Source organism: Variovorax sp. OAS795 (assembly GCF_040546685.1).
In the GTDB taxonomy this organism is placed as follows: Bacteria; Pseudomonadota; Gammaproteobacteria; order Burkholderiales; family Burkholderiaceae_C; genus Variovorax.
Map to the genome: position 1 here is coordinate 665,911 of NZ_JBEPOH010000002.1, position 55,327 is coordinate 721,237.

Here is a 55,327-nt window from a genome sequence, read left to right on the forward strand (position 1 = left end):
CGAACGCGAGCCAGTCCGCATCGCTGCGAACCGGAGACCCCGGGCTCATCTCCTCGACCACGTGGCGCCGCAGCGCCGGGCGCTCGACGATGCGCCGAGCGATCTGCATGCTGCGCACCATGCATTCCTGGTCGACCGGGCTCGAAAGAAAGTTCGGCCGGATGGACGGTCCCGCGCACGGGTCTTTCGACTTGATGTGGATGGTCCCGACCGATTCGGGCCGCAGCTGCGTCACACCGATCGTCATGCCGGGCAGCTTGTCGAGCACCCGCTCGGCGGCGTTGGCATAGCTCGCGTGCATGAAGAAATATTGCGCGTCGGCCGTCGGCATCTCGGGCCTGGTTTTCACGAAAGCGTTCACCAGGCCGGTTCCCAGCGTGAGGATGCCGGTGCGGCGTGCGTAGTATTCCGACACGGCGAGGCCGAGGCGCCAGCTGCGCGACATCTCGTTGAGCGTGACGGCCGCCTTCACGCGCCAGTTCATGCGGGTGCAGAAATGGTCGATGTAGTTCTCGCCCACGCCGCGCAAGCCGTGGCGCACCGCGATGCCGTAGGACTGGAGCAGTTCGGCGCGGCCGATGCCCGACAGCTCGAGCAATTGCGGGGACTGGATCGCACCGGCGGCAAGAACGACTTCCGCGCGGGCGGTGACCGTGCTCTCCACGCCGTTGCGTCGGTAGGTCACGCCCGTGCAGCGCTTGCCGTCGATCTCCAGCCGCAGCACGTGCGCATGCGTCACCACGGTCAGGTTCCCGCGCTTCAGGGCGGGCCGCAGGTAGCCGTCGTAAACGCTCCAGCGCTTGCCGCCGCTTTGCGTCACCTGGTAGTAGCCCACGCCTTCCTGGCGCCCGGCGTTGTAGTCTTCGTTGAAGGGCAGGCCATCTTCCTGCGCCGCGCGGACGAAGGCGTCGGAGATCGGGAAGCGTTCGCGCACCTGCGCGAGCTTCATCGGCCCGTCGTGTCCACGCGTGGGGCCGCCCTTGTCGTAGTTCTCGAGCTTGCGAAAGTAGGGCTCCACGTCCTTCCACCCCCAGCCGCGCGCACCGGCATCGCGCCAGGCGTCGTAGTCGCCGGCCTGGCCGCGCACGTACACCATGCCGTTGATGAGCGTGGAGCCGCCCAGGCCCTTGCCGCGTGGCACCGCGATCACGCGGCCGTTGGTGTTCTCCTCGGCCTCGGTCTGGAAGCGCCAGTTGTATTGCGTGTTGGTCAGCAGCTTGCTGAAGCCCGCGGGAATGTCGATCCACATGCTCGCGGGTTCGCCGCCGGCCTCCAGCATGAGCACGCGGTGTCGGCCGGAGGCGGTGAGCCGGTTGGCCAGGATGCAGCCGGCGGTGCCGCCGCCGACGATGATGTAGTCGTAGGGTTCCATGTTCACCGTGCCTCCGATGTTGCGGCCATGACCTTGCCGGGGTTCATCGTCCCGGCCGGATCGAGCGCCGCCTTGACGCGGCGCGCCAGCCTCAGCTCCGGCGCGGAGCGGCACCGTTCGAGTTCGTTCACGCGGTACTGGCCGATGCCGTGTTCGGCCGAGATGCTGCCGTGGTGCTTCACGACCAGGTCGTGGACCAGCGCGTTGAGCGCCGGGCCATCGCAGGAGGGCGGCACGACCACGTTGTAGTGGATGTTGCCGTCGCCCGCATGTCCGAAGGCATTGATGCGCGAGCCGGGAAATGCGCTCGCCACCGCGGCATCGGCGTCGCGCAGGAACGCGGGGATGGCGGAGATCGGCACGGAGACGTCGTGCTTGAGCGAGCGCCCCTCGCGTGACTCGGCCTCGGTGATGGATTCGCGCAGCAGCCAGAGCTCGCCTTCCTGCCGCTCCGATTCGGCGATGACGCCGTCCGTCGCATCGCCCTCTTCGAGCACCGTGCCAAGCAGCGCTTCCACCGCATCGCGCAGGCCGGGAAGGCACGAGCTCGCTTCCAGCAGCACGAACCATTCGGCGGGCGCCAGCGGCGTCTTGAGGCCCTGGTGCCGCTCGACCAGCTCGAGCGCGGCGCCGGACATCAGCTCGAAGGCGTTGAGCGTCTCGCCGATCTGTTGCCGCGCCGCGCGAAGCACTTTCAACGCGGCGTCGGCGCCGGGCACGGCCAGGAGCGCCGTGACACGATGCAGCGACTGCGGTGCAAGCTGCAGCACCGCCGCCGTGACGATGCCGAGCGTGCCTTCGGTGCCGATGAACCACTGCTTCCAGTCGTAGCCGGCGTTGTCCTTGCGCAGGCGGCGCAGCCCGTTCACCACCTCGCCCCCGGCGGTCACGACTTCGAGGCCGAGCACGCGCGCCCTGGCCATGCCATGGCGCAGCACGTTCGTGCCGCCGGCGTTGGTCGAGAGCACGCCGCCGATCTGCGCCGACCCTTCCGCGGCCAGGCTGATCGGCAGCATCAGGCCCGCGGCCTCCGCGGCTTCCTGCGCGGTCTGGAGGATGCAGCCCGCTTCGACTTCCATCGTTTCGCCGAGCACGTCGATGTCGCGAATGGCGCGCATGCGCGCAAGCGACAGCACCACCTGCCGGCCGCTGCCGTCGGGCGTCGCACCGCCGGAGAGGCCGGTGTTGCCGCCGTGCGGCACGACCGCGATGCCCTGGCTCGCGCAAAGGCGCACCACGGCCGCGACTTCATCGGTGCTTCGCGGCAGCACGGCGCAGCGCGCCTGGCCCTTGAACACATGGCGCCAGTCGACGTTGTAGTTGTCGAGGTCGGCCGCGTCGGCGACCACGCCGCGTTCACCGGCAATGGCGCGCAGGGCGTCGAGGAATTGCGCGTCGGTCATGATCCGGCTGCCTCTTCTGCTGGCACGCCCATGAACGCGGCCATCAGCGCGACCTGGCTCGCCAGCATCGGCGCACCGAAATGCACGCGGCACCCTTTGGCGCGTGCCGCCCGCAGCAGCGGCGTCTCGGCAGGTTGCATGACGATCTCGGCGACGATCTGGTCGACCGACAGCCGCTCGCTGTCCAGCGGCAGCGCATCGCCGTCGCGCAGGCCGAGCGACGTGCCGTTGACCACCAGGTCGTGTTGCGAGGGGTCGTCGCTTCCGGGCTGCATCGGCACGCCCGGAAAATCCTCTTGCAGGCGGGCGATGAGTTCCCGGGCCTTGGCCGGTGTGCGGTTCGCGATCGTGAGGCGCGAGATGCCAGCCTGCGCCAGCGCATAGGCGATCGCGCTCGCTGCGCCGCCGGCTCCGGCAAGATAGGCGGACAGGCCCGCAGGCTCGATGCCTGCGCTGCGCAGTCCGCCGACAAAGCCTTCGCCGTCGAGCATGCCGCCCGACAGGCGGCCCTCGGCGCTGCGGCGCACCACGTTGACGGCGCCGATGCGCCGCGCGGCCGGCGTCAGCTCGTCGCACAGCGCGGGCATGGCCGTCTTGTGCGGCACCGTCACGACGAAGCCGCCGAGGTTGCGCATGCGGCGCAGCCCGTCGACCATGGCCGCAAGGCCCTCCGCGCCGACATGGATCGGCACCATGACGCCGTCGAAGCTGCGCGCGTCCAGCAGGCGGTTGATGCCTTGCGGCGTCTTCACGTGATGGATCGGGTCGGCCAGGATGCCGAAGATCCGCGTGTTTCCGGTGATGTCGGTCATGATTTCAGGCCTGCGTGTAGGTGGTCTTGACGGCCGTGTAGAACTCGCGCGCATAGGCGCCCTGCTCCCGCGATCCGTAGCTGGAGCCCTTGCGGCCGCCGAATGGCGCGTGGTAGTCCACGCCGGCGGTCGGCACGTTCACCATCACCATGCCGGCCGTGGAGTTGCGCTTGAAGTCGCTCGCATGCTTGAGCGAGGTCGTGCAGATGCCGGAAGACAGGCCGAACTCCGTGTCGTTGGCCACCGCCAGCGCCTCGTCGTAGCTTGCGACCCGGATGACGCTGGCCACCGGGCCGAACACCTCTTCGCGGTTCACGCGCATCGCGTTGTGGGTGTCGACGATCAGCGCGGGCGACAGGTAGAAGCCCGGGTGCTCGCGCTCGAGCAGCTCGCCGCCCGCAACCAGGCGGCCGCCCTCCTCCTTGGCGTTGGCAATGTAGAAGCAGTCCTGGTCGAGCTGGTCCTTCGAGGCCACCGGACCGATGTCGGTGCCGTCCTTCAATGCATGGTCGGTGCGAAGCTTCGCCATGCGTTCGACCATGGCCGCGACGAAGCGGTCATGGATGCCGTCCTGCACGATGAGCCGGCTGGAGCCGGTGCAGCGCTGGCCGGTCGAGAAGAACGAGCCGTTCACCGCCACCGAGACCGCCTGTTCCAGGTCCGCATCGTCGAGGATCACCAGCGGATTCTTGCCGCCCATCTCCAGCTGTACCTTGGCGCCGCGCTCCATGCAGCGCAGGCCGATCTGCCGGCCGGTCGAGGTCGAACCGGTGAAGGTCATCGCCCGCACCTTGGGCGAATTGACCATCGCGTTGCCGACCTTCGAGCCCGCGCCCATCACCAGGTTGAAGACGCCTGCGGGCAATGCGCCCGCACGCACGATGATCTCCGACAGCGCCCAGGCGCTGCCGGGCACCAGGTCCGCGGGCTTGAACACCACGGTGTTGCCGTAGGCCAGCGCGGGTGCGATCTTCCATGCGGGAATCGCGATCGGAAAGTTCCACGGCGTGATGATGCCGATGACGCCCTCGGCCTCGCGCACCACGTCCACCTCCACGCCCGCGCGGATCGATGCGAGCTTTTCGCCGCCCAGGCGCAACGCCTCGCCGGCAAAGAACTTGAACACGCGGCCCGCGCGCGTCGCTTCGCCGATGCCCTCGGCCAGCGTCTTGCCCTCTTCGCGCGAGAGCAGGCGGCCCAGCTCGTCGCGGCGCGCGAGGATCTCGCTGCCGATGCGGTCCAGGGCGTCGGAGCGTTCTTCCGCCGTCTTTCGCTGCCACGAGAGTCGCGCGTCGAAGGCCGCATCGATCGCCTGCAGTACCTGCGCCTCGCTGGCGCGCGCGTACTCGCCGACGACATCGCGCGTGTCGGACGGATTGATGTTGCGGTTCACGTCCGCACCGGCGAGCCATTCGCCGGCAATGTAGTTCGCCTTGGGTTGTGCAGTCATGGTGATTCCAGTGGTGTTCAGGGGTCAGGTCATCAGCCAGCCGCCGGCGACATCGATCACCTGGCCGGTGATGAAGCCCGATCTCGGCGAGCTGAGGAACAGGCAGGCATCGGCCACTTCGACCGGCTTGCCCAGCCGCCGCAAGGGGGTGACGCGGATCACGGCATCGTTGGCCTCGCGCGGCGCGCCGGCCACCATCGGCGTGTCGATGCGGCCGGGGGCCAGCGCATTGACCGTGATCCCGTGCGGGCCCAGTTCACCCGCGAGGTGGCGCGTCATGCCGATCAGCGCGGCCTTGGTGGTGCCGTAGTGCGCGGCCACGATGTCCAGGTAGGCCTTGCCCGCCACCGAGGACATCGACACGATGCGGCCGAACTTGCGGTCCACCATGCCGGGCGTGAGCCGCCGCGCAAAGTTGAAGACGCTGTGCAGGTTGACATCGACCACGCGGTGCCATTCGGCCGGGTCCATCTGCCAGATCGGCGCCGGCCTGCCCGCGTGCTTGGGCGAGATGCCGGCGTTGTTGACCAGGGTGTCGATGGGGCCGAGCGCGGCCTCGATGGCGCCGCAGGCGGCATCGCATGCATCGAAACTCGCCACGTCGGCTTGCGCGAAGTGGACGCGGTGGCCGGCGGAAGCCAGCCTGGCGGCCAGCGCCTGCCCGGAAGCCGCATCGAAGTCCACGAGCCCCACCGCCGCGCCGTCGGCGGCATAGCGTTCGGCAATGGCCGTGCCGATGCCGCCCGCGGCGCCGGTGACGAGAACCACCCGGCCGCGGTGTTCGAGGTGTTGCAGTGCATCCATGTCAATGCCCCAGGTAGGCGCGCCGCACATGCGGGTTGGCGAGCAGCTCGGCGCCGGTGCCCGTCAGGGTGATGGTGCCGTTCTCCAGCACGTAGCCGCGGTCGGCCAGCTTGAGGGTGTGGAAGACGTTCTGCTCGACCAGCAGCACGGTGGTGCCGCGCGATGCGACCAGGCGCACCACGTCGAACATCTGCTCCACCAGCAGCGGCGAGAGGCCAAGCGAGGGCTCGTCCATGATCAGGAGCTTGGGCCCGGCCATCATGCCGCGCGCTATCGCCACCATCTGCTGTTCGCCGCCCGAGAGCGACCCGGCAAGCTGGGGCAGCCGCTCCTTCACGCGCGGGAAGATCTTCAGGACTTCATCGAGGCGCTTGTCGCGGTCGCGCCGCGCCGCGTGCTTGTAGGCACCCATGAGCAGGTTCTCGCGCACGGTCAGGAACGCGAACAGCTGCCGGCCCTCGGGCACCATGGTGACGCCGAGCTCGACGATCTCGTGCGGCGCCCGGCCCGTGAGCCTTGCGCCTTCGAATTCGATGGTGCCGCCGGGGGTCGGGATGAGGCCGCACAGCGCCTTGAGCGTCGTCGTCTTGCCCGCGCCGTTGGCACCGACCAGCGTCACGACCTCGCCCTTCCGGACGTCGAGCGAGACGCCCCGCAGGACTTCGCTCTTGCCGTAGCCGGCACAGATATCACGCAGCTTGAGCATCGAGGTACCCCTTGCCTAGGTAGGCTTCAATCACCGCAGGATCGTTGACCACGTCGGCCGGCTTGCCCTCCTTGAGCAGCCGGCCGGCGTTGATGACGATGATGCGGTCGGACAGCGCCATGGTGGCCTGCATCAGGTGTTCGATCATGAGCACCGACACGCCCGAGTCGCGGATCTTGCGGATCATCGCGATCGCGCGTGTCACGTCGGTCGGGTTCAGGCCCGCCAGCACTTCGTCGAGCAGCAGCACCTTGGGACCGGTGGCCAGCGCGCGCGCCACCTCGAGCCGCTTCATGCCGCCGACCGTCAGGCCGCGCGCCTCGTGGTCGAGCAGCGCCGTGAGGTCCGTGAGCTCGGCCACCTCGCGGGCCATCGCTTCGGCCTCTTCGGCGTTCCGGGTGCGCATGAAGGCGCCGAGCATGATGTTCTCGCGCACGGAGAGCCCCGAGAACGGCTGCACGATCTGGAAGGTGCGCCCCACGCCGGTCTGCGCAAAGCCTTCGGGCGAGGTGGGACGGGTCCATTCGCCATTCGCCTGCCGCACCTTGACCGTGCCGGCGTCGGGTGCGATGAAGCCGGAGAGCTGGTTGAAGACGGTGGTCTTGCCCGCGCCGTTCGGGCCGATCACGCCGAGGATCTCGCCTTCATGCAGGGTCAGCGACACGTTGTCGGTCGCGAGCAGGCCACCGAAGCGCTTCTGCAGGCTTTCGGCGACGAGCAGCGGCTGCCCGCGGGTGGTGCTCGCCACGCGGCTTGCCACCTGCTGCGGCCGGAGCGCCGGCCCGCGCTTGCGCGCGCCCGGCAGCCTGTCGATCAGCGCCAGTGCGCGTCCGCCCAGGTGCCCCACCAGGCCGCGTGGGAAGAACAGCACCACGAGCACCAGCACCACGCCATACACGAAGCCGTGCGTGCCGTTGCCCAGCGCGCTGAGCCAGCCGCGCGACAGCTCGGCCGCGGGCAGCACCAGCACCGTTCCGAGCAGCGGGCCCGCCACGGTGCCGAGGCCGCCGATCAGCGCGAACATCGCGATCTGGATCGAGAGCTCCAGCGAGAAGGCGGCCGAGGGCTCGATGAAGGTCAGGTACATCGCATGGAACGAGCCGAGGATGCTGGTGAGCGCGGCGGAGATCACCGCGGCTGCGATCTTGACCTTGACCGCGTTGATGCCCACCGCCCGCGCGGCGTCTTCGCGCTCGCGCACGGCGATCAGGTAGAAGCCGAAGCGCGAGTAGCGGATCAGCCAGCTGATCCAGAGCGTGACGGCAAGGAAGCCGAAGGCGATGGCCAGGTAGGCCCACTTCTCGCGGAAGATCATCCACTGCAGGCCGATGTTGAGCGGCACGTTCAGGCCGGCCGATCCGCCCGTGACGCCTTCGAAGTGCACGACGAGCAGGCGGCACACTTCCAGGAACGCGATGGTGGCCAGCGCGAAGAAGGGCCCGCGCAGGCGCAGCGTCGGGTAGGCGATCACCAGCGATGCGACGACCGCGACGATGGCACCGCCGAACATGCCGATCCACGGCGACAGGCCGAAGTGGATGACCAGCATCGTCGCCGCATAGCTGCCGATGGCATAGAAAACCGCATGGCCCAGCGACAGCTGCCCGGCGTAGCCGCCGACGATGTTCCAGGCCGTTGCCAGCGCGCCGAAGATGCAGACCTGCACCGCCAGGTGGTAGACGAAGGGCGAGTTGATCGCGAGCGGCGCAACCAGCAGCGCGAGGAGCGCCGCCACGCCGATGTAGGCGCGCGGATGGGTGAGTCGGGGAAAGATCATGGCTTGCACCTATTCCGAGCCGCGGCCCAGGCCGAAGAGCCCGGTCGGCCGCACGGTGAGAATCACCAGGAAGATCACGAAGTACACGACCTCCTTGAGGTCCGAGCCGACGTAGAAGCCCGCGATGCTGTCGATGAGCCCGATGAAGAGCGAGCCGACGACCGCGCCCGGCAGGCTGCCGAGGCCGCCGAGCACCACGACGACGAACGCCGTGAGAACGAAGTACTGCCCCACCGTCGGGAACACCGGGTACTGCACCGCGAGCAGGCCCGACGCAAGCCCCAGCAGCGAAGCCCCGAGCGCGAAGACGAGGATGTAGGCCTTGTTGACGTTCACGCCCATCAGCGCCGCGGCCGCGCGGTTCTGCGCCAGCGCCCGGAAGCCGCGCCCGGTGAAGGTGTGCTGCAGGAACAGGTACACGCCCAGGGCCACGAGGATCGCGACCAGGAAAGTCACGAGCTGGCCGGTGACGATGCTGACCGGGCCGAGCTGGAAAGCGTCCGCGCCGAACCCGGCCTGCACGCTGCGCACGTCGGCACCGAAGACCATCAGCGCCAGGTTCAGCAGCGCGGTGGACACGCCCACCGTCGCAAAGATCTGGATGTGCGGCTCGGCCGACAGCAGCGGCTGGATCACGAAGCGCTGCATGGCGGCGCCGATGGCGAACAGCAGCAGCGCGACGGGAACCACGGTGGCATAGGGATGCATACCGCTGTGCGAGGTGATCATCCACGTGGCGTAAAGGCCCACCATCAGGAGCTCGCCATGCGCGAAATTGACCACGCGTACCACGCCGAAGATGAGCGTGAGGCTGATGCTGATGATGGCGTAGGCGCCACCGAGCAGAAGCCCGTTGGCCAGCAGCTGGAGAAAGATTGACATGCGTTGTCCCCCGCCGCGCGCCCAGGGGCGCGCGGCTGAAGAAGGAATGGAAGGTGCGCTCAGTCCACGCGCGCGGCGATCGGCTTGGCGGTGGCCACGCCTTCGGGGTAGACGGTTTCGAGCTTGCCCTTCTGCCACTGCATCAGGTTGGTGGTGGCGAGCCTGTTCTGGCCGTTCTCCGCAAAGTCGAAGCCCCATCCGGCGGCGCTGGAGCCGGCCGCCTTCTTGTAGGCCAGCACGGCCTCGCGGATCTTGTCCTTGTCGGTGGACCTGGCCGCGGCAAGCACGTCGAGGAAGGCCTTGGCACCGACGTAGTTCACGAGGCTGTGGCCCGAGCGAGGCGCCGTGCCGAACTGCTTCTGGTAGGCCGCGGTGAACGCACGCAGTCCGGGCGCGCCGTTCTCGGCCATGGTGTCCTGCGGAAAGTCGACGTCGTAGGCGCCGTCCATCGCAGCGCCCAGCTGCTTGGCCGTGTCGGTGAGCGAGTAGCCGCCGCCTGCGCCGATCAGCGCCTTGGGCTTGAAGCCGGCATTGGCCGCCTGCCTGATGAACAGCGTGGTGTCGTTCTGGTAGGAGGTCTGCAGCACGACGTCGGCACCGGCGCCCTTCAGGCGAAGAACGAGCGACGAGAGATCGACGCTCTTGGCCGAGTACGACTGGCTCTCCACCACGTTGAGGCCCAGCCGCTTGGCTTCTTCCTTCTGGAAGCTGCTCACCAGCGTGCCGTAGGAACCGTCTTCGAAGATGATGGCGATCTTCAGCGCCTTGGGGTCCGCCTTGAGCTGCGGCGCGACCACCTTGACGACCGCCTCGATGCTGCGCTCGGCAAAATTCCTGGCCGTGGAGTTGCTGCGGAACACGTACTTCATGCCGCGGCCGGGTGATGGTGTCGGCCACGGCGCCCAGTTCGAAGTATGGAACGCCGGCCAGCTCCGTCACCTGCGTCGCAGCCGCCGAGACACCCGAGGCGTAGCTTCCGAACACCGCGGTGACGTTCTCCACGGAGGTCAGTCGGCGAGCTTCGCCGACGGCCTGGTTCGCATCGACCGCATCGGCCTTCACCAGCACGATCTTGTTACCGTTGATTCCACCCGCCGCGTTCCTTTCGTCCACCGCCAGCTGCACGCCGCGAAAGCTCTCGTCGCCGAGCAGGGCCAGCCCGCCGCTGAACGGGTAGAGCGCGCCGAGCTTGAGGTCGGCGCCATGCGCCGCAGTGAGTGAAAGGGCTGCCGTGCAGGCCAGTGCGGCTGCGAGTTTCCTGAGGGGTTGCATCGGGTCTCTCCGTGGGTGCAATGTATTTGAAGCGCTTCATTTCCAACCGATGGGAGGTGCACCATCTTTGGAAGCTCTGTGCCCGAATGCTAACTTGAAGCGCTTCATATTTCAAGCGAAGGCGGCGTTCCCGGATAGGGATCTTCCCTAGGAACCGGCGGAACGCCCGCGTCGCCCGAAGGGCGTAACGCGGATCGAAAAGGCGGCGCTCAGCCGGCGAACCGGGGCTCGGGAGTGCCGCGCACGCCGAGGCCGTGGATCGCGAACAGGCTGCCGCCCTGCACGCCATCGACGGGAAAGCGCGGCAGCGGCGGCTTGGCCATGGAGGTGACGTAGAGGATGTCGAGGCCGGGCCCGCCGAAATTCACGCTGGTGACTTTCTTCACCGGCATCTCGATCACGCGGTCGACCGTGCCGTCGGGCGCGTAGCGAACCAGCTTGCCGTCGTAGACCTGCGCGTTCCACAGGAAGCCTTCGGCATCGACCGTCGATCCGTCCGCGGCGCCGCCGGTCGAGGTGTCGAGCTTCGCGAAGGTGCGCCGGTTCGACACCCGGCCCGTGTCCAGGTCGTAGTCATAGGCCCAGATCTCGCCCGACCAGGTGTCGGCAAAGTAGAAGATGCGGCCGTCGGGGCTCCAGCAGGGCCCGTTGGAGCAGATGATGTGGTCATCCAGCTGGTGCAGCGACAGGTCCGGGTCGAGCCGGTAGAGCGCGCCGTTCGGCCCTTCCTCGTTCATGTCCATCGAGCCCGCGATGAAGCGGCCGCGCCGGTCCACCTTGCCGTCGTTGAGCCGGTTGCCGGACTTGCCGGGCTCGGGATCGACGATGAGCTGCGTCTCGCCGCTCGCGAAGTCGAGAAAATGAAAGCCGCTCGCCAGCGAGAGCACCGCGCCGCCGCGGCGGCGCAGCGCCATGGAGCCGATGCGCGCGGGCACGTTCCAGGCGCGCACCTCGCGCCCGTCGGCCGTGCAGCGGAACACCTTGCAGCCGAAGCTGTCGATCCAGTAGAGCCGCTGTTCCTCCACGTCCCAGACCGGGCCCTCGCCCAGTTCTGTCTTCACGTCGACCAGGATTTCGATGCGCATGGGGCCTCCTTAGAACGCGACCTTCGCCGCGCCCTTGAGATGGAGGATCTCGCGGGCCTCGTCGGGCGTGGCGATGTCGATGTTGAGCGCCTCGAGCACGGCGCGGATGCGCAGCACCTGCTCGGCGCTCGAGGCCGCCAGGCGGCCCGGCGCGATCCACAGCGAATCCTCCAGGCCGACGCGCACGTTCGCGCCCATGGCCGCGCCGATGGTGGCGAGCGGCATCTGGTTGCGGCCGGCACCGAGGATCGACCAGCGGTAGCGGTCGCCGAACAGGCGGTCCGCCGTGCGGCGCATGTGCATCAGGTCTTCGGGGTGGCCGCCGATGCCGCCCAGGATGCCGAACACCGACTGCACGAACAGAGGCGCCCTCACGAGGCCGCGCTCCAGGAAATGCGCCAGGTTGTTCAGGTGGCTGATGTCGTAGCACTCGAACTCGAAGCGCGTGCCGTTCGCATCGCCGATGCGCAGGATGTTCTCGATGTCGGTGAAGGTGTTCTTGAACACCAGGTTGCGGCTGTTCTCCAGGTTCTCGCGCTCCCAGTCATGCTTGAGCTCCTTGTAGCGGTCGAGCATCGGGAACAGGCCGAAATTCATCGACCCCATGTTCAGCGATGCGAGCTCGGGCTTGAACACCGTGGCCGGGCGCATGCGCTCCTCGACGGTCATGTGCGGGCTGCCGCCGGTGGTGATGTTGATCACCGCGTTCGTCGCCGCCTTGATCTTCGAGAGGAAGGGCCGGAACAGTTCCGGGTCCTGCGAAGGGCGGCCATCGACCGGATCGCGCGCATGCAGGTGCAGGATGGCGGCGCCGGCCTTGGCCGCGTCGATGGCGGCGGTGGCAATCTCGTCGGCCGTCACGGGCAGGTGCGGCGACATGCTGGGTGTGTGGATCGCGCCGGTGGGAGCGCAGGTGATGATTGCCTTGGTGCGTGTGGCCATGAGATGGGTTTCCAGAGTCGGTGCTTGTGGCGTTGGGGTTGAAGAAACGGTATGGGAAGGAGCCCCGGGTACTCAGCTCAGCGCCTGGGTATGGCCGTCGACCACGAGCTCCTGGCCCGTGACGCTGGCGGCCAGGTCGCTGGCCGCGAACAGGACCATGTTGGCGATGTCGGTGGTGCTGACCATGCGGCCGAGCGCGGACTGCGCGGTGTAGGAGCGCGTCACTTCGTCGAGCGGCCGGCCCGAGGCCTCCGCCTTGGCCGCGATCACCGCGCGAATGCGCGGCCCGTCGACCGCGCCCGGAAGGATCGCGTTCACGCGGATGCCGTCGGCGCCGAGCTCGATGGCGAGCGTCTTGGTGAGGCCCACCACGCCCCACTTGGAGGCCGCATACGGCGCGCGGCCCGGCATGCCCAGGTGACCCGCCGCCGAGGAGAGATTGACGATCGAGGCGTTGCTGCTCTTGCGCAGGCGCGGCACGGCGGCGCGCACGCAGAGGAACTGCCCCGTCAGGTTGACGGCCAGCGTGCGCTCCCAGTCGGCGAGGGACAGCGTTTCAACGCCGCCGGTCGGACCCGCGATGCCGGCGTTGTTCACCAGGATGTCGAGGCCGCCGAGCGCCTGGTCGGCCACCTCGAACAGCGCAGCGACCTCGGCCTCGTTCGACACGTCGGCGCGGCAGCAATGCACCCCGGGCAGGTCGGCTGCCAGGCGCGCCAGCGCCGTCTCCTGCACGTCGCACACCAGCACCCGGGCGCCAGCGGATGCGAAGGCGCGCGCGATCGCAAGGCCGATGCCGTCGGCCCCCGCGGTCACCAGGACCCGGCGGCCGGAAAGCGAAGCTTGATTCCACATCGACCATCACCCCTGTGAAGCAGATGTATGGAATCATATATTTGTGATCACAGTTACAGGGGCAGTATTTACCCGCGGACGCGCGCTTCAGGCCCGGCGCTTCGTCGCGGTGCGTGTCTTGCGCAGCGGGCCGGGCATCCGCGGGTCCGACTCCCAGGGCGGTGTGTCTCCGCCGAAGTGTTCCGCGAGGAAATCGATCAGCAGCTTGAGCGGCCGCGGCTGGTGCTGGCGCGACAGGATCACGGCGTGGATGCCCAGCACTTCGGGCTCGTGGTCCGGCAGCAGGCGCACCAGCGCGCCGCGCGCAAGCTCGTCCGAGACGAAGTAGGTCGGCAGCATCGCGATGCCGGCCCCCGCGATCGCGGCTTCGCGCAGCACCGAGGTTTCGTTGCTCGACAGGCTGCCCCGCACCGCGATGGCGACCGTCCGGCCCGCCTTGCGCAGCCGGTATTCGGCGCGGCTGCCGAAGGCGTGCGTGATGCACTCGTGCGCCGCAAGCTCCTCCGGCCGCGCGGGCACGCCGCGCCGCGCCAGGTAGGCGGGCGCGGCGCACAGCACCGAATGGCAGGTGGCGATCCGGCGCGCGACCACGCCTTCGTCGAGCCGGTTGGTGATGCGGATGGCCAGGTCGATGCGTTCGTCGACCAGGTCGATGGCGCGGTCCACGGTGAGCAGCTCGACCTCGATGCGCGGATAGCGTCCCTGGAACTCGACGATCGCGCGCGTGAGGCTCGAGAGCGCGAAGGACAAACTGGTGGTGAGCCGCAGCTTGCCCGCGGGCTCGGTGCGGCGCGCGCCGGTGACGGCCTGCACGTCGGAGGCCAGCTCGAGCATCTGGCGCAGGCGCGGCAGTGCCTCCTCGCCCGCATCGCTCAGGCTCACACGCCGCGTGGTGCGATGCAGCAGCCGCGCGCCGAGCCATTGCTCCAGGCTTTCGAGATGGCGGCTGACCATGGCGCGCGAGAGGTCGAGCACCTCGGCCGCGCGCGTCAGGCTGCCCTGGTCGGCAATCTCGATGAAGGTGCGGATGGCGCTCAGGTGGTCCATGGGGATTGAATCGAATCAGTTGACAATCATTTGATCGAACCGAAGTTTATCTTCCAGAACCGGATCAATACGATGAGCCCATCCGCAACCCCCAGCCTCGATGGAGTTCCCCATGAAGACGACCCAGTTCTTTTCCCTTGCCCTGCTGCCCGCCGCCCTGACGCTCGGCATCGTCGCTGATGCCTCGGCGCAGGCGGCCCCTCCCCTGACCTTGCAGGTCTACAACGCCGACGCCAACAGCTTCCACGTCAACTCGGTGCTGGTCGCAGGCCAGACCGACGCGGTGCTGCTGGACACCGGCTTCACGCGCGCCGATGCGCTGCGCATCGCGGCCATGGTGCTCGACAGCAAGAAGACGCTCAAGACCATCTTCATCAGCCAGGCCGACCCCGACTACTACTTCGGCATCGAGGTGCTCAAGCAGTACTTCCCCGACGCGAAGGTGGTCACCACCGCCCCCACCCTGAAGAAGATCCAGGCCACGCTCGCCACCAAGCTGCAGGTGTGGGGCCCGCGCATGGGTGCCAATGCGCCGAAGAGCGTGCCGCTGCCCGAGGTGCTCGCGGGCAACACCCTCTCGCTCGAAGGCCAGGCGCTCGAGGTTCGCGGACTCGACGACGGCCAGCCGCATCGCAGCTACGTGTGGATCCCGTCGCTCAAGACCATTGCCGGCGGCGTGAACGTGTACGCCGGCCTGCACCTCTGGATGGCCGATGCGCAGACGCCGCAGGAGCGCGCCGACTGGGCCGCCAGGCTCGGCGCCATGGTTGCGCTGCAACCGGCCCGCGTCATCCCGGGCCACAGCGCCGCAGGCACGAAGCAGGACGCCTCGCAGCTCGCATGGAGCCAGGCCTACCTCGCACGCTACGAGCAGGAGCTGCCGAAGGCGGCCGACAGCGCCGCGCTCATCGGCGCCATGAAGCAGGCCTATCCGGACGCGGGCCTCGGCGTGGCGCTGGACATCGGCGCCAAGGTCAACAAAGGAGAAATGAAGTGGTGAGCGCGCGCAGCCACCTGGAGGTCGTGCGCCCTATTCCGCGCGCACGCCGTTGCGCCGGGCCACCTCGCCCCAGAGTTTGTAGTTGGAGCTGGTGAGCTCGGCCAGCCGTTCGGCGCTGCCGCCGCCCACCGTGTCCCCGTTCTTCGCGATCTGCCCGCTGATCGCGGGATCGGCCAGTGCGGCGTTCATTGCCGCATTCGCCTTCTTGACGACCTCGGCCGGCAGGTTCGGCGGGCCCCACAGTCCCACGAACACCGTCACCGTGAAATCCTTGATGCCGAGCTCGGCGGCGGTGGGAACGTCGGGCAGCGCAGGAAGCCGCGTGCTTCCGGTCACGAGGATCGGACGCAGCTTGCCGCTCGCGATGAAGGGGATCAGCAAGGACGCCGCGTCCATCATGCAGGGCACCTGGTTGCCCACCACGTCCTGGATGGCCGGGGCGCTGCCCTTGTACGGGACATGGCTCATTGCGGGCAGCCCCGTGCGCTCGCGGAAGTATTCCATCGCCAGGTGCGTGTTGCCGCCGTTGCCCGACGACGCGTAGCTGAAGTTCTTCGTGCTTTCCGCCTTCACCCAGGCGACGAACTGGGCAAACGTCCTGGCGGGCGACGCGGGGTTGACGCACAGGACCAGTTGCGATTCGAGGATGAGCCCGATCGGGGTGAACTGAGTCGGCACCGGCGATGGCGACGCGTAGGTATGCGGGTTGATGGTGAAGCTGGTGTTCGCCACCAGCAGCTTGAAGGGATCGGCGGCTCGCAGCACCTCGGACGCGGCGATGTTGCCCCCTGCGCCGGGCTTGTTGTCGACCAGGACCGGCTGGCCCAGCGCCGTGGCCATGCCCCTGCTCACGAACCGTGCGCCCGCGTCCGTGAGCCCGCCGGGCGGATAGCCGACGATGAGCGAGACCGGCTTCGCCGGCCATGGCGAGCCTTGGGCCAGCGCACCGGGGCCGACGGCCGAGAGCGCCGAGCCCGCCGCTGCCAGTTGGAGGAATTTCCGCCTCGAGGAGGTTTGTTGCGTCATTTCTGCTTTCTTTCGCTCGTTCAGGAAGCCGCGGCCTGCCGCTTGTGCGCCGCGAGCGCCATCAGGCGGCGGTCCCGCCACGCGGACCGCGCGCCGATGTCGGCAACGTCGAGCTGCTTGCGGCGTTCGCCGTCGACGCGCGCCACCGTCTCGTCGGCCCAGCCGAAGGGCCGGACACCGGCCATGGCTTCGCGGTTCTGCGTGCCGTAGCGCGCGGCGTAGTCCTTCACGCCGGCGGGCGCATTGAGGTCGATGGTTTCGAACGGGCCCATGAAGGACCAGCGCAACGCCAGCCCGTCCTTGAGCACCTTGTCGATGTCTTCGGCGCTCGCGAGCCCCTGCTCGAAGAGCGTGAAGCATTCGTTGAGCACGGCCGCCTGCACGCGGTTGAGCAGGAAGCCGTCGATCTCGCGCGACAGCGTCACCGGCGTCTGGCCCGCGGCCGCATAGATCGCATGCGCCCGCGCCATGGCCCCGGGGTCGGTCCACGGCGCGGGGCACAGCTCGACCAGCGGCACCAGGTACGGCGGATTGGTCGGGTGGCCCACCAGGCAGCGCGCGCGGCCCGGCAGATGCTCGGTGAAGGTGGACGCGGGCAGCCAGGAGGTGGAGCTTGCCAGCACCGCATCGGGCGGCGCCAGCGCATCGAGCTGCGCAAAGATGGCCGTCTTGGCTTCCACCGTTTCGCGGATGTTCTCCTGGACGATGACCACGCCGCGCAGCGCCGCGGCCAGGTCGGGTTCGCAATGGATGCGCGCCAGCACCGCCGCGGGTGCATCGTCAAGCAGGCCGAAGCCGTCCAGCTCCTGCAGCCGCTCGGCGATGTAGGCCAGGCTCGCCTGCATGGTGGCCGCATCCGCGTCGTGCAGCCGCACGGGATGCCCGGCCCGCGCAAAGACGATGGCCCAGGCGCGGCCGATCAGGCCCGCGCCGACGATGGCCACTGGCTGGTCCTGCTTGTTCGAGATGACTTCTGACGCACTCATGGGACGGGCTCCATTTGGATGGGAAAAAAATCCGATGGATGTGATCATATTTACTGTGATCACATATCTTTATAGGGAATGCCCTAGGGCCGAAGCCCGGTGACCGGCCGGGCCGGGCTTGTGCTAAAAGATCACAAGGCCGCTTCACTTTCAAGCCACAGCATGGATCTGTCCAAACTCGTCACCCCCCTGACCCGCCAGACCCTGAGCGGCGATGTCTACAAGCAGCTCAGCGACCTGCTGATGAGCGGGCGCGTCATGCCTGGCGAGCAGCTGTCGCTTCGCACCATCGCCGAAGGGCTGGGCGTGAGCGTCATGCCGGTGCGCGAAGCCGTTCACCGCCTGCTGTCGGAGAAGGCGCTCGTGCTGTTGCCCAACCGGGTGCTGCGGGTGCCACGCATGACGGTCAGCCAGTTCCGCGAGATCACGGACATCCGCCTCAACCTCGAAGGCCTGGCCATCGAGCGCGCCGCGGCGCTGGTCGACGAGCGCGGCCTGCAGGAAATCCAGGGCGCGCATGAGGGCTTCTCCCGCGAGATCCTGGCGAAGAAGCCGAGCGAATCGGCGCTGATCGCGCTCAACAAGGAGCTGCACTTCGCCATCTACAGGCAGGCGCGCATGCCGATGCTGCTGGAGATGATCGAGTCGCTGTGGCTGCGCATCGGGCCGATCCTCAACTACGATTTCCGTTCGGGCTCGACGCGCGTGAAGGAACACGTCTCGGCCACGCACCACCAGAAAATCCTCAATGCGCTCAAGAAGCGCGATGCCCAGGCGGCCCGCAAGGCGCTGGCCGGGGATCTTCAGGGTGCAGCGGACTTCATCGTGTCTGCCGGCGTGTTGCTGGCCGACGACGTGGCGGCGGAAGCGCCCGAACGCGCCGCTCCGGCGCGCGGGGCGGTCAAGAGCCCGGCGCCGAAGCGCCCTCGCGCGACCGCCTAGCCACCGTGTCGGGCGCGCCTCGGACCTTGACGAAGTTCAGGGCCGCGGAGGAGCCGGACCAGCGCCTCCAGCGACGCCGGGCACATTCATCGGCGTGCCGCCGCGGCGCATGCGGGCGTGCCGTCGGCTTGCCGCAGATAGGCGATCAGGTCCGCCCGGTCGCCGGGGTCGGGAACGCCGTCGTAGGTCATGGCGGTGCCGGGCACCACGGCAAGGGGGCTGGCCAGGAACCTGTCGAGCGTCTTGTCGTTCCAGACGATCTTCGACTTCTTCATCGCCTCCGAATAGCTGAAGCCGGGCACGCTGCCGGCCAGCCGGCCGAACAGGCCGCAGTGCCTGGGACCGACGCGGTCGGCCGCCAGCGCATGGCATGCGAGGCAACGCGCGTACACCTGTTCGCCGCGCACCGCGTCGGGCGCTGCCAGGGCTTGCACGCCCGCGGCCAGCGTTGCGGCCGCCAGGAGCCACCGGCTGAAGGTCACGACATGAAGGCCGAAGGAACGGGCGCCTCGCCGAGTGCCTGGCGCAGCACGGCCCAGTGCATGGCCTCGTCGCCAAGAATGCTCGCAGCCGCCTTCGACAGGTCGCGGTTTCCGAACAGGGGAACTGCGCCGAGGTAGGCGCTCACGGCGCCCTGCTCCAGCTTGGCCGCGAAGCGCAGGACGTCTGCCTGGGACTTGAGCGATTCCAGCGGAAAGCCGTAGCTGGACTTGGCCGGCACGGCCTTGTCGCCGAGCTTGGCGATTGTCTTGGCCAGCAGGTCGGCGTGCGCCTTGTGATGGCCCTGGAAGGTCACGGCCAGGTCGAGCACGGGCTTTTCGAGCAGCTTGCTCTCGGCGCCCGCCTGGTAGGCCGCAATGGCTTCGAGTTCCGCGGCCAGCGCGGTGTTGAGGATCTGCACGTCGTTGCCGGTCGCGCCGCCCGTCCTGGCCGCCAAGGCGTCCTGGCCGGCCAGCAGTGCGACCGCGGCACCGGACAGCACAAGGCCCGAACGGCCCAGGAACATGCGCCGCGCAGCCGCGGGAGAAGTCATCTGGAAGAAAGACATGGTTATTTTCCTCTTGGTTGAATGACGCCGGCGGGTGATCACCGCTCGCCGGCCAGGCTCGCCAGCACGCCCGCCACGATGCGATCGCAGCGCGCGCCGTCGAATGAAAACGCGTCCCCCATCGCCACGTCCATGTCGCGCGACAGGCTCTCGCGCAGCAGGCTGCGCGCCCGGAAGAAGCGGGTGCGCACGGTGGCTTCCGGCAACGCCAGCGCGGCGGCCGTTTCCGCTACGCTCATCTCTTCGACGGCGCGCAGCATGAAGACGGTGCGGTAGGCGTCCGGCAAACGGTCGATGCGGCGCTCCATCAGCTGGCGAAGTTCTTCCCGCATGGCAAGGCGCTCCGGTTGTTCATCGGGATCGCCCGCCGCCTTTTGCTCGGTCTCCTCGCCGGGGTCGGGCGTGGCGGCGCCGTCGAGCGGGATCACCTGCGCGCCCCGGCGGCGCAGGCGCCCCAGTGCTTCGTTGATCACGATACGCACGAGCCACGTCGAAAGCTGCGCATCGTCCCGGAAGCTCCCGATCGCGCGCCAGGCGCGCAGATAGCTTTCCTGCAGCGCGTCTTCGGTTTCCTCGTCGCTCTTGAGAATGCTGCGCGCGGTGCGGAAGAGCAGCCGGTTGTGGCGGCGCATGATGCACTCGAAGGCCGCGGTGTCGGCCTGTGCGGCGCGCGCGGCCAGCTCGGGGTCGGAAGCCTGTTCCGCGCTGGCGGGCATGGCAATGGGGATGGGGGCGGTGTCGGGCATCGGTGATTCCTTTCCCATTGGATGGCGCAGCCATCTCTCGCGTTTCAACTTTTTTGCAGGCAATGCCGGCATCGGGCCCGGGCCCGGGCCTGTATATATCATGGCGTGATATATTCACGGGCCGCTCCCGGACCGCCATGACCCCAGCCTCCCACCCTCCCCGCGGCGATTTCGCGCTCAATGCGCGCATGCTGCGCATCGCGGCCATGGCCGTGGTCATCGGCGCCTTCAGCACCATCGCCGCGCGTGTGCTGCTCGACCTGATCCGTTTCTTCACCAACCTGTTCTTCTTCCAGGCCTTGTCGCTGGCTGATCGTTCGCCGGCCGCGAACACGCTGGGCGCCTGGGTGATCGCCGTGCCGGTGATCGGCGGGCTCATCGTCGGGCTGGTCGCACGCTACGGCTCGGACAAGATCCGGGGCCACGGCATCCCCGAAGCCATCGAAGCGATCCTGTTCGGAAAGAGCAGGATGTCGGCAAAGGTGGCGCTTCTCAAGCCGCTGTCATCCGGCATCGTGATCGGCAGCGGCGGGCCGTTCGGCGCCGAGGGGCCGATCATCATGACAGGCGGCGCCATCGGCTCGCTGATCGCGCAGCACTTCCACCTCACCGCTGCCGAGCGCAAGGCGTTGCTGGTGGCCGGCGCCACGGCCGGCATGACGGCCGTGTTCGGCACGCCGGTGGCCGCCGTGCTGCTGGCCGTCGAGTTGCTGTTGTTCGAGCTCAGGCCGCGCAGCCTGCTGCCGGTGGCCGTGGCCTGCGCGGTCGCGGGCTTCATTCGCCCGCTGCTCATGGACCCGGGGCCGCTGTTCCCGTTGCAGACCGCCGTGCCGGGACCGCTCGCGATGCTCTCGTGCCTGGCGGCGGGGTTGGCATGCGGTGTGTTGTCGGCATGCCTTTCGCTTTCTCTCTACAAGGTCGAGGACCTGTTCGGCAAGCTGCCGCTGCACTGGATGTGGTGGCCCGCGATCGGTGGCCTGGCGGTGGGCATCGGGGGCTACTTCGAGCCGCGTGCGCTGGGCGTGGGCTACGACGTGATCGGCGACCTGCTGAACAACCACCTCGCACTCGGGGTGGTGGCGGCGCTGCTGGCGGTAAAGGCGGTGATCTGGGTCGTTTCGCTGGGCTCCGGCACCTCGGGCGGCGTGCTCGCGCCGCTCATGATGATGGGTGCGGGCCTGGGCGCGGTGCTGTCGCATGTGCTGCCGGGCAACGATCCGCTGCTGTGGCCACTGGTATGCATGGCCGCCACGCTGGGCGGCGTGATGCGCGCGCCGCTCACCGCCACCATCTTCGCGTTCGGCCTCACCCACGACAGCAACGCGCTGCTGCCGCTTCTGGCCACGTCGGCCGTGGCCTACGGCTTCACGGTGCTGACGATGCGCCGCTCGATACTCACCGAGAAGATCGCACGCCGCGGCTACCACATCTACCGCGAATACGGCGTCGATCCGCTCGAGCGGCACGCCGTGGAGGAAGTCATGACGCGCGAGGTGCGCAGCATCGACGCGGGCTTGCCGGTGGCGCAGGCGCTGTTCGAATATTTCGGCGACCGCCAGGTCCACCGCGCGTTCCCGGTGGTGCGCAACGGCGCCGTGATCGGCGTGGCCGACCGCGCGGCGCTGGCCGCGCGCGGCACATGGGACCCGATTGCCACCGTGGGCGACGCGTGTGCCGACACACCGCTTTTCTTTGCGCTGCCGGGCGAGAACTGCCGCGCCGTGGCGACGCGACTGGCACGCCATCGGCTCGAGCGACTCCCGGTCGTGAAGGACGCGCAGTCGCTCGCGCTGGTCGGCATCGTGGCGCGCAGCGACCTCATCGAACCTTCGCTCGCGCACTTCGACGAGGAGGAAAAGCGCGAGCGGATGCGGGGCATGCCCTGGCAAGCCTGACTTCCTTGCGGCCGCCGGCCGTGCCCGCAAGCATCAGGTCAGGCCGCTGTCGATCGGCAGGGCCGCCGCCTGCACGTTGTTGCGGCCGGAACGCTTGGCCCTGTAGAGCATCTCGTCCGCCTGCCTGACCAGCGCGGCGGCCGTCGCGGTGCCGCCCTGGTAGAACGCCAGGCCGATGCTCGCGGTGACGTCGATGGTTCGCTGCTCGGTGCCGAAGGGCGCCTGCATGGCGATGACGAGCTTGGTGGCGGCCGAGACCGCGATGTCGGCGTGGGGCAGGCCTTCCATGATGACCGTGAATTCGTCACCGCCCAGGCGCGCGCGCACGTCGCTGGAGCGCAGCCCTTGCGACAGCCGGTTCGAGAAGGCCTTCAGCAGTTCGTCGCCGGTCTGGTGGCCGAACTGGTCGTTGATCTGCTTGAAGCCGTCGATGTCCAGGTACATCAGCGCCATCAGCGCCCCCGCACTGCGGCTGCGGTCCATGGCTTCGGCCAGGCGCGCCTCGAAGCCGGCGCGGTTGGCCAGCCCCGTGAGGGGATCGATCTGCGCCAGGTTCACCAGGCGCTTCTCCTCGAGCTTCTGGCGCGTGATGTCGGTGATCACCGCATGGAAGCCGACGATGGTCTCGGCATTGGCCGCGGACTGGGGGATGTACTGGGCTTCGTAGCAGTTGTAGCTGTCGCTCTGGCTCACTTCGCTCTGGAAGGTGACCACCTCGCCGGCCAGCGCGGCGCGGATGTGCGGCTTCACGCTCTCGTAGGCGGGATCGCCCAGCAGCTCATGCACGGTATGTCCCTGGATCTGGTCGCGGGAGAGCCCGAACTCGCGCTCGTAGGCCAGGTTGTTGAAGCGATAGCGCTCGTCCGCATCGATGTAGGCCACGCGCATCGGCAGCGCGTCGGCCACGGTGCGCAGGCGGGCCTCGCTTTCCTGCAGCGCCTCTTCCGCCTCGTGGTGCGCTGTGATGTCGCTGTCCAGCGTGTAGAGGCCCATCACCTCGCCCCGTTCGTTGCGCTCCGGGACCAGCGTGGCCTGGATGTCGCGGCGCCCGCCGGGGCCCGTCACCCGCCGTTCGTAGGTGACCTGCCGCCCGCCCAGCGCCGCGCGGATGTACGGCTCCATCTGCGCCCACGCCTCGTCGCCGTAGAACTCCTGCAGGCTGCGGCCGAGCAGCCGTTCGGGCACGGTGCCGAACCAGTCCTGGTAGGCCTTGTTGACGAAGCGAAAGCGCAGGTCCCGATCCAGGTAGGAGATGAGCGCCGGCAGATGGTCCGTCACCATGCGCAGGCGCTGTTCGCTGTCGCGCAGCGCCTGCTCCGCGGCCTTCGCGGCCGAGATGTCGCGCATCAGTCCCGAGAAATACTCCACCTTGCCATGCTTGTCCCGGTGCGCGATCACCATGTGGCTGACCGGAAACTCCTCGCGCCTGGCATCCCACACCATCGACTCGCCGACCCACACGCCGGTGGCCATGGCCGTGGGCACCACCTCGGAGCGGAAGCGCTCGATGGTCCTGGGCGGATTGAAGTCGGCCACGCTCAGCTGCTCGACCGGGGCCTCGGCATCGATGCCCGTGCGGCGGCGCGCGGCAGGATTCATGTAGAGGACCCGGCCCGCCGCATCGAGCTGGACGATGTAGTCGGTGGTCATGTCGAAGACGGCCGTGAGCGTGCGAAGCGCGCGCTCCGCGCGGGTGCGTTCGGTGATGTCTGTCACCGTGCCGACATGGCCCTGGACGCGGCCTTCGGCGATCACGGGCCGGCTTCGCAGCGCCACCAGCACCTGGGTGCCGTCCTTGCGGTGGAGCCGGCGCGTGGCGTTCAGCGGCTCTTCCGCATTGACGAGGCGTATCCAATCCTGTCGGACCTTCTCGCGGATTTCCTCGCGCACGAGCGTGAGCCATCCCTCTTGCGCGTCTTCGCGCGCGAGTCCGTGGATGGCCAGGTACTCGTCGTTCACATAGGTCATGCAGCCGCTGCTGTCGCAGCGGAACAATCCGACCGGCGATGCATCGGTGACCGCCGCCACTTCGAGCCGCTGCTCGCGCAGCTCGGCCATCAGCGCATCGAATTCGCGCGCCAGGTCGCCGCGCTCGTCGTTGGCAACGACATCGAGCTTCACCTCGCTGTCGGGCGAATGGCGCAAGGTCCGGATGGCGTTGCTCAGCGATTCCAGCGGGCGCATGACCCAGGCCGTGCCGAGCCACACCAGCAGCGCGCAGCCCAGGCCCAGCCACAGCAGCTGAAGCAGCAGGTTTCGGCGGGCCTGTTCGAGCGGCGCATAGGCGGCGCGGGCCGGCACGATCAGGCGCAGGTCCCAGTCGGCGCTGCGCACCGTGGCGTGGGTCGCCAGGTCGTTCCCGGTATCGCCATCGAAGGCGACCGCGGCCGCGCCGGCCGGCTTGAGCAGCAGCTTCGCGTCGGGATGCATGACGATCCGGGGCGACTCGCCGCGCGTCACGATTTCGTAGTAGCCGCCGCGGCCGACGGTGGCGCGGCTCAGGTCGCCGAGCACGTTGGCCCGCTGCAGGTTCAGCGCCGCACCGAGCACGCCGGCGAGGCGCCCGTCGGGTGTCTCGACCGGAACGGCCATGACCACGGCCGGCTGCTGGCCGCCCTTGGTGAGCAGGGGCGCCGAGATGGCGGGCTGGCGCAGGTCGCGCACGCGCTTGAAGTAGTCGCGGTCGGCAATGTTCGGAGGCTGGGCCGTCGGCGGCGCGATGGCGACGATGGCGCCGTCCAGCGTGGCCAGCGCGGCGTTGTCGAACATCGTGCGCAGTTCCTTGTCCGCCAGGAAGCGCTGCTGCGCCGCGGGATCGGAAACGCCCTGCTCGCCGAGCTCTCGTGCCGCATGCGCGAGCGCGGCCAGATGGACGCCCAGCTTGTAGTCCAGGTCCGCCGCGGCGCCTTCGGTCAATGCCTGCTGCTGCTCGCGCATCAGGTTGACGTATTCGCTGGAGAGGCTCCTGTACTGCCACCATCCGGTGGCACCGACCAGGGCCAGCACAAGCGCGGTGATCAAGAGCGCTGTCTTCGTTCTCAGCTTGAGCCGCACGAGGTTTCCTTCGCTGGCACGGCGGGGGGTCTGGACTGCATTTTTCGATGATAGCAACGGGTCGCGGCCGCTCGGCTCCAGCGAGGAGGCAAAAGAAAAGGCGCCATCGTTCGGATGCGCCTTTGCTAGTACGAATGCATTCGCCGGTGCGTGCCCGCCGCCAGACGACGGAATGCGGCACCGGCCGAAGCCGGTGCAGAAGTCAGGAGCCGATGACCTGGAGGTCGCCGTTCGCGTCCAGCAGTTGGCGCACCTGCTGCGCCAGCGAGCCGAAGATCCGCCCCGCGAGGCTGGGTTCGTCGCGGCCGAAGACGATGCGGTCGCAGCCGTAGTCGCGCGCGGCGGCAACGATGGCCTCGGCGCTGCGCCCGATCACGACGGTGCTGCTGCATGACACGCCCGACATCGCGAGCAGGTTCTGCGCGAACTGAAGTTCCTCGGCACCCGCGCTTTGCTGCAGCTCGCGCAGCTCCTGCGGGTCGAAGAACATGGCGACGTGGCCGGAGACCACGGGCTGCACACGCAACAGCCGCACGGCCGCCGGCTCCTGCCGGCAGATGCGCACCACCTGCTCGATGGCGGAGCGCGTGCGGGCCGGCTCGGTCGGGTCGATGGGGACCAGAATGCGCCGTCTCACGCCGGCACCTTCAGACGGACTGGTTGGCGGGTTTCGGTTCCGGCTCCGGCTCGCGCTTGCGGCGGCTGGTCAGCCACTTGCCGATCACCACCACGGCGATGGCGCAGACCGCGGGAACGATCTTGTGCAGCGCATGCTGGTCGGCGGCCCATCCGGCGATCGACGGATCCGACATCGCCATCTCGCCGGCGACCCAGCCGAGCAGTGCGGCACCGAGCGTGATGATGATGGGGAAGCGGTCCATGAGCTTGAGAATCAGGGTGCTGCCGAAGATGATGAGCGGAATGCTGATCACGAGGCCGAACACCAGCAGCGGCACGTTGCCCTTGGCAGCGGCCGCAACGCCCACCACGTTGTCCAGGCTCATGACCAGGTCGGCGACCACGATGGTCTTGATGGCCGCGGCCAGGCTCGAATGGCCCTCGAGATTCTCTTCGCCGTCTTCGCCCTTGAGCAGGCCGATGCCGATCCAGAACAACAGTGCGGCGCCCACCAGCTTGAGATAGGGCAGCGTCAGCAGGTAGACGGCAAAGAACGTCAGGACCACGCGCAGCACGATGGCACCCATGCTGCCGAACAGGATCGCCTTCTTCTGCTGCGCGGGCGGCAGCGAGCGCGAGGCCATCGCGATGACGACGGCGTTGTCGCCGCTCAGGACGATGTTGATCAGGATGATCTGCGACAGGGCAATCCAGAAATCCGGACTGGTCAAAAACGACATGGTGTCTCCTCGAAGTGGCGCGGGACCAGACTGGTTCCGTCTTGTCCGAGGCTACGGGCCTGCGCTGTCACCTTTCTGCCGCCAGGCTGTCAGCCACTTGTCTGCCAGCTGTCAGCCAGCTTACAGCCGGCGGTTCAGGCGGGCCGCAGCGGGAAGAAGACGCTGAAGGTGTTGCCCACGCCGTCGATGTCTTCCTCCAGCGTGATGCGCGCGCCGTGCAGCGTCGCGATCTCGCTGACGATGGCAAGTCCCAGGCCGCTGCCGTCCTCCTGCGTGCCCAGCAGCCGGTGAAAGCGCTCGAAGATGCGCGCGCGCTCCTCCACCGGCACGCTCGGGCCGTCGTCGCTGATGGCCAGGCGGCAGTGGTCGCCTTCGCTCTGGCTCACCCGCACCGTCACGCGGCCGCTCGGCTGGCTGTAGCGGATGGCGTTGTCGATCAGGTTGTTGATCAGCTCGCGCAGGCGGTCGCGGTCGGCGTTGATCACCAGCGGATGCTCGACGCCTTCGAAGCCGAGGTCGATGTCGCGCTTGAGCGCCTGCGGCACCCAGTCCATGCTCACTTCGAGCGCGTAGGCGTTCAGGTCGAGCGGCTGCAGCTGCATGGCATCGAGCGCGCCGGGCTCGTTGCGGGCCAGCGAGAGCAGCTGCCGCACCAGCCGCGAGAGCCGGTCGGCGCTGATATAGAGCTGCGCGAGCGAGTGGCGCACGCGCTCCGGATCGTTCTCGCGCAGGGCCAGCTCGATCTGCGCCTTCAGGCCGCTGACCGGTGTCTTCAACTGATGGGCGGCATCCGCCACGAAGCGGCTTTGAAAGTCGAAGGTCCGCCCGAGGCGCGCCATCAGCTCGTTGACCTCGTCCACCAGCGGCCGAACTTCGCCCGGAACGTCGTGCATGTCGATCGGGCTCAGGTCCAGGTGCGAGCGGTCCGACACCGCGCGCCGCAGGCGCTTGAGCGGCTCCAGCCCGCGCGAGACGCCGAACCAGACCACCGCCGTGGCCATCACGATCAGGAGCAGCTGAGGCACCACCACGTTGGCGACCATCTCCCAGGCCAGGCGCGTGCGCTTGTGCAGCGTCTCGGCGACCTGGACCATGACCTTCGGCGTCGCGGCAACGGCGCCGACCGGCATCCAGGCCACCAGCATGCGCACCGGCTGGCCGCGCACGGTATCGCGGTACACGCGCGGCGTGCCCGCTGGCGCGGCGCGCTGCGGCGGCGGCATTTCGGCATCGCCGCCCAGCATGGTGCCGTCCTCGGCGACCACGCGGTAGAAGAGCAGGTCTTCCTGGTCCAGCAGCAGGATGTTGCTCGCGGCCTCGGAAAGATCGAGCCGCGGCCGGCTGCCCTCGAGCTTCACGTGCAGCACGATCTCGCGCCCGATCTCGTACAGCGCGCGGTCGTAGGCCAGGTCGGAAAAACGCAGCGAGTTCCAGTAGGCCGCGCCGGTGTCCAGCACCAGCAGCACCACCAGCGGTCCGAGCAGCCAGGCCAGCAGCTTGCGCCGCAGCCTCGGCTCAGGTTTCCGCATCGCTGCGGTCCATCAGGTAGCCCATGCCGCGCACGGTGCGGATCTCGCATCCCAGCGGCTCCAGCTTCTTGCGCAGCCGGTAGACATTGACCTCGATCGCGTTCTCGCCGACCTCGTCGCCCCAGCCGTAGAGATGGTTGACCATCTGCTCCTTGCCCACCACCCTGCCCTCGCGCATCATCAGCAGCTCGAGCACGGCGAGCTCTCGCGGCGACAGGTCCAGCGGCTTCTTGTCGTAGTACACGCGGCGGCCCACGGTGTCGAAGCGCAGTCGGCCGTGTTCGAGAAACGGCGTGGAGTTGGTGCTGCGGCGCAGCAGCGCGCGCACGCGCGCTTCGAGCTCCGGCAGGTCGAAGGGCTTGGCCAGGTAGTCGTCGGCCCCCAGGTCGAGCCCGCGCACGCGGTCCTGCAGGGTGTCGAAGGCGGTCAGCATCAGCACCGGCAGGGTCGACTTGCGCGCGCGCAGCCGGCGAAGCACATCGAGGCCGCTGAGCTTGGGCAGGCCGATGTCGAGAATCGCGAGGTCGTAGATGCCCAGGGCGAGCGCATGGTCGGCCTCTTCGCCGGTGGAGACGATGTCCACGGCGTGCGCGGACTGCACCAGCGCACGCGAGAGCGCGTCCGCCAGTACCTTGTCGTCTTCTACAAGCAATATCCGCATTGGTTGGCACCCGCCCTTGTGCAGCGGAATATGCTAACCGCAATGCTTCGAGGGCGGCGCCGATCCGGCGCGGGCTAATGTCAGTCCACGCGGATGTTGCGGGCCTTCACGACACGGCTGTAGATCTCGGCATCGCGGCGCACCATGGCGGTCATTTCTGTGCGCGAGACGCCCAGCGGCTCGCTGTTGAGGTCCTTGATGCGCTTGGCGAGGTCCGGGTCCTTGCTGGCCTCGACGAACACCGCATTGAACCGCTCGAGCACCGCGGCGGGCGTGTTCGCGGGCGCCCAGATCCCGTGCCACGACATCATCGAAAAGCCCGGCATCACCTCGGACAGCGTGGGCACGTCGGGCAAGGCGGGATGGCGCGTGGGCCCCGAATAGGCCAGCGCCTGCACGCGCCCGCTGCTGATGAGCGGATAGCCCGTGGCGATGGGCTCCATCAGCGTATCGACCTGTCCGCCCACCAGGTCGGCGATCGGGCTCGCGCGGTACGGCACGTGCAGCATGGTGATGCCGACCTCGTCCTTGAGCGATTCGACGATCAGCTGCGACGGGCTCCCCGCGCCGTAGGAGGCATGCGAGTAGACGCCGGGCTTCTCCTTGGCCGCGGCCACGAGCTCCTTGATGGTCTTGGCCGGGAACTTGGCATTCGCGATCAGCACGAGGCCCTGGCGCATCGTCGTGGCGACGGGCACCAGGTCCTTGTCCGGGTCGAACGGCAGCTTGCTGTAGATGTACGGGTTGATCGTGAATGCCGTGGAGAGGTTGTAGAGAAAGGTGTAGCCGTCGGCCGGCGCCTTGGCCACCGTGTCGGACGCGAGGTTGCCCGCGGTGCCGGGCTTGTTGTCGATGAGCACCGGCACGCCGAGCTTGCGGCTCGCATAGTCGCCGTACATGCGAGCGAAGATGTCGGGCGGCGTGCCGGGCGCAAACCCGACCACGATCCTGATCGGCTTGCTCGGCCATTCCGCGGTCTGCGCCATGGACAGTGTCGATGCCAATCCGGCGGCAAGGCCCAGCACCAGGCCGAGCATCTTCTTGAGGGTTGTCGAACGCATTTCTTGTCTCCTTGGGCAACGCCGTGCCCGTTTTTTTGAACATTCCGCTTGCCGCCCGATGTGGCCGGGCGATTCGCTCTTCTTCTCTTCTTTTCTTCTCTACTTCTTAGTCGACCTGTGCGCCCGAGCGCCGCACCGCCTCGCCCCACTTCGCGATCTCGGCCGTGCCGAACGCCACCATCTCGGCCGCTGCCATCGGCATCGGCTCGATGCCCTGGGCCGCGAGCTTGTCGCGCACCGCGGACTGTGCGAGCACCGCCTGCGTGGCGTCGCGCAGGCGATCGCGCTGCGCGGCGGGCATGTCGGCCGGCGCATACAACATGAACCAGGCCACCAGGTCGAAGTTGGCGATGCCCTGCTCCGCGAGCGTGGGAATCTCGGGTGCGGCAAGGCTTCGCTTCGCGCTCGACACGCCAAGCGCGCGCAGCTTGCCGGCGCGGATCTGCGGCAGCACGGCGGCCGGGTGATAGAACATGAACTGCACATTGCCCGCCATCACTTCGGTGAGCGCCTGTGCGCCGTCGCGGTACGGCACGTGCACGAAGTCCTTGCCGAGCCGCAGGTTCAGCGTCTCGCCCGCCAGGTGGCCCGAGGTGCCGTTGCCTGCCGAGGCAAAGCTCACCGATTTGCCGCTGGCGCCCCGCAGGTCGGCCACGCTTTTCCATGGCGCCGCGGCCGGCACCACCAGCAGCGTCGGCGTGGCGCCGATGAACCCGAGCGGCACGAAGTCCCGCAGCGGCTGGTAGGACAGCCGCTTGTAGAGCGAGGCGTTGATCGCATGCGTGCCCACGGTGCCGAGCAGCACGGTGTGTCCGTCGGCGCCCGAGCGCGCGGCCAGCTCGCTGCCAATGGCGCCGCCCGCACCGGGCTTGTTGTCGACGATCACGGGCTGCGAGAGCTGCCGGCCCAGCGCGTCGGCCAGCACGCGCGCCACGATGTCGGTCGTGGTGCCGGCTGCGAACGGCACGACCAGCTTGATGGGCCGGCTGTCGCCGGCCTGGGCCTGGGCCCATGCGGCGGCCGTCCAGGGCGTTGCCGCGGCCAGGCCCGCGGCGGCCAGCCATGCGCGGCGCTTCATGAATCCGCTCCGAAGCCCGCGGGCACGCTGCCGTCGTAGCGCAGTTCGCGCGTGGCCTGGTAGGACAGCGCGAAGCCGCTCGGCGTCTCGGCCTCTTCCGCCAGGTGGGCGATCAGGCCGGCCGTGCGCGCGAGGATGGGCACGCCGCGCAGCGACGCGACAGGAAATCCGACGCCCAGCAGCACCGCCGGGATCGCCGCCGAGACATTCATGCGCAGCGCCTTGCCGACGATGCCCGGAATCACCTCTTCCAGCGCCTGCGCGATGCGCACGTAGCGCAGGTCGGCGCCCGCCTGCGCGGCCACGTCGATCAGGCGCTCGACCCGTGGATCGCGCGACTTGTGCAGCGGATGGCCGTAGCCCGGGATCGGCGCGCGCGCGGCCTTCAGTTCGGTGATGGCCGCCGTGGCCGCGTCGTGCAGACTGGTGCCCGCGTCGACGCGCGCCGCCACGTCCATGAACAGGCGGCCGGCGGTTTCGGACGCGCCGAGGATGACCGAGCCGCAGCCCAGGATGCCCGCCGCCACTGCGCCCTGCAGCGCATCGGGCGCCGCCGCGAAGGTCATGCGGCTGGCCTGCACGCTCGGCACCAGGCCGTGCTCGGCGATGGCGACCAGCGTGGCGTCTAGCACCGCGCTGCAGGCCGCATCGGGGCGGCGGCCGGTGAGCAGCAGGAAAAAATAATCCGTGAAGGACAGGTGGCCGATGAGCTCCTGGCACAGGTCCTGTCCGCGCACGACGATGGTGTGTTCGTCCGAGGTGCAGATGGCGGTGCTCGGGACGGTGGATTTTCCGATTTTCATGGGGCGTCTTTCAGGCGTTCAGGCGTGCCGGGGTTCGAGGCGGAAGTCGTAGTGCGCGGACCAGTACGGGGTCTCCAGCGTCCGGCCGTCGGGCGCGCGGCCCGCGGGATGCGATTCGAAGTCGACGATGAGCCTCGGACGCACGCCGAACACGGCATCGGACTCGATGTACGGGCTGCCGGCCACGAAGAGGTGCGTGGTCACGGGCACATGGCCCGGCGCCGAGACCATCATGTGGATGTGGCCGGGGCGGTTGGGATGCCGGCCCATGGCTTCCAGCATGCGCCCCACCGGGCCGTCGGTCGGGATCGGATAGAAGCTCGGCCGGATCGACCAGAACCAGTAGCGGCCTTCGCTGTCGGTGCGGATGCGTCCGCGCGCCGCCATGCTCGCGCCTTCGACCTGCATGTCGTACACGCCCTCGCCGTCGCCCGACCAGATGTCGAGCAGCGCGCCCGCGAGCGGCCGGCCCTCGGTGTCGGTGATGCGGCCGCTGTAGAAGGTCGGCTCGCCGCGCGCGCCCTGCGCCACGTCGGCGCCGAGCGGCAGGTCGGGCGCGCCCTCCCAGTAGAAAGGGCCCTGCACCGTGGCGTGCGTGGCTTCGGTGATCTCGGTGGCCTGCGTGGCCTCGGCGCCCGCGCGGCCGCGCTTGCCCGCCGCGGCCCGCAGCTGGTCGAGGATCACCACCATCATCGACGCACCCAGCGTGTCGGACAGCAGGATGAACTCCTGGCGCTTGTCGGTGCAGGTCTGGCCGGTGGCGGTCAAGAACTCGATGCCCTGCATCCACTCCGCGGGCGTGAGGTCCACCTCGCGGATGAAGGCATGCAGGTGCGTGATCAGCGACTGCATGACCTCGGCAAAGCGCGCATCGCGCGCGCCCTCCAGGCTCTGCAGCACGGTCTGCGTCAGCTCGCTTTCGTTCGATGGGGTCATGGTGCTTGTCTCCTGTTTCTTGTCGAATGGCTGGGCGCGGGCCGCTACGCGGTGGCTCGCTGCCCCAGGCGCTGGCGGATGGGCGCGACGATGGCCGCGTTGTCGGCGCCGAGCAGGGGCGGCGCGCTGACTTCCAGCGGACGCTCGCCGTCGAAGCTCACGGGGGAGCGGATCGTGTGCCACTCGCCGCCTTCGGGATGCGGTGCGCTCACCTGCAGCTGCAGGTGGCGCGCCTGCGGGTCTTCCATTGCCTCGCGGGTGTCGTACATCGGGGCATGCGGCACGTCTTCCGCCTCGAGACGCGCGCACCATGCGGCGCGGCTGTGCTGGCGGAACAGGCCGCCGAGCAGCGCGATCAGGTCTTCCTGGTGCGCGATGCGCGCCTCGCGCGAGGCGAAGCGCGGGTCCGCGAAAAGCCGCGGCCGCTCGATCGCGTTGGCGAGCCCCTGCCAGAACTTTTCGGGTGAGGACATGTGCAGCGCGATCCACAGCCCGTCCGCGCACTCCAGCACATAGGACTGCGACACGCTCGGGCGGCTGAACGGCCCCATGACCTCGCTCTCGGAAAAGAGGTGGGTGAACGCGTCGAGGTTGAAGTGGCACATGGCCTCGAGCATCGACACCTCGACCGCGCGGCCCTGGCCGGTGCGGCCGCGTTCGACCAGTGCGCCGAGCACGCCGTAGGCGGCATAGAAGCCCGTCATGGCGTCGGCGAGCGCCGGGCCCACCACGCGCGGGTTGGCCGGGTTCACCAGCAGCTTGAGAAAGCCGCTCGCGGCCTGCGCCACCGTGTCGTAGGCCGGCCGTGCGGCCGCAGGGCCGGTCTGGCCGAAGCCGCTGATCGCGCAATACACGAGCCGCGGATTGAGGCCGCGCAGCCGCGCCTCGCCGGCACCGAGCCGCTCCGCCGCACCGGGGCGGAAGTTCTGGATGTAGACGTCGGCGTCCTTGACGAGTTCGTCGAACACCGCCGCGTCCTCGGGCAGCTTCGAGTTCAGCGTGATGCTGCGCTTGTTCCGGTTGTAGGTCTGGAAGTGCGGGCTGTAGAGGCCGCCGCGAAAGGCACGGAACGGATCGCCTGCGCCGGGCTGTTCGAGCTTGACCACCTCGGCGCCCAGGTCCGCGAGGAACATGCCCGCGGCCGGGCCGGTGATGAACGTGCCTTGTTCGAGCACCTTGATGCCGCTGAGGACTTTTTGCACCGGGGAGGTCTCCTGGGGTTGTTGTTCGGGGGCTGGAGAAACTGTAGGTGCGGCCCGCGAATCCTGAAAATGATTGTTTTTCATCGTTAGCATCGATGCCATCGATCATCGGTCCCAAGGAACGCCATGGAACTCCGGCACCTGCGCTACTTCATCGCCCTGTCGGGCTCGCTCAACTTCACGCGCGCGGCGGAGCGCCTGCATGTGACGCAGTCGACGCTGTCGCACCAGATCAAGCAGCTGGAGGAAGAGATCGGCATTGCGCTGTTCGACCGCGTCGGCAAGCGCGTGAGCCTGACCGAGGCGGGCGACGAGTTCCTGCACTACTGCACCAAGGCCCTGCACGAGATCGACCTCGGGTTGGGCGCGCTGCGGCAGGAGAGCTCGGAGGTGGCAGGCGAATTGCGCGTCGGCTCCACGCACACCTTCAACCTGGGCTTCATCCCGGATTGCATTGCGAGCTTCCATGCAAGGCACCCGCGCGTGAAGGTGGTGGTCGAGGAGCTCTCGGCCGACCAGATCGCCGCGCGGCTGCAGCAGGGCACGCTGGACCTGGGCATCGCCTACCGGCCGGCCGCGCCGGGGCCGCTGCAGTTCGAGCCGCTTTACAACGAGGAGATGGTGCTGGTGGTAGCGAAGAAGCATCCGCTCGCACGGCGCAAGCGCGTGCGCATGGTGGAGCTGCACCGGCTGCCGATGGTGCTGCTGCCGGCGAGCTTTGCCACGCGCCAGATGCTCGACGAATGCTTTCGCTCCTGCGGTGCGCAGCCGCATGTGGTGGCCGAGATCAATACGCTGGCGCCGATGATGGACCTGGTGGCCAAGACGCAGCTCGCGTCCATCATGGCGGCGAACGTGGTGACGGCCCTCTCGGGGCTGGTCGTGGTCCGGCTCGAAAGCCCGACGCCCGTGCGCACGCCCGGCATGCTGTGGTCGCCGGTGGCGCGCGATGCCGCGGCCACGCGGGCGTTCTCGACCATCGTGCGCAAGCTCGCGCTGCGCAGCAGCCTGCAAGTGGCGGCGCGGCCGGCGCGCTGACGCGCAACCCGGGCGGCGCAGCGTCCGGCCATGCCGCGGCGACATATCTCGCGAGCCTGCAAACGCGCTAGCTGCTAGCGCGTTCCGGCATGGTTCCGGGGTCCCTGGTCCTTCAACTGGGGGAGCGCGCCGGCCCCAGCAACGGCGTGCGATCGGTGGTGAGGTACATGGCCGTCGTTCCCACCGAGGCATGGCCAAGGTTGTTCTGCACCACCTGGATCGGCACGGGCACCTGCCCCTGGCGGCCCTGCAGCGCGTGGGCGCCGTGCGAGTGGCGTAGCCAGTGAGTGCTTGCTTTCTTCAGTTGATCCGCCGCCTCTGCGCACTCGAGGCTCGCGGCGGCCTGCGCCACGAAAGCCTTGATGGCCTGGTAGAGACCCGAAGCGGACCAGGCGGCGGGGCGCCGGGACGCCGTGTCGAAGCGTGCGAGCACATGGATGCCACGGTTGCTCACGGCGCCGACCTGCCGCTCGAAGCCGTGCCGCGCGAGCTCGTCCTCGAGTTCGGCCACGAGCGCGGACGGCACGGGCACATGCCGGATGCGCCCGCCCTTGCCGGACACGGCCAGCTGCCAGCCATCGCCCGTGCGGTGTTCGACCTGTTCCAGATCCTCGCACTTCGCGCCCGTGATTTCGGCCAGCCGCAGTCCGGTTGCATAGAGCCAGCGCATGCCGCGGCGCAGGCGGCGGCGGGCCTCGGTGTCGGCATGCGCCTGGAGCAGCGCATCGACGTGGTCCCATTGCGCAAAGCTCAGCGCACGGCGCGAATCGAGCGGCTGCTGCAGGCTCGATGGCGGCGCGAGCGTCGAGAACGGATTGGAGACCAGGTAGTTCTGGTTCACGAGAAACGCGCAGAGGCTTCGCAAGATGGCAATGGCCTGGCGCAGCGCCGATGGCGCGAGCGGCCCTTCCATCGGCCGCCACAACGGCGACCAGCGCTGGTGATGGCGTGCACCACACCAGCCCGCGGGCGGCTCGAGCAGGAAGTCGCGGTAATCGACGGCGTCCAGCGCGGTGAGCGACGACAGTGCCTTGCGCCGCTCAAGGACGGCCCAGAGGAGCAGGCGCTCCGCCTCCTTGCGGTACGAACGCTGGGTGGCCGACAGCTCGCCGTTCGCATCGCCGGGGCGCTTGGCGCTGAGCCATGCGCCGATGGCCTCGTGGTCGTTGGCCGCCATCAGCAGGCAGTGCCCGCGCGGGGCACGGTTGGTGCCGGTGCTGCCGTCGAGCTCGGCGGGTAGGACGAACTTCTCGTAGGGCACGAGCGCGGTGCCGGTCGGCACCACCGCGGCGAGCGCCAGCGGCGCGAGCTGCGCCCTGGGCTTCAGGGCATGGGGACCGATGCGCAAGCCCAGTGCCTGCTGGTTGGCGCACAGCCAGTCGAGGATGCGCGCGGCCTTGAGCTCGCCCACGCCGGGCACATGCACCCACCAGCGCGCGCCGATGCCGTTGACCCGGTCGACCAGCGCCGAGAGCGTCGGCACGCCGGCGCCTTCGAGCCGGGCCGACACCGAAGGATTCAGCCACGCCGATACGCTGTCGCCCGGACGAGGGTCCTGCGCGACGAGGTTCTCGAGCCAGCGCAACGCTTCGAGCTGGCGCTCGATGATCTGCGCCCGACGTGAGGGCCGCGCGCCCTGCCCTCCCCTGCCCGCGGCGGGAAAAGCTGCCTCGTAGGCTTCGATCTGCTCGGTTTCGGAGAAATCCTCCAGGCCCTCTGCCGCAGCGAACTCGGCAAGGCTCGGCAGCGCGGGCGCCGCTGGAAATCGGTCCGCGTCGAGCAGGATCAGCCGGGCAGTGCCGGGCCTGCGCTCGCGCCGTGCCGCGGCTGCGAACTCGTCGCGAATCCACGCGATGGTCCGGCGCACGGTGCGAAGGTCGGTGTGCTCGCCTTCGAGGCGCAGGTACCGGTCCCAGCTGGCCCTTTCGTCCAGGCCCTGGGCCAGCGCTCGCATGAATGCGAAGTGTCCCCGGTGCAGCTTGCGGGCGGTGCCGGTCTTCATGAAGCCGATGTCGGATTCCGGTCGTCGCCCGATTGCCAGAACTTCCACCACGGCCGCGGCAAAGGCGGTTGCTCCGGCGGCAGTTGCTGCAACTGGCTCTCGCGCGTGCGGCGGCGCTGCTCGACCTCGAGCGCGTGCGCGATCCCGAACGCCTCGCGGTCGCCGCGCCCCGCCTGTGCGCGCCAGCTCACGGCAAGCTGCGCGAGCTCCTCGTCGTCGAGGGGGGCCAGCTGGGAAGGTGTGGGGATGGCAGCCATGTCTTCCAGCCCTAGGCGCCGTTCGATCGGCTGAACGAGGCGGCCTGGAGAACAGCGTGGGAAGGCTGCGTGCTTGGAGCGGGAGCGAGGGTTGGTGTCATGAATTGCTTGATGATAACTGAAGTAATCATCAATACACATTTTGTGTTGCAATATCGCACTTGCTTAAGGTGTCGCGTCTAAGTTGTTGATTTTCAACGATTTTATCGCCCTGGACGTAGGTGTCCAGAGCGCCGGCAGGTGCCGATTCAAGGCAGTGCTCGGGCCCTTGGGGTGCGGACCAGGTCACGCGGGGGCTGGAGCAGCCTACCTGCATGGCCGGGTTTTCAGCCCCCGCCCCGGCGTCCCCGAAGTCTCTCATCGCGCATCACCAATGGCCAGTCGCCGGGCCACTTCCACACACGCCTCGACGAACGCGCGTGCGGCCGCGGTGTCCGGGTCGTCGGGTTTCCATCGCCCTGGCGCTTCCCCCGCTTCCCCGGCAGCCGAGAGCGCAATCCCGAGCGAGCGCCGCAGAGGTTCCGGGATGGTGTCGTCAGCCACAAGAAGCAGCGCCGCGATCCGGGCAGCGTTGGGCGTCAGTTCCACTGCCTGTTCGTAGAGAGGGCCTATATGCATGCCGGTTGCGGGGCAAACGGCGTGCCTGCGAGCCTGGGTCTTGTGGCGCGGATGCTTTCATCCCTGGACACCGCCCTCCCCTCCTCCGCCGAACTGCCACGCTGGGCGCCCGCATAAGTCAGCATGACAGGCGTCACCTCGGGCACTGCCGCCCTGGGTTGGGCCCGGCCCGAAGAATCCCAACGGCTCTCACATTAGCCCGGGCGCCTCCCCTGGGCGCCCGGTGTCACAGGGTCCGTGCCTTGCGAAGCGCCTCTGCGATGCCGGCTTCCAGTGCCTCCGGGCTCGCGTCGGTCGCTGCCTCGGGGCTGAGGACGATCGTGATCTCGCCGCTCTTGGCGCGGACCAGCGTGCCGAGCTTCTGGCCCCCTGACACGATATCGAGCTTTTCAGATCGCTCGAAGCCGGGCTTGGCGTCCAGCAGCCGGGCCACCACCATCGCGGGCGCAAGACTGTGGCCGCGCAGCCGCTCTACCCGCTTCAGGACACCGCGCCGGTCCTTTTCCATGGCGGCATTGATCTGCTCGGCATGCCGGAAGCTGATTTCGAGCGGACTGCGGAAGCACTCGACCACGGCCGGCGGCAGCTGCGCAACCATGAGCGCCTTGCGCACCCAGGTGTGGCTCACGCCCAGCGCCTCGGCCAACTGGCGCTGCGTCGGGAACAGCTGCTCCTCCAGGGCCCGCTGGTACATCAGGCCCTGCTCGTAGTTGGACAGGTCCGCGCGTTCGCGATTCTCCCGGTCCATGGCGGCGAAGAGCGCCGCATCGCCGAGTTCGTCGACCCAGATGGACGCGAGCACCGGGATGCCGAGCTCCATCGCAGCGCGGTGCCGGCGGTGCCCGAAGACGATCTCGTACTGGCCGGGCTCCTCCTTGACCGCCCGCACCAGGATGGGCTGCACGTTGCCGCCCGCGTGCTCGATGTCGGCCTTCAGCCCGGCAAAGGCGCTGCTGGAGAACGAGGCATCGTGGCGGTTGGCCCACCGGCTCGGTCGGATGGTCTTGGGGTCCATCTTGCGCGTCGGAAGCGAGCCTTCGTACTGGGCGAGCTTTTCGCGCAGCGCCGCCATCTCGCCCTCGACCTGTTGGATCTGGCCCCTGAAGGCCATCATCTGCCCCGGCCCCGTGCGGGGCGCCAGGCTCCCGCCGACGGCCGGTGGAAACCTGGTTTCCATGGCGTTCACGGCCGATGGCGGCACTGCTGCCGGCGTGGCCGGGGCGGGCTCCGCCGCGACCGGATCCCTTGCGGCTTCGGGAAGCATCAGGCCGGCGGTCAACGCTTCCAGCCTCTTGCGGGTGCTAGCCATGATGGACACTCCTTGGCGCGGCGTGCGCAGTGCTCGAGGTCGAAGAACGGGACATGCCACCGAGGCGGCTGGCGCCCTTTCGCGGACTACGCGGCGCTGTCTTGGCGGCTGCGGAGTCCGGGCCCGATTGCCGTGGAAACCAGGTTTCCACCCGCCCCACCGACTGTGGCGATTCCGCGGAAACATACAGAAGGAACGGCCGCGTGGAAACCAGGTTTCCACCCCGGGGATTGCAGACGTGGGTCGGAGCGATGCTCATTGCGCTGCCCTCCCTTGCGCGTTCCAGGCGCCGATCACCGACTGCTCGACCAGCTCCACGAACGAGTCGTACGCATCGACGGCCCGCTTGTAGGTCTTGGCGGCGCCCTCGTACTTCTGGACATCGTAGACCGTGGCAAATTCGGCGGCCTTGTTGCTGGTCACACTGGTCTTCGGGATCTCGACCGGCAGCGTGTATTCGCCATAGGTCGCCTGGATCCACTGCCGCACGGCGGGCATCGCCGGATCTGCCGCATCCACCCGGCTCAGCAGAACGTGCAGGAAGTCAAAGGCCTTCCCTTCGCGGTCCTTGCTCTGGCCGTCGAGGTTGCCGCCCAGGTCAGCCAAGAGCGACCAGAACTGCGCCGACGAGGCAAAGTCGAGGCCCGAAGGCGGCACCGGCACCACGATGCCGTTGGCCGCCCAGAGCGCATTGATCGTCACGTACGAGAGGGAAGGCGGCGTGTCGATCACGATCACGTCGTACAGGTCCCGCACCGATGCCAGGCCTTCATTCAGCACGTCCCAGAACTTGGCGCCAGGCTGCTGCATCTGCCGGGCGGGGAGGGCGAATTCAGCCGAGAAGAGAAAGGGCGCCGCCGCGACGAGGTCAATGCCGTCCCAGTAGGTCGAACGGATCGCATAGCGGATATCGTTCTCGCTGCCGTCGCACAGCGGCCCGATCGTCATGTCCTCCGTGACCTCGGCTTCCGGCAGCAGGCCGTGCAGCGTGGTCAGGGAACCCTGCGGATCGGTGTCGATGGCCAGCACCCGATGGCCCCGAAGGCTGAGCCCCTGCGCGAGCACCATCGCCGTGGTCGTCTTTGCGACGCCGCCCTTGAAGTTGCCGACCGCGATGGTGATGGCCTTGCGGCCCGGCGGGCGCATCTTTTCAGCGCGGTAGGTCCGGGTCCAGCGGCGCAGTTCATCGAGTTCGAAGGTTCGCTTTCCGCCCGAGGGCGTCAGCCGGCCGGCCGGCAGATCCTCCTTGGTGATGCGGTAGGCAACATGGGCCTTGTCGACGCCGCAAAGCGCCGACAGCTGGGCGGTGGAGTAGGTGGGCGGGATCTTGCGGGCTTCAGGCGCCAGCAACATGCCGCGGATCTGTTCCACCATCGAGCCCGCTCGCGTGGCAAGCGCGGCGATCTTTTGCATGTTGATGGTTTGGCGAGGTGGAACCTGGAGCTCCGTGGAAACCAGGTTTCCACTGACCGGCGGCACGGGAACTGACATTTTTCATGGCCTTATTCGACAGAATCCGGCAATTCTATGAGAATCTGTCGAATGGACAAGTTTTACCGACAGGCCGCGCTCGATGCCGCGAAGTATTGTGAGAAGCATTGGGGACCAAGCCCCTGGATCCCTCCCCAAGCGATTGGATATGCGACCGCAGGCGGGGGCAGGGCGCCTCCGGCACCTCGTCGGCCGGGAACATCGCTCACTTTGGGGCCGTTTGCGGGTCCGGTGGGGTACGGCAGCCCATATCCACTCACATTGGAACCCATCCGGACTCACAACTGTGGCTTACGTTTCCCATCGAGGCTCACATCAAACCCCAACCGATCTCACATTCAATCCCAACCGATCTCACAACGCTAGGCCTAAGTACTTGTCACCACAAGGGAAAACGCAACCTCAATTCTTCAATCCCCCAAGTGTTTATCTGCAAACATACCAAGGCACCGTTGCGCGGCTAATGTGAATTGACTGAATCACAATGCAAAGGCATGATGTGAAACCACCTTATTGCCGCAGCAGACCATGGACGAGGAAGAAAATTCGCATTCGCGGTCTCCGCCCCGGCAAGCGCCCACTGCCGACGAGCAGACCGTCGCCAAGGCCAACGAGGCCATTGCGATCCGCCCCAAGCGCGGCCGTCTCACCTTGCTCTCGCGGCGGATCTACAACGCGCTGCTCTACCACTCACAGCGCCAGGGCGTCGACGAACCGGTCTACAAGCTGACGCTGAGCGAACTGATCGGTGACGCCCGCTTCAACTCGAACAACACCGAACTGCTGAAATCCCACCTGCGCGACATGCAGGCCACGACCATCGAGTGGTCGACCAGCAGCAGCTCCCTCAAGCGATGGGTGTCGTCGCAGTTGCTGGGCACTGTCACGATCGAGGAGCAGGGCAGGGGACGACCCTGCATCGTGACCTGGCGCTATCCCGACGAGATCAAGGAGCGGCTGGTCAAGCCGCACCAATACACCCGCGTCCTGCTCGAGATGAGCAGCCAGATGCGCAGCTACTCCGCCGCCGTGCTGTACGAAATCGGCGCGCGCTACCTGACGTCGCCCGGCCGCCTGTCGATGCGCGAGGACGTGGTCTGGTGGGCCGCGGTGCTGACCGGCCGCAGCGACATCAAGGAAGTCGACTACCGTTTTCTCAAGCGCGACGTCATCAGCAAGGCGCTGGCCGAGATCGACGCCCTGTGCGAGGACTTCGGGCTCGAGCTGATCGAGCACAAGCGCGGCCGGAAGATCGAGGAGATCCAGTTCCGGGTCGTTCCCAAGGTCCAGCAGCGCCTGGGCGACATCAGCGCGGCGAACCGCAACGTGTTCGACCTGGAGCTGGTCGGGCGCCTGATCGCACTGGGTCTCAAGCAGGACGAGGCCCAGGACCTCTACGCCACGACGGACGAAGGGCAGATCCGGGCCACGCTCGATCACGTGGACCAGCGGCTGCGCAACGCCGCCATGCCGGGGCTCAAGTCGCCGGCCGCCTACTTCAAGGACGCACTGAAGAAGGGCTATGCAGGCGTGACCGCCATGGAGCCCGCGCCCGGCACCCAGGGGCAGCCCCCGGCGCTCGCGCCGCCGGTGGCACCGCTGTCGGAAGCCGATCGCCTGCGGCGCATCCGCGAACTCTGGGAGAACGACCGCATGGGGCAGGCGAGGGCGGTCTTTGCCGAGATGCCGCAGGCCATGCAGGCAGAGGTGCGCACGCGCTTCGAGGCCGAGCGGCTCGACCAGATGGCGGCACCCATTGCGCGCGCCTGGCGCCGCGACGGTCCGGCGAGCCGGGTGGCGGCCACCACCTTCTACCGCTGGGTTGCGCAGGACACCTGGCCGGAAGAGCCGACCGACCGGGTGCTGCTGGACTTCGCGCTGCAGCGCGGCGTCGCCGGAATCTGATTTCTTCAGGTAAGTTGGCGATTACTCATCGCCAATCCGGCATCGGGATGGCGCCGTGTCCACAAGCCGATGCCCCGCCTTTCAGACGAAACGCGGAATCGGTCCGTTCTGCGGCGTCGTGTCATCGCCCAGGTCGAGTGCTACGCGGTCGACGAAACACCAGCCCCAGCCCTCGGGCGGATCGTAGCCCTCGATGACCGGATGGCCCGTGGCGTGGAAATGCGCGCGCGCATGGCGGTTGGGCGAGTCGTCGCAGCAGCCGACGTGACCGCAGGTCCTGCACAGCCGCAGGTGCACCCAGGGGCTGCCTGACTTCAGGCATTCCTCGCAGCCGAGCGCGCTGGGCGTGACATGGTGGACGGCTTCGGTGTGGGTGCAGTGCTTGCTCATGCGCAAAGCTTAGCGTTCATCGGGACGAGATGCGATCGCCGGCAGCCGCCCTGGCCGGCGATGGCATTGAATCCGTCACTCCTCGCGCGGTACGTAGTTCCCCTTAGCGCCGCGTCAGACAGCGATCAGCTCTGCGAAAGAGCATTCGTTCGTCCGGAATTCCACCGGATGGAGACAAGCCGCGCCGGTTCCCCCGCGCCGGTCGCGTTCGACAACCCACTAGATCGGGAACGTATGAGAAACAGAAATCTTGTCAGGGGACTTTTCCTCATGGCAATTGCATTGGCCTTCGGCCTCACGGGGCTTCGCTATCCCATCGGGGACCTGAGCCGCGCGGGGCCGGGTCTTTTTCCCGTGATGGTGAGCGGCCTGCTGCTGCTGATCGGCGTGGCGACGGTGGTCCGGGCGTTCTTTGTCGCGCCGGTGCGGCTGGACCTCCATTTCAAGAACATCGCACTCATCCTCGGGAGCCTCTGCGGCTTCGCGTTGATCTCGATGTACCTGGACATGGTCGTGGGCATCGTCTTCATGGTGTTCTGCTCGGCCTTCGCGGGCAGTTCGAACTCGTGGGTGCGCAACGTGAAGATCTCCGCCGGGCTGATCGCCATGGCGTTCGCGCTCCAGAAACTCCTCGGCTTGAACCTGCCGCTTTTTTGAGGCCACGACCATGGAAGTCCTTCACAACCTGGCGTTCGGTTTCTCGCACGCCCTGACCTGGCAGAACCTGATGTTCTGCGCCATCGGCTGCACGGTGGGAACGCTGGTCGGCCTGCTGCCTGGCCTCGGCCCGCTGGCGACCATCAGCCTGCTGCTGCCGCTGACCTATTCCATTCCGACGACCGGCGCGCTCATCATGCTGGCCGGCATCTACTACGGTGCGCAGTACGGCGACAGCGTGAGCGCCATCACCATGAAGATCCCGCATGCGAGCAGCATCGTGGCCTGCATCGACGGGTACGCGATGACGCTGAAAGGGCAGACGGGGCTCGCGCTCTTCACGGCCGGGTTCTCCAGTTTCATCGGCGGCACCGTCGCGATCCTGGTGCTGTCGTTCTTCGCGCCCATGCTGGGGGAGGTCGCCTTCCTCTTCGGCCCCGCGGACTACGTGGCCATGATGCTGGTGGGTTTCGTGTGCGTGAGCTTCGTCACCACCGGCAGCCTGCTGAACGGCCTGGCAATGTGCATGATCGGCGTGCTGCTCGGAACCATCGGCACCGACGTGAACAGCGGCATGGCGCGCTTCACGCTGGACATGCCGTTCCTGACCGACGGCGTCGGCATCGTGAGCATCGCGCTGGGCTGCTTCGGCATTGCCGAGATCACCAAGAACCTCGACTCCCGCGAGGAGCGTTCGCCGTTCAACGGCAAGATCAACCTCATTCCCACCTGGGCGGAGTTCAAGCGGATCATCCCCAGCGCGCTGCGCGGCAGCGTGGTCGGCTCGCTGCTGGGAATCCTGCCCGGCGGCGGTCCCACCATCGCACAGTTCGCGGCCTACGCGCTCGACAAGAAGGTCAGCAAGTACAAGCACGAGATCGGCACCGGCTGCATCGAGGGCGTGGCCGGCCAGGCCGCGGCCGACGAAGCCGCGGCGCGCACCAGCTTCATCCCGCTCATGAGCATCGGCATTCCCGAGAACGCCGTGATGGCGCTGATGCTCGCGGCCTTCATCATCAAGGGCATCCAGCCCGGGCCGAACATGATCGGCGCCCACCCCGAGCTGTTCTGGGGCCTGGTGGCAAGCATGTGGATCGGCAACGTGTTCCTCCTGGTGCTGAACGTGCCGCTGGTGCGCTACTGGCTCTCGGTGTTCAAGATCCCGTACAGCGTGCTGTTCCCGTCGATCCTGTTCTTCTGCTGCATCGGCACCTACAGCGTGAACAACAACCTCGAAGACGTCTTCATCACGTCCGCCTTCGGCTTCATGGGCTACATGTTCATGCGGCTCGAGCTGGACGCTGCGCCGCTCATGCTCGGCTTCATCCTGGGCCCGATGCTCGAAGAGAACTTCCGCCGCGCGATGCTGCTGAGCCGGGGAAGCTTCGGCACTTTCGCATCGCGCCCGATCAGTGGCACCCTGCTCAGCATGATCGGTGTCTTCATCGTGTGGCAGGTGGTCTCGTTCATTCTCCAGGCCCGCAAGAAGGCCGCCATTGCGCCCGCGCCGCTGGCGCTGGAACCGCAGGAGTAGGCACCGCAGGCCCGGTGCCCCACGCGTGGATCAGGCGTCGGGCGTGAAAAGCACCGTGCCGTGCGCGTGGACCCGGGTGCGGTCGTCCGTGCCTCTCATCGCGCCCTGCAGTTCGAGGATGCAGCCGCCCCTCGAGTGCGCCGCGATCGAGGTCACCTGCCATTCCATGACGACTGTCTCGGTCGCGAGCACCGGGCGCAGCAGGTCGACCGAAAAGCTGGTGCCCAGCACGCTCCCCCTGCTGGCGAAATGCGTGGCCGTGAGCCCCAGCAGGAGGGATGTGGTGTGGGTGCCGCTTGCGATCAATCCGCCGAAGCGCGTGCCGCGCGCGAACTGTGCATCGTGGTGCAGCGGGTTCTCGTCGCCCGCGGCCATCGCGAAGCGGCTCACCTGTTCCTCGCTGAATGCGTGGGTCCGCACGAAGCGGTATCCGGGCGCAATGGGCGCGCAGCCCGCCGGTTCGATCTCAGTCATGGTTCGGGCGCTGGACGATGGCTTCCCGGCTTCCGGCCTGCTCGCGCAGGCGGAACTTCTGGATCTTGCCGGTGGCCGTCTTCGGCAGGCTGCTGAACACCACGCGGCGCGGACACTTGAAGTGGGCGAGCCGCTCGCGGCAGAACGCGACGATCTCCTGCTCGGTGGGCGCAGGGACACCGGCCCTGAGTTCGATGAACACGCACGGCACCTCGCCCCATTTCTCGTCGGGCTGGGCCACCACGGCGGCATGCAGGACCGCCGGATGTCCGTGCACCACATCCTCGACTTCCACGGACGAGATGTTCTCGCCCCCGGAAATGATCACGTCCTTCGAGCGGTCCGTGATCTGCGCGTAGCCGTTGCCATGAAGCACCGCGACGTCGCCGGTGCGGAACCAGCCGCCGGCCAGTGCCTTGCGCGTGGCCGCCTCGTTCTTGAAGTAGCCCATCATCACCGTGTTGCCGCGCAGCATGAGCTCGCCTGCGGCCGTTCCGTCGGCGGGCACGGGTGCCAGCGTGTCCGCATCGCCGACCATGAGGCCTTCGAACATCGCGGCCCGCACGCCCTGGCGCACCCGCAGCTTGCCTTGCTCGGCCTGCGGCAGGTCGTCCCAGCCGTCCTGCCAGACGCAGCTCACCGGCGTGCCGCAAACCTCCGTGATGCCGAAGACATGCTCCACGTCGAAGCCCATGGCCAGCACGGCATTCAGCACGGAAAGGGGCGGAGGAGATCCCGCGGTCAGCACGCGAACGGCACGTGACAAGCGGGTGTGGCGCGCCGAATCCGCGAGCATGGCCATCACCACCGGCGCGGCGCAGAGATGATCGATCCCGTGCCTGTCGATGGCTTCCATCACCGCTTCGGCGGACACGCGGCGCAGGCACACATGGGTGCCTGCCGCCGCCGTGACGGCCCAGGTGAAGCACCAGCCGTTGGCGTGGAACATGGGCAGCGTCCACAGGTACCTGGGGCTGCGCGGCATCGCCCAGTTGGTGATCTGCAGCAGGCTCATGAGGTAGGTGCCGCGGTGGCTCGCGACCACGCCCTTCGGATCGCCTGTCGTGCCCGAGGTGTAGTTCAGGGCGATCGGCTGCCATTCGTCGTCCGGCCAGCGGCCGGCAAAGGCCGGATCTCCGCTTGCCAGCAGCGACTCGTAGTCGGTCTCGCCGATGCGCTCGCCGGGCGGCGCCAGGTGGTCCTCGATGTCGACCACTACGGGCGGTCGATCGAGAAGCTCCAGCGCGGCTGCAACGGTGCCGGAGAACTCGCGGTCCACCATCAGCAGCTTGCATTCGCCGTGACGAAGGATGAACGCGATCCCCTCCGGGTCCAGGCGGTGGTTGATCGCGTTGAGCACGGCACCGGACAGCGGGACGCCGAAGTGCGACTCCAGCATGGCCGGCGTGTTGGGGGCCAGCACCGACACCGTGTCCCCCGGCAGGATGCCCCTGGCCACCAGCGCCGACGCCAGGCGAAGGCAACGCTCCCGCGTTTGCTCCCAGGTGCGCGAGAGTTCGCCATGCACCACGGCCGGGCGATTCGGATGCGCCAGCGCGGCGCGGTCGAGAAAGCCGAGCGGCGTCAGCGGCACGTGGTTCGCCTCGCAGCGCTCGAGGCCCTGGGCATAGGATTGCGCGCTCATGGTCTTGTCTCCTTGGCGGTGTCGTGGAATGTCGTGAACGCGGCGACCGGCTCGCGTTCGGTGACGAGCGAGTTCTCGATCGATGAGGCATCGGCATAGCCCAGGCTCATGCCGCAGACGAGCATCTGGTCCGCGGGCATGCCCAGCTGCTCGGCGATCAGGCGGTGGAACTTCAGGAAAGCGGCCTGCGGGCAGGTGTGAAGTTGGCGGCCGCGCGCGGCGACCATCACGCTCTGCAGGAACATGCCGTAGTCCAGCAGGCTTCCTTCCTGCAGCGCGCGGTCGACCGTGAAGAACAGGCCCACCGGCGCATCGAAGAACCGGTAGTTGCGCCCGTGCTGCGCGTGCATGCGCTCCTTGTCGCCCTTGGCGATGCCGAGCAGGCCGTAGAGGTCCCAACCCACCTTGCGGCGCCGCTCCAGGTAGGGGGAGCGCCATTCGCGCGGGTAGTAGTCATAGGGCTCCTCCAGGTCCGCCGACCTGTGGGGATCGTCGTCGAGACTTGCAATCGCCGCGGACAAACGGGCCTTCGCAGGGCCGGTGAGCACATGCACATGCCAGGGCTGCATGTTCATGCCCGAAGCGCTGTAGCGCGCCGTCGAGAGAATCGCCTCGATCTCTTCGCGCGCCACCGGCTCGGGCAGGAAAGCCCGCACGCTGCGCCGGGTGGCGATCGCCCAATCGACCGCATCCCGCAGCGCTTGCGCATGCACCGGCGGCGCCATCATTCGGTTCATTCCAGGGTTCCTTGCCTTCTGGAGAGCCGTGCACCAGTTGCAGGCCGCTCTTTCAGGGGCACTCTATCGGCCGCGGGTTTTCGGGTCGATGCCCAAAGACGGCAACTGCGAGGAGGTATGCGGGCACCTTTGTCGGCGCCGCGGCGGCTACCCCGCCCCGGGCGCAGAAGACCGGTAGGCGCCCGGGCTGACGCCCGTCCACTTCTTGAACGCGCGATGAAAGGCGCTCGTCTCCTGGAAGCCGGTGCGCGCGGCAACCTCGGCCACCGTCAACGACGCGCCCGACAGGAGATCGATCGCGATGTCGCGCCGCAGGTCGTCTTTCACCCGCTGGTAGCTCAGGCCCTCCTGCTGCAAGCGCCGCTGCAGCGTGGTGCCGGACATAGAGAGTTCCTGCGCGAGCGTCTCCAGGTCGGGCCATCCGTCGGGCAGCTGGCTGCGCAGCCGGTGGCGCACCTGTGCGTGGGTGCTGGCGTCGTTGCGGTACTTGACCAGCAGGTTGGCCGGTGCTGCGCGCAGGAAGTGGTCGACCGTTGCGGGCGATTCCGCGATCTTCAGGTCCAGCAGCTCGCTTGCGAACGTGATGTGCGTGGTCTCGCCGTTGAACTTCACGTTCTCGCAGAAGCGCGTGCGGTAGTGGCTGTCGTCCCCTGGAGGCGGGCACCGGAACTGCATCTCGCGCAGCGGAATGCGCCGGTGCACCAGCCAGCACGCCAGCCCGTGCACAAGGATGAACCAGGTGCCGTAGCCGAACAGCCGGCGCAGCACGCCGCCGTCATGCAGGATCACGCGCGCCTCGTCCGCCGAGCGGACCAGCTCTCCCTGGAAGTCGTCCAGCGTGGCATGCAGGAACCGCAGGATGCGCCGCATGGCGTGCTCCAGGTTGTCCGAGCTCACCGCCGCGCGCGTCATGAGCGCATAGCTTCCGCGGCGCAGCCCATGGCTGTCGAGGCCGAAGAACTCGTCGTCCATCAGGTCGGCCAGTGCCACCCACATGCGCGAATACGCGGCGGCCGGCACCCGCGCGCGCGGTGCGTCGAGCAGGTCGCGGTCGATCTTCGCGGCCTCCAGCACGCGGCCGAGGTCCATGTTCCTGAGCGCCGCGGCATGGATCGCCTCGTGCACCAGCTCGATCGACACCGTGCCCTTCAGGCCTGCAGACTTCATGCGAACACCGCTTCTGAAATGACCAGGCCCGGATGCTAGCCCGGGCCCCGGGCGGCCCGTGCCGCCGGACGCCGGCGCGTGAGCGCCAGGTTGGCCGCCACCAGGGCCGCGACCAGCGTGACCAGCCACGAGAAGTACACCCACAGCAAGAACATCGGGAGCGCCGCGAAGGTGCCGTACAGCGCCTTGTAGGTGGGCACCTTGACCAGGTAGCTGGTGAAGCCGCGCTTGCCGAGCTCGAAGGCCACGCTGGCGATCAGGCCGCCCGCGAACGCGTCGCGCAGCCGCACCCTGGCATTCGGCACGAGGTAGAACATGCACGTGAGCACCGCCACCCCCAGCACGAGCGGCCCGAGGTCGAGCACGAATGCGAAGGACGGCGGCAGCGCGCCGATCAGCCCCAGCGAAACGCCCAGCAGGTACGAGGTCGCCCACAGGCTCAGGCCCAGCACCGGCGGCCCGATCGCCAGCATCAGCAGGTACAGGCCGACCCGCTTGAAGAACGGCCGGTTCTTGCGGACCTTCCACATCTGGTTGAGCGCGTTCTCCACCGTCAGCAGCATCGCGACCGCCGTGGCCAGCAGGAGCAGCGAACCGACCCAGGTCAGGCCGCTGGCATTGGCCGCGAACTGGTTCAGGTACTTCAGCACCGTGCGCGCGATGTCCGCGGGAAGCAGCCGGTTCAGCAGGAACTCCTGCAGCGCTTCCTTGAACCGCGCGAAGACCGGAAAGCGCGTGAACAGCGCGAAGCTCGCGGCCAGCAAGGGCACGATCGACAGCAAGGTCGTGAACGCCAGGCTTCCGGCGACCTGGGGCAGCCGCTCCTTGCGGGCGCGGTCGATCGTCAGTCGGGTCAGGGTGAACATGTGGCTGGAGCGAAGGAGGGGAGGCCGATTGTCATCAATCCGCGCGATCGCGTCGAAGCCCGCCATGCACAATCTGCCGCATGTCCATGCCCCAGAGCCCCTTCGTCCCGAGCCGCGCATGCGAATCCATGAATTGAAACAGCGCCTTCGCGCTGCCGGCGCGGGCCCGAGCCACGAGCAGCGAATCCTGCGGCTGTGGTCCCATGCGCTTCCCCGTGACAGCGGCAGGCGCCTGCCGGGGACCTTCTTCCCGTCGTCACTGCTCGCGGCCCTGCCGTCCATCGAGGCCGAGTTGGCGGGGCTCGCGCGCATTCACGCGGTGCACCCCGGCGCCGACGGGTCCGAGCGGCTGCTCGTCGCGCTCTCGGACGGCCAGACCGTCGAGAGCGTGCTGCTGCCACGGGACGGCCTCTGCGTCTCATCGCAGGTCGGGTGCGCGGTCGGCTGCCAGTTCTGCATGACGGGGCGTGACGGCCTGCTGCGCCAGATGGGAAGCGCGGAAATCATCGCGCAGGTGGCCCTCGCTCGCGCGCGCCGTCCGGTGCGCAAGGTGGTGTTCATGGGCATGGGCGAGCCGGCGCACAACCTGGACAACGTGATCGAGGCCATCGAGCTGCTGGGCACGGTGGGCAACATCGGCCACAAGAACCTGGTGTTCTCCACCGTCGGCGATTTGCGTGCGTTCGAGAAGCTGGCCCAGGCGCGCGTGAGGCCCGCGCTGGCGCTCTCGCTGCACACCACCAGGGCACAGTTGCGCAAGAAGCTTCTGCCGCGCGCACCGGCCATGACGCCCGAAGAACTGGTGGCCGCAGGGGAGCGCTATGCGCGCGCCACCGGCTACCCGATCCAGTACCAGTGGACGCTGCTCGAAGGCGTCAACGACGGGCACGACGAGATCGACGGCATCGTCGAACTGCTCTCGGGCAAGTACGGCGTGTTGAACATGATCCCGTTCAATGCCGTGGAGGGCGTGGGCTTCAGCCGCCCCTCGTGGGAGCGCTGCGAGCAGATCGCCCGCACGCTGCACCAGCGCGGCATCCTGACCAAGCTGCGCCAGTCGGCCGGCCAGGACATCGATGGCGGATGCGGCCAGCTGCGGGCGCGCGCAGCCGAGGCGCGGGTGGTGCCGATCCGAAGGGCCTGAGCGACTCAGGGGAACGAGGCCAGCCACTCCCAGACCTGCCCCGGCGCCTCGACCATCACGTTGTGCCCATGCGGTCCCAGGTCGCGCGCCTGGGGATCGAGCGCGCGGATCTGGGCCAGGGTCACCATCGCATCGTGGCCGCCGCGGCCGAGGTGCACGGGGCAACGCGCCACCGAGAGCAATTCGGCGACCGGCGGCTTGCCCACGCCATGGGCGCGCGGGTCCATGGCAAGGCGCCAGCCATCGGCGTCCTGCACGACGCCGCGCGCGGCGGCGGCCGACCCCGCATCGGCAATGCCCGCCAGGCCCGAGACCTTGAGGTACCGGTCCTGCGCTTCTTCGGACGTCGAAAACTTCTTGGCCGGCTGGGACGCAAGGGCCGCCATGCGGCGCAGGTCCTCATCGCTCCATTCGATCTTGATGCCGGCGGCAAAGACCTGGTGCGGCGCGATGCCGAACCAGCCGCTCGCCAGTGCGAGGCCGATCACACCGCCGAGCGAGTGGCCGACCACCGCGAGCCGGCCCTCGGGGTGGATGTGCGGCAGCGCGGCGCATGCGACGCTGGCCGCATAGTGACCGAGGGCGTAGGCGTCCTGGCGCTGGGACTGGCCGTGGCCCGGCAGGTCGGGAACCAGCCAGCGGCCCTTCCATCGCGCGCCGGCGTCGGCGCACATCGGCGACCACACCGCGCCGGTCGAACCCATGCCATGCAGCATGAGCAGCAGGTCCGGGCCTTCGCCGCCTTGTTCGGTGTGCATGTGCGCTGTCGCGTCAGGCCAGCGCGGCCTCGCCGGACGCCGCCTGCACCGGAACGTGGCCGCGCTCTTCCTTGATGCGGTTCGCGCCGTCCACGAACACCAGCCTGGGCTTGTAGCCCGCCACCTGGTCTTCGGGCACCAGGCCGAAGGCCGCGATGATGATCAGGTCGCCCACCGAGGCGCGCCGCGCGGCCGAGCCGTTGACCGAGATGATGCCGGTGCCGCGCTCTCCGCGGATCGCATAGGTGACGAAGCGCTCGCCGTTGTTGATGTTCCAGATGTGGACCTGCTCGTTCTCGGAGAGGTTGGCGGCATCGAGCAGGTCTTCGTCGATGGCGCAGGAGCCTTCGTAGTGCAGTTCGCAGTCGGTCACGGCCACGCGGTGGATCTTCGACTTGAGCAGGGTGCGGAACATGGAACGATGTCTTTCTCTTCTGGCAAAAGGTGGATCGGCCCGGCGATCTCGATGAGACGCCAGGACACGTGTGCCGCGAGCGCGGCGTGCGGAGGATAGCCGGGCCGCCCGGGCGGCCTGTGCGGACGCTATTCGAGCGTGAAACCGATCTTCAGCGTGACCTGCCAGTGCGCGACCTTGCCGTCGGTCACATGGCCGCGCGTCTCGGTGACGGTGAACCACTGGATGTTGCGGACCGTCTCGTGCGCCTTGGCGATGGCGGTCTGGACCGCTTCCTCGATGCTGACGGGCGACGAGCCGGTGAGTTCGAGCGACTTGTAAACGTGGTTCGACATGTCTGTGCTCCTTGTGGGCGTGGGCACATCGTAGCCAGCCCCTGCAGCGGCAGGGGAAACTTTCTGCTTCCGGCCCCTATCCGGTTCGCAGCCCATCGAAGAAGCTCTTGCGCCAGGGCATGACCTGGACCGAGGCGAACAGCCCGCCGCTGTTGAACGGGTCTTCGCGGGCGAAGGTCTCGGCCGCCTGCCGGTCTTCCGTATCGAGCACGATGAGGCCGCCGATGGCCCGGCCCTCGTCGCCGAGCAAGGCGCCGCCGGCCAGCATCTTGTGTTGGGCGGCAATCAGGTAGTCCAGGTGGGCCGGCTTCAATGCGGTGCGCAGCGCCTGTGCGCCGGGCCTGTCGAGCGCGATGATCACGAAGGGCATGGAGGTCTCTCCGGGTTCAGCCCGGGGTGATGCCGGCCTTGGCGATGATCCCGCGCCAGGTCTGCATCTCGCGCGCGATGAAGGCCTGGAACTGCGCCGGCGTGCCGCCCACCGGGTCGGCCCCGTTGACCACCAGCGCCTCGCGCGTCGCACTGGTCTGCAAGGCCTTGCGGATTTCAGCGCTCAGCCGCTCGACCACCGCTGGGTCGGTGCCTGCAGGCGCCAGCACGCCGGCCCACGCGCTCACGTCGAAGGGCTTGCCGCTGATCTCGCTGACCGTGCGCACGTCGGGCAGCGAGGCACTGCGCTTCGCCGTCGACGTGGCAAGGGCGCGCAGCTTGCCGGACTTGACCAGCGGCCCCGCCGCGACCACGTTGGCGAACATCAGGTCGACGTGGCCGCCCAGCACGTCTGCCAGCGCCGGGCCGGTGCCCTTGTAGGGCACGTGCGTCATCGCGACGTTCGACTGCAGCGCGAGAAGCTCCATCGACAGGTGGTCGGCCGTGCCGCTGCCGGTGGACGCGAACGACAGCCGCTTCGCCTTGGCCTGCGCGAGCGCTTCGTCCATCGACTGGATGCCGGACGTGGACGAGGCGACCATGATGAACGGCGACTGCACCGCCAGGCTCACCGGCGCAAAGGCCTTGAGCGTATCGAACGGCAGGTTTTTCATCATCGAGGGATTGGTGGCATGCGGCACGCTCGCCACCAGCAGCGTGTAGCCGTCGGGTGGCGACTTGGCCACGAACTCGGAGCCGATCACCGTGCTGGCGCCGGGCCGGTTGTCGACATAGAAGGTCTGGCCCATCGACTCCGACATGCCCGCCGCGATTGCCCTGGCGACCACGTCGGTGCCGCCGCCGGCCGTGAAGGGCACCACCACCCGCACCTGCCGGCTGGGGTAGGGCGTGGCCGCGAAGGCCGGCAAGGCGCCTGCGAGGCAGGCTCCCGCCATCGCGGTGACGAGTTCTCGACGATCCATGGTGTGTTCTCCTGTGCCGGGGGCGCACGTGGCGCGCGGCAAGATTCAAGCGTTGAAATGAAGCCGCAAGCCGGGCTCGGGCCACGGCAACGACACGAGCCGGCCGGTGGCGGACAGCGTGAGGTACGCCGTCCCGAGCCCGGGACCGCCGAAGCAGATGTTGGTCACGTAGAGGTCGGGAAACAGCTGCTGGCGCAGCAGTTCGCCCGATGGCGCAATGACCGAGATCGCGCCCGTGACCAGCGTCGCGACGCAGACCTGTCCATTTGCCTGCACCGCCAGGCTGTCGAAGCGCTGGAAGCCCGGCAGGCCGCACACCAGCCGTCCACCGTGCGGCGAGGGAAAGGGGTGCTTGTGCACCACGCCGGGCTCGATGATGTCGAAGGCCCAGAGGCGCGCCGTCTCGGTTTCGGCCACATAGAGCGCCCGGCCGTCGGGCGACAGGCCGATGCCGTTCGGCGACAGCAGCGGGTGGGCCACCTCGGCGATGCGAGATCCGTCGGGCAGCGCGTAATACACGCTCCCGCTGTCGCGGGAGCGCGCATGCTTCTTGCCAAAGTCGGTGAAGTAGAAGCCGCCCTGTGCATCGAAGACGAGGTCGTTCGGCGACGACAGCCGGTGCTCGCCGCAGTGCGTGTACAGGATTGCGGCCCCGCCGGTGGCGAGGTCGATGCGCCGGATGCTGCCGCCCTGGTAGTCCGGCGCGGGGCCGGTGGAAGTGAAGCGGCCGGGCGCATAGGCGCTGCCGCCGTTGTCGCAGACATAGAGCGCGCCATCGGGCCCGACCGCGGCGCCGTTCGGTCCGCCGCCGCAATCGCAGAGGGTGTGGATCCGTCCGTCGGGCGCGACCCGCGCGATGCGGCCCGCGCGCATTTCGACCAGCAGCACCGAGCCGTCGGCCAGTGCCACGGGCCCCTCAGGAAATTGCAGGCCTTCGGCCAGGATGTCCATGCTTTGCCGGACTTTTTCTCCGAAGCGAAATGCCAGGAAAAAGCCCGTGTCTCCGAGTGATTTTGTGCGTGGACGATAGGGGATCGGGCGGCGCAGCTCAATCACAATAAAGTCATGTGAGCGCTGAGAAAAACTCATCAGCCCCGCCGGGCCTGCAGGTGACGTGGACGCGGTGCGCCCGGGCTCAGGCCTCGCCGGCTTCCGCTTCCGCCGCGATCCAGTGCTCGAAATCGCGCACCCGCTGCGGCATCGGCCGGTCCGTGCGCCAGGCCATGAAGTAGCCGCCCTGGGTCGGCACGCGCAGGTCGAACGGCGCCACCAACCGCCCGCTGGCCAGGTCGTCGCGCACGAACGCGAAGAGGCCCACCATCACGCCGAGTTCCTCCGCCGCGGCCTGGTAGGCCATGGCGGCGTTCTCGAACGTGAGGCCGCGCCGGGTGTCGAGGTCCGGCAGGCCCGCGGCCGCCAGCCAGGTCGGCCAGTCGTGCGGCCGGTTGAGCGAACTCAGGAGCGCCTGGTGCGCGAGGTCGGCGGGGCGCACCAGCGGCGG

The 55,327-nt window shown here is 68.2% G+C and carries 54 protein-coding genes and 1 pseudogene (2 of these 55 running past the window's edge); 8 read left to right on the forward strand and 47 right to left on the reverse strand.

The annotated features are described in order from the left end of the window. The 14 genes and pseudogenes from ABID97_RS28745 to ABID97_RS28810 all read right to left on the reverse strand — a co-directional run. Positions 1-1,372: the 5' portion of a GMC family oxidoreductase gene (locus ABID97_RS28745; RefSeq protein ID WP_354403081.1), read on the reverse strand. The gene continues 227 nt to the left of window position 1, outside the view; the window shows 1,372 of its 1,599 coding nt (coding positions 1-1,372); its start codon is at positions 1,370-1,372; the stop codon falls past the left edge of the window. A 2-nt stretch (positions 1,373-1,374) separates the two neighbouring features. Continuing rightward, positions 1,375-2,775, reverse strand: coding sequence for an FAD-binding oxidoreductase (locus tag ABID97_RS28750; RefSeq protein ID WP_354402893.1), 1,401 nt, complete (start codon positions 2,773-2,775; stop codon positions 1,375-1,377). Further along, a complete protein-coding gene (locus ABID97_RS28755; protein WP_354402894.1) occupies positions 2,772-3,587 on the reverse strand; it encodes a shikimate dehydrogenase family protein in 816 nt (271 codons plus the stop codon). The genes ABID97_RS28750 and ABID97_RS28755 overlap by 4 nt, the downstream gene beginning before the upstream one ends. 4 nt (positions 3,588-3,591) lie before the next feature. After that, a complete protein-coding gene (locus tag ABID97_RS28760) occupies positions 3,592-5,037 on the reverse strand; it encodes an aldehyde dehydrogenase family protein (protein ID WP_354402896.1) in 1,446 nt (481 codons plus the stop codon). A 24-nt stretch (positions 5,038-5,061) separates the two neighbouring features. Further along, positions 5,062-5,841, reverse strand: coding sequence for an SDR family oxidoreductase (locus ABID97_RS28765; RefSeq protein ID WP_354402897.1), 780 nt, complete (start codon positions 5,839-5,841; stop codon positions 5,062-5,064). Position 5,842: 1 nt separating this feature from the next. Beyond that, entirely contained in the window at positions 5,843-6,547 is a 705-nt protein-coding gene (locus tag ABID97_RS28770) for an ABC transporter ATP-binding protein (RefSeq protein WP_354402898.1), read from the reverse strand. After that, the gene (locus tag ABID97_RS28775) at positions 6,531-8,321 is read right to left on the reverse strand and encodes a branched-chain amino acid ABC transporter ATP-binding protein/permease (protein WP_354403082.1); all 1,791 of its coding nucleotides are present in this window, start codon (positions 8,319-8,321) and stop codon (positions 6,531-6,533) included. Before ABID97_RS28775 ends, ABID97_RS28770 begins: the two co-directional genes overlap by 17 nt. Before the next feature lie 12 nt (positions 8,322-8,333). Beyond that, the gene (locus ABID97_RS28780; protein WP_354403083.1) at positions 8,334-9,206 is read right to left on the reverse strand and encodes a branched-chain amino acid ABC transporter permease; all 873 of its coding nucleotides are present in this window, start codon (positions 9,204-9,206) and stop codon (positions 8,334-8,336) included. A gap of 59 nt (positions 9,207-9,265) precedes the next feature. Continuing rightward, positions 9,266-10,075, reverse strand: a complete 810-nt coding sequence (locus ABID97_RS28785) for an ABC transporter substrate-binding protein (protein WP_354402900.1) — start codon at positions 10,073-10,075, stop codon at positions 9,266-9,268. A gap of 76 nt (positions 10,076-10,151) precedes the next feature. After that, positions 10,152-10,478 (reverse strand): annotated as a pseudogene (locus ABID97_RS28790) (ABC transporter substrate-binding protein); the annotation flags it as partial. A 209-nt stretch (positions 10,479-10,687) separates the two neighbouring features. Beyond that, positions 10,688-11,563 carry an SMP-30/gluconolactonase/LRE family protein gene (locus ABID97_RS28795; protein WP_354402901.1) on the reverse strand — a complete coding sequence of 292 codons (876 nt, stop codon included), beginning with the start codon at positions 11,561-11,563 and terminating at the stop codon, positions 10,688-10,690. Between the two features lie 9 nt (positions 11,564-11,572). Then, positions 11,573-12,505, reverse strand: coding sequence for a 3,5-dioxohexanoate:acetyl-CoA acetone transferase (gene kce / locus ABID97_RS28800; RefSeq protein ID WP_354402902.1), 933 nt, complete (start codon positions 12,503-12,505; stop codon positions 11,573-11,575). Positions 12,506-12,577: 72 nt separating this feature from the next. After that, the gene (locus ABID97_RS28805) at positions 12,578-13,360 is read right to left on the reverse strand and encodes an SDR family oxidoreductase (RefSeq protein WP_354402903.1); all 783 of its coding nucleotides are present in this window, start codon (positions 13,358-13,360) and stop codon (positions 12,578-12,580) included. Between the two features lie 87 nt (positions 13,361-13,447). Then, the gene (locus tag ABID97_RS28810) at positions 13,448-14,407 is read right to left on the reverse strand and encodes a LysR family transcriptional regulator (protein WP_354402904.1); all 960 of its coding nucleotides are present in this window, start codon (positions 14,405-14,407) and stop codon (positions 13,448-13,450) included. 112 nt (positions 14,408-14,519) lie between these two features. Here ABID97_RS28810 and ABID97_RS28815 point away from each other — a divergent pair, with 112 nt between their 5' ends. After that, positions 14,520-15,407: an MBL fold metallo-hydrolase gene (locus tag ABID97_RS28815; RefSeq protein WP_354402905.1), complete on the forward strand. Its 888-nt coding sequence runs from the start codon at positions 14,520-14,522 to the stop codon at positions 15,405-15,407. A 30-nt stretch (positions 15,408-15,437) separates the two neighbouring features. On the opposite strand, the gene ABID97_RS28820 is transcribed toward ABID97_RS28815, so the two are convergent. Together ABID97_RS28820 and ABID97_RS28825 are read right to left on the reverse strand one after the other, a co-directional pair. Beyond that, positions 15,438-16,433, reverse strand: coding sequence for a Bug family tripartite tricarboxylate transporter substrate binding protein (locus ABID97_RS28820; RefSeq protein ID WP_354402906.1), 996 nt, complete (start codon positions 16,431-16,433; stop codon positions 15,438-15,440). A 20-nt stretch (positions 16,434-16,453) separates the two neighbouring features. Then, positions 16,454-17,419 carry a 3-hydroxyacyl-CoA dehydrogenase gene (locus tag ABID97_RS28825; protein ID WP_354402908.1) on the reverse strand — a complete coding sequence of 322 codons (966 nt, stop codon included), beginning with the start codon at positions 17,417-17,419 and terminating at the stop codon, positions 16,454-16,456. Positions 17,420-17,581: 162 nt separating this feature from the next. Between ABID97_RS28825 and ABID97_RS28830 the strand changes: the two genes are divergently transcribed. Continuing rightward, the gene (locus ABID97_RS28830) at positions 17,582-18,361 is read left to right on the forward strand and encodes a GntR family transcriptional regulator (RefSeq protein WP_354402909.1); all 780 of its coding nucleotides are present in this window, start codon (positions 17,582-17,584) and stop codon (positions 18,359-18,361) included. 86 nt (positions 18,362-18,447) lie between these two features. On the opposite strand, the gene ABID97_RS28835 is transcribed toward ABID97_RS28830, so the two are convergent. From ABID97_RS28835 to ABID97_RS28845, 3 genes are read right to left on the reverse strand one after another with little or no spacing between them, the layout of a single operon-like run. After that, positions 18,448-18,843: a c-type cytochrome gene (locus tag ABID97_RS28835; RefSeq protein ID WP_354402910.1), complete on the reverse strand. Its 396-nt coding sequence runs from the start codon at positions 18,841-18,843 to the stop codon at positions 18,448-18,450. Next, positions 18,840-19,409 (reverse strand): ferritin-like domain-containing protein, encoded by a 570-nt coding sequence (locus ABID97_RS28840; protein WP_354402911.1) that lies wholly within the window; start codon positions 19,407-19,409, stop codon positions 18,840-18,842. The genes ABID97_RS28835 and ABID97_RS28840 overlap by 4 nt, the downstream gene beginning before the upstream one ends. Positions 19,410-19,447: 38 nt before the next feature. After that, positions 19,448-20,155: an RNA polymerase sigma factor gene (locus tag ABID97_RS28845; protein WP_354402912.1), complete on the reverse strand. Its 708-nt coding sequence runs from the start codon at positions 20,153-20,155 to the stop codon at positions 19,448-19,450. A 137-nt stretch (positions 20,156-20,292) separates the two neighbouring features. Between ABID97_RS28845 and ABID97_RS28850 the strand changes: the two genes are divergently transcribed. Beyond that, entirely contained in the window at positions 20,293-22,050 is a 1,758-nt protein-coding gene (locus tag ABID97_RS28850) for a chloride channel protein (protein ID WP_354402913.1), read from the forward strand. 33 nt (positions 22,051-22,083) lie between these two features. Here ABID97_RS28850 and ABID97_RS28855 read toward each other — a convergent pair whose 3' ends face one another. The 10 genes from ABID97_RS28855 to ABID97_RS28900 form a co-directional block, all read right to left on the reverse strand. Then, positions 22,084-25,071, reverse strand: coding sequence for a PAS domain-containing protein (locus ABID97_RS28855; RefSeq protein WP_354402914.1), 2,988 nt, complete (start codon positions 25,069-25,071; stop codon positions 22,084-22,086). Positions 25,072-25,306: 235 nt separating this feature from the next. Next, positions 25,307-25,741, reverse strand: a complete 435-nt coding sequence (locus ABID97_RS28860) for a universal stress protein (RefSeq protein WP_354402915.1) — start codon at positions 25,739-25,741, stop codon at positions 25,307-25,309. A gap of 10 nt (positions 25,742-25,751) precedes the next feature. Beyond that, on the reverse strand, positions 25,752-26,462 hold the full coding sequence (locus ABID97_RS28865; protein WP_354402916.1) for a TerC family protein: 711 nt from the start codon (positions 26,460-26,462) through the stop codon (positions 25,752-25,754). A 134-nt stretch (positions 26,463-26,596) separates the two neighbouring features. Then, entirely contained in the window at positions 26,597-27,991 is a 1,395-nt protein-coding gene (locus ABID97_RS28870; protein WP_354402917.1) for a sensor histidine kinase, read from the reverse strand. Further along, positions 27,978-28,652: a response regulator gene (locus ABID97_RS28875; protein WP_354402918.1), complete on the reverse strand. Its 675-nt coding sequence runs from the start codon at positions 28,650-28,652 to the stop codon at positions 27,978-27,980. The genes ABID97_RS28870 and ABID97_RS28875 overlap by 14 nt, the downstream gene beginning before the upstream one ends. 80 nt (positions 28,653-28,732) lie before the next feature. Beyond that, positions 28,733-29,713, reverse strand: coding sequence for a Bug family tripartite tricarboxylate transporter substrate binding protein (locus tag ABID97_RS28880; RefSeq protein ID WP_354402919.1), 981 nt, complete (start codon positions 29,711-29,713; stop codon positions 28,733-28,735). 106 nt (positions 29,714-29,819) lie between these two features. Beyond that, positions 29,820-30,791, reverse strand: coding sequence for a Bug family tripartite tricarboxylate transporter substrate binding protein (locus ABID97_RS28885; protein ID WP_354402920.1), 972 nt, complete (start codon positions 30,789-30,791; stop codon positions 29,820-29,822). Further along, positions 30,788-31,594 (reverse strand): citryl-CoA lyase, encoded by an 807-nt coding sequence (locus tag ABID97_RS28890; RefSeq protein ID WP_354402921.1) that lies wholly within the window; start codon positions 31,592-31,594, stop codon positions 30,788-30,790. Before ABID97_RS28890 ends, ABID97_RS28885 begins: the two co-directional genes overlap by 4 nt. A gap of 18 nt (positions 31,595-31,612) precedes the next feature. Further along, positions 31,613-32,530 carry a dioxygenase family protein gene (locus tag ABID97_RS28895; protein ID WP_354402922.1) on the reverse strand — a complete coding sequence of 306 codons (918 nt, stop codon included), beginning with the start codon at positions 32,528-32,530 and terminating at the stop codon, positions 31,613-31,615. A 44-nt stretch (positions 32,531-32,574) separates the two neighbouring features. Further along, entirely contained in the window at positions 32,575-33,732 is a 1,158-nt protein-coding gene (locus ABID97_RS28900) for a CaiB/BaiF CoA transferase family protein (RefSeq protein ID WP_354402923.1), read from the reverse strand. 126 nt (positions 33,733-33,858) lie between these two features. On the opposite strand from ABID97_RS28900, the gene ABID97_RS28905 reads away from it, so the two are divergent. Then, a complete protein-coding gene (locus ABID97_RS28905) occupies positions 33,859-34,770 on the forward strand; it encodes a LysR substrate-binding domain-containing protein (protein WP_354402924.1) in 912 nt (303 codons plus the stop codon). A gap of 112 nt (positions 34,771-34,882) precedes the next feature. On the opposite strand, the gene ABID97_RS28910 is transcribed toward ABID97_RS28905, so the two are convergent. The 5 genes from ABID97_RS28910 to ABID97_RS28930 all read right to left on the reverse strand — a co-directional run bounded on the left by ABID97_RS28910 (position 34,883) and on the right by ABID97_RS28930 (position 40,369). Next, a complete protein-coding gene (locus ABID97_RS28910; protein ID WP_354402925.1) occupies positions 34,883-36,772 on the reverse strand; it encodes a site-specific integrase in 1,890 nt (629 codons plus the stop codon). Beyond that, positions 36,769-37,029, reverse strand: coding sequence for a hypothetical protein (locus ABID97_RS28915; protein ID WP_354402926.1), 261 nt, complete (start codon positions 37,027-37,029; stop codon positions 36,769-36,771). Before ABID97_RS28915 ends, ABID97_RS28910 begins: the two co-directional genes overlap by 4 nt. 357 nt (positions 37,030-37,386) lie before the next feature. Continuing rightward, positions 37,387-37,617, reverse strand: a complete 231-nt coding sequence (locus ABID97_RS28920; RefSeq protein WP_354402927.1) for a hypothetical protein — start codon at positions 37,615-37,617, stop codon at positions 37,387-37,389. Positions 37,618-37,873: 256 nt separating this feature from the next. Beyond that, entirely contained in the window at positions 37,874-38,956 is a 1,083-nt protein-coding gene (locus ABID97_RS28925) for a ParB/RepB/Spo0J family partition protein (protein ID WP_354402928.1), read from the reverse strand. Between the two features lie 255 nt (positions 38,957-39,211). Next, a complete protein-coding gene (locus ABID97_RS28930) occupies positions 39,212-40,369 on the reverse strand; it encodes an AAA family ATPase (protein ID WP_354402929.1) in 1,158 nt (385 codons plus the stop codon). A gap of 606 nt (positions 40,370-40,975) precedes the next feature. Between ABID97_RS28930 and ABID97_RS28935 the strand changes: the two genes are divergently transcribed. Beyond that, the gene (locus tag ABID97_RS28935) at positions 40,976-42,352 is read left to right on the forward strand and encodes a replication initiation protein (RefSeq protein WP_354402930.1); all 1,377 of its coding nucleotides are present in this window, start codon (positions 40,976-40,978) and stop codon (positions 42,350-42,352) included. Positions 42,353-42,433: 81 nt separating this feature from the next. On the opposite strand, the gene ABID97_RS28940 is transcribed toward ABID97_RS28935, so the two are convergent. Continuing rightward, entirely contained in the window at positions 42,434-42,742 is a 309-nt protein-coding gene (locus ABID97_RS28940) for a UBP-type zinc finger domain-containing protein (RefSeq protein WP_354402931.1), read from the reverse strand. A gap of 234 nt (positions 42,743-42,976) precedes the next feature. On the opposite strand from ABID97_RS28940, the gene ABID97_RS28945 reads away from it, so the two are divergent. Both ABID97_RS28945 and ABID97_RS28950 read left to right on the forward strand, forming a co-directional pair. Continuing rightward, positions 42,977-43,399 (forward strand): tripartite tricarboxylate transporter TctB family protein, encoded by a 423-nt coding sequence (locus ABID97_RS28945; protein ID WP_354402932.1) that lies wholly within the window; start codon positions 42,977-42,979, stop codon positions 43,397-43,399. Positions 43,400-43,409: 10 nt separating this feature from the next. After that, positions 43,410-44,933, forward strand: a complete 1,524-nt coding sequence (locus ABID97_RS28950) for a tripartite tricarboxylate transporter permease (RefSeq protein ID WP_354402933.1) — start codon at positions 43,410-43,412, stop codon at positions 44,931-44,933. Positions 44,934-44,963: 30 nt separating this feature from the next. On the opposite strand, the gene ABID97_RS28955 is transcribed toward ABID97_RS28950, so the two are convergent. The 5 genes from ABID97_RS28955 to ABID97_RS28975 all read right to left on the reverse strand — a co-directional run bounded on the left by ABID97_RS28955 (position 44,964) and on the right by ABID97_RS28975 (position 49,822). After that, entirely contained in the window at positions 44,964-45,407 is a 444-nt protein-coding gene (locus ABID97_RS28955) for a MaoC family dehydratase (RefSeq protein ID WP_354402934.1), read from the reverse strand. Then, on the reverse strand, positions 45,400-47,052 hold the full coding sequence (locus ABID97_RS28960; protein ID WP_354402935.1) for an AMP-binding protein: 1,653 nt from the start codon (positions 47,050-47,052) through the stop codon (positions 45,400-45,402). The genes ABID97_RS28955 and ABID97_RS28960 overlap by 8 nt, the downstream gene beginning before the upstream one ends. After that, positions 47,049-47,789, reverse strand: coding sequence for a nitroreductase (locus tag ABID97_RS28965; RefSeq protein WP_354402936.1), 741 nt, complete (start codon positions 47,787-47,789; stop codon positions 47,049-47,051). Before ABID97_RS28965 ends, ABID97_RS28960 begins: the two co-directional genes overlap by 4 nt. Positions 47,790-47,936: 147 nt before the next feature. Further along, a complete protein-coding gene (locus ABID97_RS28970; protein WP_354402937.1) occupies positions 47,937-48,956 on the reverse strand; it encodes an AraC family transcriptional regulator in 1,020 nt (339 codons plus the stop codon). A gap of 35 nt (positions 48,957-48,991) precedes the next feature. Further along, positions 48,992-49,822: a YihY family inner membrane protein gene (locus ABID97_RS28975; protein WP_354402938.1), complete on the reverse strand. Its 831-nt coding sequence runs from the start codon at positions 49,820-49,822 to the stop codon at positions 48,992-48,994. Between the two features lie 118 nt (positions 49,823-49,940). Here ABID97_RS28975 and ABID97_RS28980 point away from each other — a divergent pair, with 118 nt between their 5' ends. After that, positions 49,941-50,966: an RNA methyltransferase gene (locus ABID97_RS28980; RefSeq protein ID WP_354402939.1), complete on the forward strand. Its 1,026-nt coding sequence runs from the start codon at positions 49,941-49,943 to the stop codon at positions 50,964-50,966. 5 nt (positions 50,967-50,971) lie between these two features. Here ABID97_RS28980 and ABID97_RS28985 read toward each other — a convergent pair whose 3' ends face one another. The 7 genes from ABID97_RS28985 to gcvA all read right to left on the reverse strand — a co-directional run. Beyond that, positions 50,972-51,724, reverse strand: a complete 753-nt coding sequence (locus ABID97_RS28985; RefSeq protein WP_354402940.1) for an alpha/beta fold hydrolase — start codon at positions 51,722-51,724, stop codon at positions 50,972-50,974. A gap of 13 nt (positions 51,725-51,737) precedes the next feature. Beyond that, on the reverse strand, positions 51,738-52,139 hold the full coding sequence (gene panD, locus ABID97_RS28990; protein ID WP_354402941.1) for an aspartate 1-decarboxylase: 402 nt from the start codon (positions 52,137-52,139) through the stop codon (positions 51,738-51,740). Positions 52,140-52,267: 128 nt separating this feature from the next. After that, complete coding sequence (locus tag ABID97_RS28995) at positions 52,268-52,474, reverse strand: dodecin (RefSeq protein ID WP_354402942.1); 207 nt, start codon at positions 52,472-52,474, stop codon at positions 52,268-52,270. Positions 52,475-52,550: 76 nt separating this feature from the next. After that, the gene (locus ABID97_RS29000) at positions 52,551-52,844 is read right to left on the reverse strand and encodes a YciI family protein (protein WP_354402943.1); all 294 of its coding nucleotides are present in this window, start codon (positions 52,842-52,844) and stop codon (positions 52,551-52,553) included. Between the two features lie 16 nt (positions 52,845-52,860). Then, positions 52,861-53,826, reverse strand: a complete 966-nt coding sequence (locus tag ABID97_RS29005; RefSeq protein WP_354402944.1) for a Bug family tripartite tricarboxylate transporter substrate binding protein — start codon at positions 53,824-53,826, stop codon at positions 52,861-52,863. A 45-nt stretch (positions 53,827-53,871) separates the two neighbouring features. Next, positions 53,872-54,777: an SMP-30/gluconolactonase/LRE family protein gene (locus tag ABID97_RS29010; RefSeq protein WP_354402945.1), complete on the reverse strand. Its 906-nt coding sequence runs from the start codon at positions 54,775-54,777 to the stop codon at positions 53,872-53,874. A gap of 184 nt (positions 54,778-54,961) precedes the next feature. Further along, positions 54,962-55,327: the 3' portion of a transcriptional regulator GcvA gene (gene gcvA / locus ABID97_RS29015; RefSeq protein WP_354402946.1), read on the reverse strand. Its footprint extends 531 nt past the window's final position; 366 of the gene's 897 nt are visible here — the last part of the coding sequence; the start codon falls outside the window, past its right edge — the gene reads right to left on this strand; its stop codon occupies positions 54,962-54,964.

Excerpts from the sequence above, each read along its gene's own strand:
- ABID97_RS28770 (WP_354402898.1), bottom strand. The coding sequence starts at position 6,547 with ATGCTCAAGCTGCGTGATATCTGTGCCGGCTACGGCAAGAGCGAAGTC.
- ABID97_RS28890 (WP_354402921.1), bottom strand. The coding sequence starts at position 31,594 with ATGAAAATCGGAAAATCCACCGTCCCGAGCACCGCCATCTGCACCTCG.
- ABID97_RS28865 (WP_354402916.1), bottom strand. The coding sequence starts at position 26,462 with ATGTCGTTTTTGACCAGTCCGGATTTCTGGATTGCCCTGTCGCAGATC.
- ABID97_RS28810 (WP_354402904.1), bottom strand. The coding sequence starts at position 14,407 with ATGGACCACCTGAGCGCCATCCGCACCTTCATCGAGATTGCCGACCAG.
- ABID97_RS28880 (WP_354402919.1), bottom strand. The coding sequence starts at position 29,713 with ATGCGTTCGACAACCCTCAAGAAGATGCTCGGCCTGGTGCTGGGCCTT.
- ABID97_RS28830 (WP_354402909.1), top strand. The coding sequence starts at position 17,582 with ATGGATCTGTCCAAACTCGTCACCCCCCTGACCCGCCAGACCCTGAGC.
- ABID97_RS28935 (WP_354402930.1), top strand. The coding sequence starts at position 40,976 with ATGGACGAGGAAGAAAATTCGCATTCGCGGTCTCCGCCCCGGCAAGCG.
- ABID97_RS28885 (WP_354402920.1), bottom strand. The coding sequence starts at position 30,791 with ATGAAGCGCCGCGCATGGCTGGCCGCCGCGGGCCTGGCCGCGGCAACG.
- ABID97_RS28930 (WP_354402929.1), bottom strand. The coding sequence starts at position 40,369 with ATGCAAAAGATCGCCGCGCTTGCCACGCGAGCGGGCTCGATGGTGGAA.
- ABID97_RS29000 (WP_354402943.1), bottom strand. The coding sequence starts at position 52,844 with ATGCCCTTCGTGATCATCGCGCTCGACAGGCCCGGCGCACAGGCGCTG.
- ABID97_RS28985 (WP_354402940.1), bottom strand. The coding sequence starts at position 51,724 with ATGCACACCGAACAAGGCGGCGAAGGCCCGGACCTGCTGCTCATGCTG.
- ABID97_RS28870 (WP_354402917.1), bottom strand. The coding sequence starts at position 27,991 with ATGCGGAAACCTGAGCCGAGGCTGCGGCGCAAGCTGCTGGCCTGGCTG.
- ABID97_RS28780 (WP_354403083.1), bottom strand. The coding sequence starts at position 9,206 with ATGTCAATCTTTCTCCAGCTGCTGGCCAACGGGCTTCTGCTCGGTGGC.
- ABID97_RS28895 (WP_354402922.1), bottom strand. The coding sequence starts at position 32,530 with ATGACCCCATCGAACGAAAGCGAGCTGACGCAGACCGTGCTGCAGAGC.
- ABID97_RS28815 (WP_354402905.1), top strand. The coding sequence starts at position 14,520 with ATGAAGACGACCCAGTTCTTTTCCCTTGCCCTGCTGCCCGCCGCCCTG.
- ABID97_RS28825 (WP_354402908.1), bottom strand. The coding sequence starts at position 17,419 with ATGAGTGCGTCAGAAGTCATCTCGAACAAGCAGGACCAGCCAGTGGCC.
- ABID97_RS28965 (WP_354402936.1), bottom strand. The coding sequence starts at position 47,789 with ATGAACCGAATGATGGCGCCGCCGGTGCATGCGCAAGCGCTGCGGGAT.
- ABID97_RS28805 (WP_354402903.1), bottom strand. The coding sequence starts at position 13,360 with ATGTGGAATCAAGCTTCGCTTTCCGGCCGCCGGGTCCTGGTGACCGCG.
- panD (WP_354402941.1), bottom strand. The coding sequence starts at position 52,139 with ATGTTCCGCACCCTGCTCAAGTCGAAGATCCACCGCGTGGCCGTGACC.
- ABID97_RS28945 (WP_354402932.1), top strand. The coding sequence starts at position 42,977 with ATGAGAAACAGAAATCTTGTCAGGGGACTTTTCCTCATGGCAATTGCA.
- ABID97_RS29005 (WP_354402944.1), bottom strand. The coding sequence starts at position 53,826 with ATGGATCGTCGAGAACTCGTCACCGCGATGGCGGGAGCCTGCCTCGCA.
- ABID97_RS28995 (WP_354402942.1), bottom strand. The coding sequence starts at position 52,474 with ATGTCGAACCACGTTTACAAGTCGCTCGAACTCACCGGCTCGTCGCCC.
- ABID97_RS28795 (WP_354402901.1), bottom strand. The coding sequence starts at position 11,563 with ATGCGCATCGAAATCCTGGTCGACGTGAAGACAGAACTGGGCGAGGGC.
- ABID97_RS28975 (WP_354402938.1), bottom strand. The coding sequence starts at position 49,822 with ATGTTCACCCTGACCCGACTGACGATCGACCGCGCCCGCAAGGAGCGG.
- ABID97_RS28850 (WP_354402913.1), top strand. The coding sequence starts at position 20,293 with ATGACCCCAGCCTCCCACCCTCCCCGCGGCGATTTCGCGCTCAATGCG.
- kce (WP_354402902.1), bottom strand. The coding sequence starts at position 12,505 with ATGGCCACACGCACCAAGGCAATCATCACCTGCGCTCCCACCGGCGCG.
- ABID97_RS28845 (WP_354402912.1), bottom strand. The coding sequence starts at position 20,155 with ATGCCCGACACCGCCCCCATCCCCATTGCCATGCCCGCCAGCGCGGAA.
- ABID97_RS28905 (WP_354402924.1), top strand. The coding sequence starts at position 33,859 with ATGGAACTCCGGCACCTGCGCTACTTCATCGCCCTGTCGGGCTCGCTC.
- ABID97_RS28910 (WP_354402925.1), bottom strand. The coding sequence starts at position 36,772 with ATGAAGACCGGCACCGCCCGCAAGCTGCACCGGGGACACTTCGCATTC.
- ABID97_RS29010 (WP_354402945.1), bottom strand. The coding sequence starts at position 54,777 with ATGGACATCCTGGCCGAAGGCCTGCAATTTCCTGAGGGGCCCGTGGCA.
- ABID97_RS28840 (WP_354402911.1), bottom strand. The coding sequence starts at position 19,409 with ATGTCTTTCTTCCAGATGACTTCTCCCGCGGCTGCGCGGCGCATGTTC.
- ABID97_RS28955 (WP_354402934.1), bottom strand. The coding sequence starts at position 45,407 with ATGACTGAGATCGAACCGGCGGGCTGCGCGCCCATTGCGCCCGGATAC.
- ABID97_RS28760 (WP_354402896.1), bottom strand. The coding sequence starts at position 5,037 with ATGACTGCACAACCCAAGGCGAACTACATTGCCGGCGAATGGCTCGCC.
- ABID97_RS28765 (WP_354402897.1), bottom strand. The coding sequence starts at position 5,841 with ATGGATGCACTGCAACACCTCGAACACCGCGGCCGGGTGGTTCTCGTC.
- ABID97_RS28915 (WP_354402926.1), bottom strand. The coding sequence starts at position 37,029 with ATGGCTGCCATCCCCACACCTTCCCAGCTGGCCCCCCTCGACGACGAG.
- ABID97_RS28755 (WP_354402894.1), bottom strand. The coding sequence starts at position 3,587 with ATGACCGACATCACCGGAAACACGCGGATCTTCGGCATCCTGGCCGAC.
- ABID97_RS28950 (WP_354402933.1), top strand. The coding sequence starts at position 43,410 with ATGGAAGTCCTTCACAACCTGGCGTTCGGTTTCTCGCACGCCCTGACC.
- ABID97_RS28785 (WP_354402900.1), bottom strand. The coding sequence starts at position 10,075 with ATGAAGTACGTGTTCCGCAGCAACTCCACGGCCAGGAATTTTGCCGAG.
- ABID97_RS28820 (WP_354402906.1), bottom strand. The coding sequence starts at position 16,433 with ATGACGCAACAAACCTCCTCGAGGCGGAAATTCCTCCAACTGGCAGCG.
- ABID97_RS28970 (WP_354402937.1), bottom strand. The coding sequence starts at position 48,956 with ATGAAGTCTGCAGGCCTGAAGGGCACGGTGTCGATCGAGCTGGTGCAC.
- ABID97_RS28875 (WP_354402918.1), bottom strand. The coding sequence starts at position 28,652 with ATGCGGATATTGCTTGTAGAAGACGACAAGGTACTGGCGGACGCGCTC.
- ABID97_RS28925 (WP_354402928.1), bottom strand. The coding sequence starts at position 38,956 with ATGGCTAGCACCCGCAAGAGGCTGGAAGCGTTGACCGCCGGCCTGATG.
- ABID97_RS28940 (WP_354402931.1), bottom strand. The coding sequence starts at position 42,742 with ATGAGCAAGCACTGCACCCACACCGAAGCCGTCCACCATGTCACGCCC.
- ABID97_RS28960 (WP_354402935.1), bottom strand. The coding sequence starts at position 47,052 with ATGAGCGCGCAATCCTATGCCCAGGGCCTCGAGCGCTGCGAGGCGAAC.
- ABID97_RS28980 (WP_354402939.1), top strand. The coding sequence starts at position 49,941 with ATGCGAATCCATGAATTGAAACAGCGCCTTCGCGCTGCCGGCGCGGGC.
- ABID97_RS28750 (WP_354402893.1), bottom strand. The coding sequence starts at position 2,775 with ATGACCGACGCGCAATTCCTCGACGCCCTGCGCGCCATTGCCGGTGAA.